Genomic DNA, 56886 nt, shown 5'->3' with positions numbered 1-56886 from the left:
AGCTCCTGCTCCAGCAGCCGTCATTGTAGCCGCCGTAGAAATAGGGCGCGCCGAAGACGGCAAAACGACGGAAATGGTGGCGATGGAAGCCGTGGCGGCCGTGCCAGCCTGCGCCGGCGAAGCGCGGCCCGATCGCCGCATGCGCGAAACGCGCGCCGCCGAAGGCAGGCCCGCCGAAACGTGCGCCGCCAATGCCGCCGGCCCGCATGCCGCCGAAGCCGCCCGCGTGCATGCCACCGCCGAAATGGCCGCCGCCACCGAAATGGCCGCCATCGCCAAAGCCGCCATGACCTCCACCGCCGCGCGCGAGCGCCGGTGAAGCGACTGCCATCATTGCTGCGATCAAGGTCGCCGTGAGGCTCTTGAGAAGCCTGTCGTTCATGAAAACGTCCTCCTTGCAGCGCGGCAGCCCCCATGCCGCGCGAGGAGGATGAGATGAGAACAAGGAGCTGGCGCCTTCAACTTACAAATGCGCCAGATTCTGACGCGCAAGTTAAGGAAGCGAACCCGCGATCTCTCCTCGTCATTGCTTCTGACGGGGAGAGATCGAGGCTCACACCCGCTTGCCGCCACTCTTCTCGGCCGCACGTCGCAGTGCCTCCGCAAGCGCACCGCCGCCCGAAGACTCCTGCTTGCGCGGAGCCGACGAGGTCATGCGGGCGGGATTGCGCGAGCTGTTGTCGCGCTGCATGCCGGGAGCGTCCTTCTTGGCGCCGACCTCGTCGTCGAGGCGCAGCGTCAGCGAGATGCGCTTGCGGGCGACCTCGAAGTCCAGCACCTTCACCTTGACGATATCGCCCGGCTTCACCACCTCGCGCGGATCCTTGATATAGGTCTTGGACATCGCGGAAATGTGCACGAGACCGTCCTGGTGCACCCCGATGTCGACGAAGGCGCCGAAGGCGGCGACGTTGGTGACGGTGCCCTCGAGGATCATGCCCTTCTTGAGATCCTTGATCTCCTCGACGCCCTCCTTGAACACCGCGGCCTTGAACGCGGGACGCGGGTCGCGGCCCGGCTTTTCCAGCTCGCGCAGGATGTCGGTGACGGTCGGCAGGCCAAAAGTCTCGTCGACGAAATCCTTCGGCTTGAGGGTCCGCACGATCTCGCTGCTGCCGATCAGCGCCTTGATGTCGCTCTTGGTCGCCGCGAGAATCCGGCGCACCACCGGATAGGCTTCCGGATGCACGCCGGAGGCGTCGAGCGGGTCCTCGCCGCCGAGGATGCGCAAGAAGCCCGCGCATTGCTCGAATGCCTTCGGCCCGAGCCGCGGCACGTCCTTCAGTGCCTTGCGCGACTTGAACGGGCCGTTGGCGTCGCGGTGCGCCACGATGCTCTGCGCAAGGCCTGCGCCGACGCCGGACACGCGCGCAAGCAGCGGCGCGGAGGCCGTGTTGACGTCGACGCCGACAGCGTTCACGCAGTCTTCGACCACCGCATCGAGCGATTTTGCGAGCTTGGCCTGGCCGAGGTCGTGCTGATACTGGCCGACGCCGATCGCCTTGGGCTCGATCTTGACGAGCTCGGCCAACGGGTCCTGGAGCCGCCGCGCGATCGAGACGGCGCCGCGCAGGGTGACGTCGAGGCCGGGCAATTCCTCCGAAGCGAAAGCCGAGGCCGAATAGACCGACGCGCCGGCTTCCGAAACGACGATCTTCGTCATCTTCAATTCCGGCAGGCCCTTGACGAGGTCCGCGGCGAGCTTGTCGGTCTCGCGCGAGGCGGTGCCGTTGCCGATCGCGATCAGCTCGACACGATGCTTCAGCGCGAGCCTGCCGAGGGTCGCCAGCGACTCGTTCCACTGCCGCTGCGGCTCGTGCGGATAGATCGCAGTGGTGTCGACCACCTTGCCGGTGGCGTCGACGACCGCGACCTTGACGCCGGTGCGGTAGCCGGGATCGAGCCCCATGGTGACGCGGGTGCCTGCCGGAGCGGCCAGCAAGAGGTCGCGCAAGTTCGAGGCGAACACGCGCACGGCCTCGGTCTCGGCCGAATTCCACAGCCGCATGCGCAGGTCGATGTTGAGATGCACCTGGATCTTGGTGCGCCAGGCCCAGCGCACGGTGTCGACCAGCCAGCGGTCGCCGGGTCGCTTGAGGTCGGCGATGCCGAACCGCTTCATGATCTTCAGTTCATAGGCGCTCGGCACGCCCGGCGGCGGCGCCTCCGCTTCCGCCAGGATCTGGAGATCGAGGATCTCTTCCTTCTCGCCACGGAACATCGCGAGAATGCGGTGCGATGGCAGCTTGGTCAGCGGCTCGGAGAAATCGAAATAGTCGGCGAATTTCTCGCCCTCGGTCTTCTTGCCGTCGCGCACCTTGGAGGCCATGCGCGCGTTGGTCCACATCTCCTCGCGCAATGCGCCGATCAGGTCGGCGTCCTCGTCGAAGCGCTCGACCAGGATGGCGCGGGCGCCGTCGAGCGCGGCGGCGGCATCCGCCACGCCCTTCTCCGCGTTGACGAAGCCTTCTGCCACGACCTTCGGATCGTTGCCGGGCTCCGCCAGCAACTGATTGGCGAGCGGCTCGAGGCCGGCTTCCTTGGCAACTTCCGCCTTGGTGCGGCGCTTCGGCTTGAACGGGAGATAAATGTCTTCGAGGCGTGCCTTGCTGTCGGCGGCCATGATCGTGGCTTCGAGGGCTGCATCGAGCTTGCCCTGCTCGCGGACCGATTCGAGGATGGCCTTGCGGCGGTCCTCGAGCTCGCGCAGGTAAACCAGGCGCTCCTCCAGGGTGCGCAATTGCGCGTCGTCGAGCGCACCGGTCGCTTCCTTGCGGTAGCGTGCGATGAAGGGAACCGTGGCGCCGCCGTCGAGCAGCGTTACCGCCGCCTCGACCTGCTCGGCGCGAACCCCAAGCTCCTGCGCAATTTTGTGGTTGATATTTGCCACGCGAGATTCCCTCTATCAAAGCACGCGACGCAGGGCGAAAAGCACCGGCCGCGGGACGCCGCTTATGGACCAACCGAGGTTGATTCATCAAGGTGGGGCGCGCAACCGTCGACAGAGGATTTTTTGTCGAATCGATGCGATCTCGCCACATTCGTGGGGGCGCGCGGCTGCTCTCTTGCGTCGCGGCAGACCAGGATAGCCGACCCGTCATCCGGCTTGACAGGAGCCGCCGTTCAGCGGCTGTTTGGCTCCGCCGGGCCCCTGAACTCCACAAGGACAGTCATGCGTACAACATCGGTCGGCGTCTTCAGGATCGCCACCACGGGCCCCGGCGATGTCTCCGGTCTCATGGCCATGACCGGTTCGGGCGCGATCGACCCGCGCGAGATCCTGGCGATCCTCGGCAAGACCGAGGGCAATGGCGGCGTCAACGATTTCACGCGGGAATACGCCGTCAGCGCGCTGTGCACGGCGCTGGCGCCCCACCTCGACCTGCCGCCGCACGAGGTCGAGCAGCGCATCGCCTTCGTGATGTCCGGCGGTACCGAGGGCGTGCTCAGCCCGCACATCACGGTGTTCACACGCCGAACCGTCGACGCCCCTCCGGTAGGCCCCTCCGGCAAGCGGCTGAGCATCGGCATGGCGCAGACGCGGGATTTCCTGCCCGAGGAGTTCGGCCGCTCCGCGCAGATCACGGAGACGGCGAAAGCCGTGAAGGCCGCCATGGCGGATGCCGGCATCAGCGATCCCGCCGACATCCATTTCGTGCAGATCAAGTGTCCGCTGCTCACCAGCGATCGCGTCGCGGCGGCAGCGGCGCGCGGCTGCAAGACAGCGACGACCAGCGCCTACGCCTCGATGGCCTATTCCCGCGGCGCCTCTGCGCTCGGCGTCGCCGTCGCGCTCGGCGAGATTGCAGCCGATCTCCGCGATGAGGACGTGCTGCGGCGCTATGATCTGTTCTCGTCCGTTGCCTCCACCTCATCAGGCATCGAGCTGATGCACAACGTCGTCATCGTGCTCGGCAACTCGGCGGCATCGGCAAGCGAATTCGAGATCGGTCATGCCGTGATGAGCGACGCCATCGACGCCGTCGCGGTGACCGCGGCGCTGCAAAGCGTCGGACTCCGCATCGCGCCGCAGGCAACGAAGGGCCGCGAGCTCGTCAACATCTTCGCCAAGGCGGAGGCCTCGCCTGATGGCAGCGTGCGCGGCTTTCGCCACACCATGCTGGAAGACACCGACATCAGCTCGACACGCCACGCCCGCGCAGCGGTCGGCGGCCTGATCGCTGGCCTTGCCGGCACCGGGGCGGTCTACGTGTCCGGCGGCGCCGAGCACCAGGGTCCGCCGGGCGGCGGGCCGGTTGCAGCGATTGCGCGACTGTCGGATTGATACGGCCCGGCATCTTCCGGGGCTTGCGACCTGTCCGCCCCACGCAACCCTGCCCCTCGCGCCGGCTCGCTTGATTCGGACGGTTCCTTGCGAAAGGAAGATAGCCGCTATCCAAGAGGATTTTGACGTCATGACTTTGCCGATGAGCTGGAATGAATGGGCGCAGCACGATGGAGTCGCGCTGGCAGGGCGCGTCCGCAAGGGCGAGCTGACGGCGAAGGAATTGGCGCGCCAGGCCGCGGCCGGCGTTGCCAAGGTCAATCCGGCACTGTCGGGCGTGGTCGAGCTGTTCGAGGACGTGATCGCCGACCCCGCCAAGGATGGCGCCAATCTCGCCGGCCCGTTCGCCGGCCTGCCTTTCCTGATGAAGGACCTCGGGCCGACCATGAAGGGACGGCTCCAGGAGATGGGCTCGCTGCTGATGCGCGGCAATCGCGCCAGCGCGGACACGTTCCTGACCGGAAAATTCCGCCAGGCCGGACTGAACCTGATCGGACGCACCACGACGCCGGAATTCGGCGTGTGCAGTTCCGCCGACAATCCCGCCGTCTACGTCACGCGCAATCCCTGGAATACCGACTACACCACCTGCGGCTCGTCCGCGGGCAGCGCGGCGATGGTCGCCGCAGGCGTGGTGCCGATCGCGCATGCGACCGACGGTGGCGGCTCGATCCGCATTCCCGCCGGCGTCAATGGCAATATCGGGCTGAAGGTCTCGCGCGGCGTGTTCTCGCTCGCCCCGCACATGTCTGACCTCACCGGCCTCGTCTCGATCCAGGGCTGCCAGTCGCGCTCGGTGCGCGACACCGCCGCCTTCGTCGACCATGCCCGCGGACCGGCACCTGGCGAATTCATGCCGTTCTGGACCACGGCGCAGCCCTATTCCGAGATGATCAAGCGCGATCCCGGCAAGCTGCGCATTGCGCTCTCGCACACATGGGGCGACTATACCGCCACGCCTGAGATCGCCGCCGAGCTTGAGAAGGCCGGCCGTTTCCTCGAAGGCCTCGGCCATCACGTCGACCACGCCCTGCCCGAGGTCGATTTCCGTGCCGCGTTCGCGGCGCAGACCACCTGCTACATCTCGAATTTCGCGGTGGTGATCTCCAATATGCTCGCTGCGCGCGGGCTGGAAAAACCGCCGGAAGATCTGATCGAACCCATGAACATCCGCATCTGGGAAGCCGGCCGGCACACGAGCTTCGCCGAGCGAGCGAAGATGCAGGGCGTGTTCAACACGACCTCGCGCGGCTTCGGCGCCTTCTTCGAGCAGTGGGACGTGATCCTGACGCCGATCACGGCGCTGCCGACGCCGAAGGTCGGCACCAGGGAATACCTCACCATCTCCGATAATCCCGATGTGCTCGACTGGTTCGGCAATCTCTGGCGCAACTTCGCCTTCACGCCGCTCGCCAATCTCTGCGGCATGCCGGCGATATCGATGCCGATGGCAACCCAGGATCACGGCCTGCCGCTCGGCATCCAGGCCATCGGCAAGCAGGCCAATGACGGTCTCTTGCTGCAACTCGCTGCCCAGATCGAGCGCGCGCTCGACGGCAAGTGGAACGGCGGCAAGAAGCCGAAGGTGCATGTGAGCTGACGGGCTGCGATCGCAGCAACATGCGATCGCGCTCCTGCCTTAGTTCTTTACGGTCGGAATTTCCTCCGGGCGCGGCTGCTGCTGGCCCTGCTGGTACATCGCGAGCGCCTTGTCGAGCGCTTCGCGCAGCGCCAGCGCCGCGGCCACGCTGCAACGCAGGTGCGCGGTCTGGACAACGTCGACCCTGACGGCGGCGCCGACCGGCATCAGGAGGTTTGCGGCGAGCTCGATCTGGATCGCGCCGTTGTGGTGACCGAAGCAGGATGCACCGTCGAAATAGATGATCGGCGCCCGCTCCGAGCTCGAGGTGGAAATCGTGACGGGCCCCTGATTGGTGCCGGGTGTTTCGGGGTCGGTCATGGGCGCTCCTTGCGGGCATTGGACGAACGAAGCGCCCACCATCGTTGCTTTGGCCCGCCCTGTCGAGGCCAAACCGCCCCCGGCAGGGGTCCCGAGCAAGGCACAATCGGGATTTTGCGCGGCGGCGGGCACTGGTCTAGCCCGTCCTATTCGTGAGAGTGCGGCTTTTGGGCCCGATTGATGCGGCCGCACATCTTGTCTGACGAGGCGCACAGGATTGCCTTCGGCTTTTCGCCGCCTGACGACCGGTACTTTGCAACGCGCTTGAGGGATGGGTTGGGCGAACGGGGGCGGACGCCCCGCCGGTCAAGGACCGAGCGGCAGCAGCGCGCCGGGCAAGCCGCAGATCAGGTCGGCTTCGGGACATGCCGCGGCAAACGCAAGGCGAATGCGGCTCGTGGTCTCGACGACACGGGCGGCGATTTTCAAGAGCCGAAGACGCAGCGTCGCGAACTCGGCAGCGGCCAATTCCCGGGCTTTGGGAATGGCGTCGCGCACGGTCAGCATCAGCCAATAAGCGGCCGTATGGAGCACGAGACGGACCTGGTTGGCGAGCGCCGAACGGCAGCTGGTGCGATCGGAGGCGAGCTGCGTCTTATGCAGCTTGATCAGATTCTCGGCTTGGCCGCGCGCGCAATACAGGCTGTCGTAGATCCACTCGGCCGAGCCGACATCGAGGCTGGTGACGACGAAGCGGATGTCGAGGCCGAGCATCGTCGCCTCAATACGGGCGACAGTGCGCCGTTCGCGATCCCAGGACTTTGCCTTGTGGCGCGTCTCGGTATAGCCACGCAGAACCGGCAGGTTCTCGATGGCGCGTCGGGTGCGGATGTCGTCGGCGACCTCGTCGACTTTTCTGGCGAGAGGCTTGGTGCCGGACAGACCGAAGATGTAGTCGATGCCGTTGGTCTCGCACCACGCCATTGCCTCCGGCCGGGCATAGTGCCCGTCGCCACGGAACGTAATTTGCGTGTTGTGCCATCGCGTCCGGATATGCCGTACCAGGCGGCGCAGATGGGCACGCACCTCGACGCCGCCCGGCGTCTTGCCGGGCCGCAGCACGACGGCCACGGGCCGGCTCTTCTCCGTGTCGTAGACGTGGATCGGCAGGAAGCAGCGTTCGTCATAATGAGCGTTGAACAGCGAGAGCTGCTGATGGCCGTGGACGACGTCGCAGGTATCATCGATGTCGAGCGTGACGGATGCCGGCTCGCGCGGGTAGCTATCCATCCATGCGTCGACCAAAGTGTAGGTCAGCCGGATCACGTCGCGCAGGCGCGGAGCATTCTCCAGCCGCGACAGCGTCGGCTGGGAACACAAATCCCGGCCCGTGTCCGGTAGGCGACCGCAGGCCAGTTTGAATGCCGGATCGGACCTCAGATGATCGAGGTCGTCGGCGTCCTCGTAGCCGCAGCAGATCGCGAACATGCGAGCGCGGAACATATCGACCAGGCTGTGCACGACCCGCGTCGGATCGCGCCGATCCGGGAACACCCGGGCCAGATTGTTGGCCAAACCGAGACGCCGCTCGGCCATCGCCAGAAGCATCACGCCCCCGTTCGAGGTTAGGCGCCCACCATCGAAGGCAGCTGTGACTTTCTTGGCGTGAACGGCTGGAAACGAGAAGGGCGGAATCGTATCGTCGGTCATGGCGGGCGTGGCGTTCGCGGTTGGAGGTGATGGGGTTGGCTTCGCAACCGAATCCTACGCCGCATCAGCGCTTTACCCCTCAGGCGCACTCTTACGAATAAGACGGGTTAAGTTGAAGAAAGATTGAGTGACTCCCGATCATTTCTGTGCCGAAACGTGGAGTCGCGGTCGTGCCGCGTCCAAAGAAACCGGCGCGAGCGGCCTATTAGACGCGGTAGGTGCTCAGCCTCCGAAACGAGACTATCAAGCATGAAGAGATCGAGCGCGAGGCAGAGGTTTTATTTGTGTTGAATTCTTGCTTCTCGATAGTGGTCTGAAATCGTATCATCGGTCATGGCGGGCGTGGCGTTCGCGGTTGAAGGTGATGGGGTGGCTTCGCAACCGAATCCTACGCCGCATCAGCGCTTTACACCACGCTCGCCAGCCTCTCAGGCGCCCTCTCGCGAATAAGACGGGCTAGAACATCGCCATGTCCACTCTCCCTGTCACGCTCCCGTTCGAGGAACTCGCCGAAGCCATCAAGGGCCGCCGCTCCGATTATGGCCATATCAGCGGGCTCCAGCTCGACCGCTTCGCGCCCGCCGAGGCCTGGTCCAGCCTGCCCTACCGGCCCGCCTTCGTCGGCGACACCGAGACCGGCGTGCTGCACGGCGGTGTCGTCACGGCAATGCTGGACGAGAGCTGCGGCATGGCCGTGCAACTCGCGCTTGACGGCACGCGCGCGATCGCAACCCTGGACTTGCGCATCGACTACCAGAAGCCGGCGACGCCGGGCCTCGACATCAAGGCGCATTCGGTCTGCTACCGCACCACACGCTCGATCGCCTTCGTGCGCTCCACCGCCTATCAGGAATCCGAGGACGATCCGGTCGCGACCGCCACCGCCTGCTTCATGATCGGCGCCAACCGCACCAACATGCTCGCGGACCGCAGGATGGATTCGCGCAGCATTCCGACGCTGGAGGCGCCGGAGGATCCAAACAGTCCGTTCGCGAATAGCCCGTTCGCGCGCTGCCTCGCCATTCGCGTCAACGACGACGGCACGCTGACGATGCCGTTCTCGCCGAAGATCATCGGCAATCCGATCCTGCCCGCGATCCATGGCGGCATGACTGGCGCTTTCCTGGAGACCACCGCGATCGTCGGCGTGGCGCGCGAGCTCGGCGCTGCCGCGCCGCCCAAGCCGATCGGCCTCACCGTCAACTATCTGCGCTCCGGCCGTGCCCTCGACACGTTTGCCGACGTCTCGATCGTGAAGCAGGGCCGGCGCATCGTTGCCTTCGAGGCGCGGGCCTGGCAGGACGATGCGACCAAGCCGATCGCCACCGCCTTCGGTCACTTCATGCTGCGCCCAACGCCGGGAAGTGATGAGGAATAAGCGCATTTTGACTTGACGGCCGAAGTTCCGGCCCCAACGATAGCGCGTCTCCGCGAGAGGTATTGGATTGCGGCATCCGCTCGACATCGTCGCCATGTTCGCCGCGCTCTGGCTGCTGGCATCGATGGTGCTCGACGCGCTGACGCCGAAGGAGTTGACGGCCGTCATGATCGCGGTCGCCATCGGTCCCGCCATCATCATCACCGCCGTGTTCTATTACCTGCGCTGCCCACGCACGGACTTTGCGGTCATATGCGCAGCGCTATGGCTGATCTCGGATATTGCAATTGCTTTCGTCTCAGCGAAGGCGCTGCCGCATTTCCTGATCGCGCTCGGTTTTGTGCCGGCGCTGCTGGTCGGCATCGCGCTGCACTGGCAGCGCTTCCAGCGCCGCCATGAGCAGATGCCCGTGCCATCGGTGAAGCGGGGCTAGCGCGAATGGCTCAAGGTTGAATCGATTGCCGCGGCTCCTTCACCTCTCCCGCTTGCGGGAGAGGTCTGCGCGAAGCGCCGGGTGAGGGCTTTCTCCTCTTGGGGATTGTCCCATTGCAGAAAGACCCTCTCCCCGACCCTCTCCCGCAGGCGGGAGAGGGAGCGCACCTGCGTCGTTGCAACGATCAAGCGCCTCATCTCGTCACGCTTTAGCGCGGCAGCAGGTTCGTCTTCGCAAGATCCAGCACTTCGTCGCCGCGACCGTTCATCACCGCGCGCAGGACCCAGAGGCTGAAACCCTTGACCTGCTCGGCCGTGATGGTCGGCGGCATCGACAGCTCCTGCTTGGCGGTGACGACGTCGAGCAACGCCGGCCCATTGTGCGCCAGCATCTCCTTCATCGCGCCCGGGAGCTCGCCGGGATCCTCGACGCGTTTCGCGAAGATACCCATCGCGCGCGCCATCGCGGCGAAGTCGGGGTTCTCCAGATCGACACCGGTGTCGACGAAGCCCGCCGCCTTCATCTCCAGCGCGACGAAGCCCAGTACGCCGTTGTTGAACACGACGACTTTCACCGGCAGCTTCATCTGCGTCAGCGTGATCAGATCGCCCATCAGCATGGTGAAGCCGCCGTCGCCGGAGAGCGAGATGACCTGGCGGCCGGGCTGCGCGGCCTGCGCGCCGATCGCCTGCGGCATCGCGTTGGCCATCGAGCCGTGCACAAAGGAGCCGATCAGCCGGCGGCGGCCGTTCATGTCGAGATAGCGCGCGGCCCACACGGTCGGCGTGCCGACGTCGGCGGTGAACACAGCATCCTCGGACGCATGGTCGCTGATGACCTTGGCGAGATATTGCGGATGGATCGGCTTGGTTCCCGGCGTGCCCCTGGCGAGCGAATCGAGCCCTTCGCGAGCCTTCTTGTAGTGCGCGACAGCATCGTCGAGATGCTTGCGTTGCGTCTTGGTCTCGAGCAGCGGCAGCAGCGCCTCGATGGTGAGCTTGACGTCGCCGACGAGGCCGAGATCGATCTTGCAACGCCGGCCGAGATTTTCCGGGCGGAGGTCGATCTGCGCGATCTGGCAGTTGGTCGGGAAGAACTGCTTGTAGGGAAAATCGGTGCCGAGCATCACCAGCGCGTCGCAGGCGTGCATGGCGGCATAGCCCGAGGAGAAGCCGATGAATCCGGTCATGCCGACGTCGTAAGGGTTGTCGTACTCGACATGCTCCTTGCCGCCGAGCGCATGCACGATCGGGCTCTTCAGAGCTTCCGCCAGCTGCATCAGCGGCGCATGCGCGCCGGCGCAGCCTCGGCCGCAGAACAGGGTGATGCGCTCGGCGGCGTTGAGGAGGTCCGCCAGCGCCTTCAGCTCATCGGCCTCCGGCACGACCTTTGGCGCCGACAAGGCAAGGCCGCGCGCCGTCGACAGCTCACGCTTCGGGGGACTGCGGAAGGCGACGTCGCCGGGCATGGCAACGACGGCAACGCCGCGCAGGCCGACGGCGGCGCGAATTGCATTCTCCAGCACGTAGGGAAGCTGGCTCGAATCCGAGACCAGCTCGCAATAGTGACTGCATTCGCGGAACAAATTCTGCGGATGGGTCTCCTGGAAGTAGCCGCCACCGATCTCGGCGGTGGGGATCTGCGCCGCAATCGCCAGCACCGGAACGCGGCTGCGGTGAGCATCGAACAGCCCGTTGATCAGATGCAGATTGCCCGGGCCGCAGGAACCGGCGCAGACTGCGAGGCTCCCGGTCATCTCCGCTTCGCCGGCCGCTGCAAACGCTGCAACCTCCTCGTGCCGGACGTGGATCCACTCGATGGTGCCGCGACGGCGCAGAGCTTCGGTCAGCGCATTCAGACTGTCGCCGACGATGCCGTAGATGCGCTTGACGCCCGCCTGTTCGAGCGTTGCCACGAAAAGATCGGCTACGTTGTTGATCGCCATGTCGGTCTCCTGCTTCAGCCAGTCGCATATGTACGATGCGCAAACATCGGTTGCGACACCGCGGGGGACAATAAGCTATGACACGATCGCGGCTTGTCCGTTCCGGCTCAATTTTGCGCAATCGCCCGATCGTAGGCCGCGACCGTCACCTTTGCGCGAGCTGCGACATCCGCTGCCGTCATGCCGGGCTTGTAGAGGCTGGAGCCGAGCCCGAACGCCGTCACGCCGCCCTTGATGTACTCCGCGAAGTTCTGGTCGGAGACGCCGCCGACGGCGGCGATCATCACGCCTGATGGCAGCACGGCCCTGATCGCGGCGATGCCGGAGGCGCCGAGCACGCTCGCGGGGAAGAACTTCAGGCTCGACGCACCCGAGCGCGCGGCAAGCAGCGCCTCGGTCGGCGAGAACACGCCGGGCATCGTCACCATGCCGTGCTGATGTGCGCGCACCAGCACCTCGGTATCGACATTGGGCGAGACCATGAGCTTGCCGCCGACGTCGTCGAGACGATCGACATCTGCCGCGGTCAGCACCGTGCCGGCGCCGATCAACACGCCTGATGGCGCCTGCTTCACCGCCATCGCGATGGACCGGAACGGATCGGGCGAGTTCAAGGGAATCTCGATCGCGGTCATGCCGGCTTCGATCAGCACGCCGACAATGGCCTCGGCCTCCTCGGGCTTGACGCCGCGCAGGATCGCGACCAGCGGCCGTTTCATCGGCGGAAAAGCAACGCTCATCTCAAGAATCCTTCTTCGTCCAGATCGCGGCAGCCGCCATCGACAAACCGCGGCGGACGGTTTCATCCGCATCGACCGGCCTTGCGGTCATCGATAGCGCCTCGAAAGCCAGCCGGTACAACCCCGCGAGCCGGCCCGCGGCAATCAGCATGACACCCGCTTGCGGCACGGTACCGGAGAGCCCTGCCGCCAGCTCGACACCGATCAATGTGCCCGAAAGCGTCTCGCGCGCGGCGGCCGGCGTGCCGCCGAACAGAAGCTGCCGCGACCGCGCGCCGAACAGGAGATTGGCCGCGAGGGCAGGTGCCTCGTACGCGGCCTTCACTGCCGTCCTGAAGCTTCCGACATCCTCGGCGTCGTCTGCGCCGGCGACCGCGAGCGACAGGATCGTCTCGCGCGAGACAGCACTGAACAGCTCGCCGGTCATGAAAGTGGAGAAATGCGCGACCGTGCCGTCCTTCACGCGAACCCATTTCGAATGCGTGCCGGGCATGCAGACCAGCGCCTCGCCCGCGGCATCGAGGCCGAGCGCGCCGAGCAGTTGCGTCTCCTCGCCGCGCATGACGTCCGGCGCCTTCGGGTCGCGCTGCGCGATGCCCGGCAGGATCCGGATGTCGCGCGCCTCGCCCGGCACACGCACGGCCTGCTTCAGAACGTCAGAGAGCGGAGCCGGCGTGTCGACATAGCCGGCCTCGACCCAGCCAGTGCGGGCGCCGGCCATGCCGCAGACGAGCACCGGCAGATGATCCGGCGCTTCGACCGCCGCAAGATGCGATCGCAGCACCGCCGGGAAGCCGGCCTTCGCCGCCGCCAGCATGCCCTCGCCGCTGCGGCGCTCGGCCAGCACCTGGCCGGCGCCATCGATCAGCCAGAGCCGGAAGCTGCTGGTGCCCCAGTCCACCGCAACATAAGCGGGTTCGGTCATGTCAGGTCTCGTCCTCGTCTCACGGCTAAGACGCCGTCTCGCGACGAATGAGACGATGTCTTGCAGGCTCCCGTCGAGATAGCGGCTATTGCGCGGGCAAACCAGCGCTTTCTCTTCAATTTGCGGCTCCGCCGCGCTGGCACACCGCTTGCTGAAGACTGCTCGTTCAACGCCGTCAACGCGCGACAAGACGCGTCAACATCAGATGAGGAAATCCATGGAGATCGGCTATTTCACGATGCCTTCGCATCCGCCGGAGTGCGGGTTGAAGGAAGGACACGATTGGGATCTGCAGGTCCTGCGCTGGCTCGACGAGCTCGGCTATCAGGAAGCCTGGATCGGCGAGCATCACACCGCGCCCTGGGAACCCAATCCCACGCCCGACCTGCTGATCGCGCAGGCGCTGATGCAGACCAAAAAACTTCGCATCGGACCGGGCGGCTTCCTGCTGCCCTATCACCACCCGGCCGAGCTCGCCAACCGTGTCGCCATGCTCGACCATCTCTCCGAGGGCCGGCTCAATTTCGGCGTCGCCGCCTCCGGCCTGCCGAGCGACTGGGCGATGTTCAACGTCGACGGCATGAGCGGGCAGAACCGCGACATGACCCGCGAGGCGCTGGAGATCATCCTGAAGATGTGGAGCGATCCCGCGCCCTGGACCTACAAAGGCAAGTTCTGGACGGTCTCCAAGCCGGACACAATGTTCGACTTCCTCAAGCCCCACATCAAGCCGCTGCAGGCGCCGCATCCGCCGATCGGCGTCGCTGGCCTGTCGAAGAACTCGGACACGCTGAAGCTTGCGGGCGAGCGCGGCTTCATTCCGATGAGCCTCAACCTCAACCCGGCCTATGTCGGCAGCCATTGGGACTCGGTCGAGATCGGGGCCGCCAAGACCGGGCGCAAGCCGAACCGGCAGGACTGGCGGCTGGTGCGCGAGGTGTTCGTTGCCGACACCGATGAAGAGGCCTGGAAGCTCTCGACCGGCGACATGATGGGCCGGATGATGGGTGAGTACTTCCTGCCGCTGCTCGGCCATTTCGGCTTCAAGGACTATCTGAAGCACGCGCCCGACGTGCCCGACAGCGACGTCACGGTCGAATATTGCGCCAAGCGAAACTGGATCGTCGGCTCGCCCGCGACGGTCGCCGAAAAGATCGAGAAGATCTACGACGAGGTCGGCGGCTTCGGCGTGCTCTGCGTGTTCGGCTTCGACTACAAGCACAAGCCGGAAGCCTGGCACCACTCGCTCTCGCTGCTCAAGAACGAGGTGATGCCGCGCCTTGCGCATCTCGGCTCGGCGAAGAAGGCGGCTTGACGCTCAGCGGGTGCGGCGCGATCGTGCCGCACCCGCATTCATTTCGGAGATCTCGGCGTGAGCGTGGACGCAAAGGATTTCAAGCAGGCGATGCGCCAATGCGCCGGCGCCGTGGCGCTCGTCACCGTGGGCGCCGAGCACGGCAAGCGCACGGGATTGACGGTAACCTCGGCCTGCTCACTGTCGGATAACCCGCCCTCGCTGATCGTCTGCGTCAATCGCAACGCCAGTGCCCATGCGCGCATCCGCGAGGAAGGCGCGTTTGCGATCAACTTCCTGCACGAGGATCACGCGATGCTGGCGCTGACCTTCAGCGGCCAAAAGGGCGTCAATGGCGACGATCGTTTCGCCTTTGGCCAGTGGGCGCGCGGGGAGACCGGCGCGCCGGTACTGACCGATGCAGTCGCCGCGTTCGATTGCGTTCTGGCGCAGGAATTCGAGACCAGGACGCATTCGATCTTCGTTGGCGAGGTGCGTGACGTCTCGCATTCGGCCATGGCGACGCCGCTCGTGTATTTGCGCAGCAATTTCTATACGCCGCGGGAGATGCGCGAGGGCGTAACGATCGGCGACCTCGACGCGCGGCATCTGAGCTGGACGGATTTCTCGTAGTGGCGGCCCTCTTCCCTTCTCCCCTTGTGGGAGAAGGTGGCGCGAAGCGCCGGATGAGGGGTATCTCCGCGTATTGAAACGAGAATTGGACTCGCGGAGAGAGACCCCTCACCCGTCTCGCCGCTGCGCGGCGAGCCACCCTCTCCCACAAGGGGAGAGGGGAAGAAAGACGCCCCTTCGCGAACTGATAGCGACCTACTGCGCCGTCGCGATCTTCAACTGCTTGATCTTGCGATACAGCGTGGCGCGGCTGAGCTTCAGCGCACGCGCCGCCTCCGTCACGCGGCCGCCGTGCTTGCGCAGGCCTCGGCGATCGTGGCGCGCTCGGCCGCCGCGAGATCCGGCTCCGCCGCCCTCCCGCCGAACGGGGGCAGATCGAGATCCGCGTCCGTGATGACACCGTCTTCCGCGGTGCAGCCGGCGAGCCGCAGCACGTGGCGGAGCTGGCGCATGTTGCCGGGGAACGGATAGGCCGCGAGCTGCGACCAGGCCTCGTCCGACAGGCGACAATTCGGCGCCTCCTCGCGCGCAATCCGGCGGATGACGTCATCGCGGTCGGCGCGCTCGCGCAGCGCCGGCAGCCGCACCTCGATGCCGCGCAGGCGGAAATAGAGATCGGCGCGGAAGGCGCCCTGCTCCGCCATGCGGCCGAGGTCGCGATGTGTGGCGCTGATCAGGCGGATGTCGACGGCGACGGGCTTGAGCGCGCCGAGCGGCCAGACCTCGCGGTTTTCCAGCACGCGCAACAGGCGCGTCTGCAAGCCGATCGGCATGTCGCCGATCTCGTCGAGGAACAGCGTGCCGCGATCGGCCTGCACGATCAGGCCCTTCGAACCGTCGCGCCGGGCGCCGGTGAAGGCGCCGGCCTCGTAGCCGAACAGTTCCGCGTCGATCAGGCTCTCCGGCATGGCCGCGCAATTCAGCGCGACATAGTTGTTGCGCGCCCGGTTGCTGGCGGCGTGAATGGCACGCGCGAACACGTCCTTGCCGACACCGGTCTCGCCATGCAGCAGCACCGGCAGATTGTGATCCCCGATGCGCCTGAGCCGGTTCACACTTTTGATCAGGCCGGGATCGCGGCCGGCGAGCCGGTGCAGCGCGTCGAAGCGATCGACTGGCCCATCGCGGCGCGGCGCGAGCGGACGCGCCCTCCTGCGCAGCGGCGGCGCGACCTGGCCCTGGCCCAGGGCGCTGCCGTCGGCACGGCGCAGCCGGACAACATCCTCCGCGCCACCTTCGGCCCGATGGTCGAACTCGATGTAGCGCGACAGATCAATGCCGGAGGCGATCATGCCGTCGGTGAGGCCCAGCAATAGACGCGCGGAACGGCAGGCGCCGATGATGCGACGGTCGTCGTCATAGGCGATGAGGCCGCTGCCGCCGTCGCCGGGCACGGTGGCGATCCAGGCGTTGTGGAAATGGCCACGGAAGATCGCGCCCTCCATCCGCCGCGTCGCCTCCATGGTCACAGCCAGCGCAAGCTGGTGCGCGGTGCGTTCGAGATCCTCCCGGCAGGAGGTGATGTTCACCGCACCTGCGAGACGTCCGGCCTGGTCGAACAGCGGCGCCACGGCACAGGAGAACATGTGCCACTGCGCGCGAAAATGCTCATCGCGATGCACCAGGATCGGCTTCTCCTCCGCGAGCGCGGTCCCCAGCCCATTGGTGCCCTCGAAGGTCTCGGCGAAGTTCGAGCCGGTGTAGATCTTCCAGTCCAGAAACATCTTGGCATCGGCTTCGCCCGGCAGGCGGCTGAACAGCATGGTCGCGTTCGCATCCGCGAGATTGACGCAGTAGCCGGCATCGCGCAGCACACGGGCGAGATCGTCGAGCTCGGGCATTGCGAGCCTGATCATCTGCTCCATCGGTTCGGCGGCGTGCCGGATCTCGGCTTCGGTCAGCGTCTGCGGCGGCCCCTGGCGGGCCGGATCGAGCTTGTGACTGACCAGGCAGCGCCGCCAGGAACTGGCGATCCGCGACGAGGCATCGACGTCGGCCACGTGATTGGCGACGGACAAGACACGGGCGACATGATTCGAGGCCGAAAGGCTGGCCATCGCGGACGTCTCCACCCTGTATTATTGTGCAAAGTCTGGCACCACGGGCGGGGATGTCAATCGGGAACCGGGAACGGAGGCATGGCGAGCTATCTCCGTGTCGTCATGGCCGGGCTCGTCCCGGCCATCCACGTATTGCCGCGACTGCGAAAGAACGTGGATGCCCGGGTCAAGCCCGGGCATGACGATGTGGAAACAACTCGTGTAGATGATCAGAAGCGGCGGTGACTCACCCAGAATGCTGCACCGCCCTCACCAGGTGTCGATGCACGGCCGCTTCTTGGCCTTTCTCGGCTCGGGCTTCGGCACCGATCGCAGGCCCGCCATGATCCATCGCCGGGTCTCGGCGGGGTCGATGACGTGGTCGATCTCGAACACGGAGGCGATCGAGACCGCCTTGCCGTTGGCGTAGAGCTCGGCGACCTTGTTGCGGTAGTAGGTCTCGCGCTCCTCGGGATCGGCGATCGCCTCCATCTCCTTGCGGAAGCCGAGGCGGACATAGCCCTCGAGCCCCATGCCGCCGAACTCGCCGGTCGGCCAGGCCGCGGTGAAGAAGGAGGCGTGGAAGCCGCCACCGATCATGGACTGCGCCCCGAGACCGTAGCCCTTGCGCAGCACGATGCCGAACAGCGGGACGGTGAGGCTGGCGCCTGTGACGAACATGCGCGAGACGTGGCGCACGATCGCGGTCTTCTCGGCCTCCGGGCCGACCATGAAGCCGGGCGTGTCGCAAAGCGAGACGATCGGCAGATCGAAAGCATCGCAGAGCTGGAGGAAGCGCGCGGCCTTGTCGCCGGCATCGGCATCGATCGCGCCGCCGAGATGGCGCGGATTGTTGGCGATCAGGCCGAACGGCTTGCCCTCGATGCGGATCAGCGCGGTGATCATGCCGACACCGTAATCGCGGCGCAGCTCCAGCACGCTGTCCTTGTCCGCGACGAGGTCGATCACGCTGCGGATGTCGTAGACGCGCAGCCGGTTCTCGGGGATCGCGCGGCGGAGCAGGCGCTGGTCGGCCGCTTCCCAATCCGTAACCGCGCCCTGGAAATAGGACAGGTATTTCTGCGCGACGGACGTCGCTTCCTCCTCGTCCTCGACCAGGATGTCGATGACGCCGTTCGGCGCCTGGAACGAGACCGGACCAACCTCGGCCGGGTGATAGACGCCGAGCCCGCCGCCCTCGATCATGGCCGGACCACCCATGCCGATCGAGGCGTTCTTGGTGGCGATGATGACGTCGCAGCAGCCGAGCATCGCGGCATTGCCGGCGAAGCAATAGCCGGAGACCACGCCAACCACCGGCACGAGACCCGAGAGCCTTGCGAACTGCACGAAGGACGGACCGTCGAGCCCGGTCATGCCGAGCCGGTCGGTATCTCCGGGCCGGCCGCCGCCGCCTTCGGCATAGAACACCAGCGGCACGCGCCAATCCTCCGCGAGCGTCAGCATGCGGTCGATCTTCTTGTGGTTCATGTGGCCCTGCGTGCCCGCGAGCACGGTGTAATCATAGGCCACGACGATGCAGCGGCCGCCCTCGGGACCGAATTTCCCGGCATTCACGGTGGCGACGCCCATGACGAGGCCGTCGGCCGGCGTATTCTTGATGAGGTCGTCGAGCTTGCGCCGGCGGCGCTGTGCGGCAATGGCAAGGCTGCCGTACTCCATGAACGAGCCGTCGTCGACGAGTTGGGCAACGTTCTCGCGCGCGGTGCGCTGGTTGGTGTTGCGGCGGCGCTCGACCGAGGCAGGACGGTTCTCGTCGAGCGTATTGGCCTGGCGCGCGATCAGCTCGGCGAGATCGGGACGGATGTGGTCGAGATCGATATCTGCTTCCGCCGCCGTGCTGTCAGCCGCGACGTCGAGCGGCTCGAGATAGAGGATCGGCTCGCCATGCATCAGCGTGACGCCATCGCCGGCAAGGAGCTTCATGACCCGGCCGCCCTGCTCGGCCATGACCAGATGCTCCATCTTCATGGATTCGATCACGGCGAGCTGCTGGCCGGGGCGCACGATCTCGCCTTCCTTCACCTGGATCGTGACGATGGTTCCTTGCAGGGGCGCTGCCACCATCACCGCCCCTTCAGGCACGGCCTGCGCGACGTGCGACTCCGCGCCGTGAACGCCGCTTCGCTCGGTCGCCGCGAAATAGAGCGGCTTTGCCGCGCCTTCGGCCGCGCCGACGAGCTTGCCGATGTTGCGATCGATGAAATCGGTCGCGATGCGGTTGATCCTGAAATCGGGATGCGCGAGCACCGCCTGGAGGAAAGCGATGTTGGTGACGACGCCGTCGATCCGGAATTCGCGCAGGGCCCGCGAGGCTTTCGCAACCACATCATGCCAGGCCTCGCCCGGCGTATGGACGATGACCTTGGCCAGCAGCGAATCGAAGGCCGCGCTAGTCTTGTAGCCGGCATAGCCAAAACTATCGACGCGTACGCCCGGGCCCGACGGCGGCTCGAACACGGCAAGCACGCCGCCGGTCGGATGGGTCGCCCCCGTCTCGTCCAGCGTCTCCATGTTGACACGAAGCTGCATGGCATAGCCGCGCGGCTTCGGGATCGATCCCTGCGCAACGCCGAGCGCGGCCAGCGTGCTGCCCGCAGCGACCGCGAGCTGGGCGCGGACGAGGTCGAGCCCGAGCACCTCTTCGGTCACGGTGTGCTCGACCTGGAGCCGCGGATTGGCCTCGATGAAGGCAAAGCTGTCCTCGGCCGTGCCGTCGACCAGGAACTCGAAGGTGCCCAGATTGTCGTAAGAGGCCGCCGCCGCAAGCTGCTTCGCCGCCTCGATGATGCGGCCGCGCAAGGCGTCGCTCAGCGAGGGGCTCGGCGCCACCTCGATCAGCTTCTGATGGCGGCGCTGGATGGTGCATTCGCGCTCCCAGAGATGGGAAATAGCGCCATGGCGGTCGCCGATGATCTGCACCTCGATGTGGCGCGCCTGCCGGATCAGGCGCTCGGCATAGACGCCGTCGAAGCCAAACGCCGCCCTGGCCTCGGACTGGCAGCGCGCATAGGCTTCCGCGAGATCGGGCGCGCTCTCCACCACGCGCATGCCGCGACCGCCGCCGCCGGCCATCGCCTTGATCACGATCGCCGCGTTGCTGCCGAGCGACGCGAAAAAGGCCGTGATCTCCTCGAGACTCGACGGCCCGCTGGTGCCGGCGATGATCGGCACGCCGCAGCGCTTTGCCAGTTGCCGCGCCGCGACCTTGTCGCCGAACAGTTCGAGCGCTGTCGCCTTGGGGCCGACGAACGTGATCCCTGCGTCGGAGCAGGCCTTTGCGAAGGCCGCGTTCTCGCTGAGAAAGCCATAGCCGGGATGCACGGCGTCACAGCCCACCGCTTTGGCCGCCTTCACCATGGCGTCGATGTCGAGATAGGCCCGCGCGCCGCGGCCGGGAATTTCGACCGCCTCGTCCGCAACTCGCACATGCAGCGACAGCGCATCGTCCGCAGGATGGATCGCGACCGTCGCGATGCCGGCATCGGCTGCCGCGCGCGCGATGCGAATGGCGATCTCGCCGCGATTGGCGATCAGGAGTTTCTTGAACGACATGATCTCTCTCACTCAGACAGCAGCAGGCAGGATTGGATTGGATTGAGGTCCTGCTTCTTCACTTTGCCCGTGGCCGTCAGCGGCAGGGCTTCGATGATGCGGATCTCGGGAACTTGTAGACGGCCATGCGCTCGGCGCACCAGCTGCGCAGGTCTTCCGCAGAGACGGTGCCGACCGCGTCCGGCTTGAGCTGGACAAAGGCAACCGGCACCTGCCCCTTGTCGGGATCGTCGCGGCCGACCACGCCCGAGCCCAGCACCTTCGGATGCTGCCCGAGCAGTGCCTCGATCTCCGGCGGAAACACGCTCATGCCCTTGACCTTCAGCATTTCCTTGCGGCGGCCGAGGAAGTGCAGGAAACCATCCTTGTCGATGGTGCCGATGTCGCCGGTGCGCAGCCAGCCATCGATCAGGGACTCCGCGGTCGCCTCCGGCTTGTTCCAGTAGCTCTTGAGCAGCGACGGCGTGCGCACGCGGATCTCGCCTTCTGCACCAAGGGGCAGCAGCGTGCCGGTCTCGAAATCGGTGATCTTGAACTCGGCACCGGGGACCGGCAGCCCGACGAAGATCGGCTGGTTGTTGAGGTCGAAATCGTCGTCCTGGAAGCCGGCCGTGAAGGTGTTGGAGGTGTGGGTTTCCGTCATGCCCCAGGCCGCCTCCATCAGGATCGTGCCGGTCAGATCCTTCCAGCGCTTGCGATAGTCGGCGTTGAGCTTCTTGACGAAGGAGACCACGCGCACCTGCTTCAAGGACGACAGGTCGAACTCGCTCCAGCGCGGATGATCCATCAGCTCGACGGCGCCGTCGACCGGCATCGCGATGATCGTGACCTTGTATTTGTCGATCGCGGCCATCGCGCCGACGGCATCCCAGCGTGCGAGCAGGACCAGCGTCGCGCCGGAGAACAGCGGGAAGATCAGGCCGAAATTCTCGCCCGCGATCCAGAATTCCGGAAAGAACGACAGGAACACGCTGCTCTCGTCCGACAGGACCGAGATGCCGTAATTGGCGGCGGCCGTGTAGACCATGTCGCGATGGGTGTGGACGCAGCCCTTGGGCATGCCGGTCGTGCCGCCCGTGTAGTTGAGCGCTGCGACATCATCGAGCCCGGGCGGCGGCAGCGGCACAGGTGTCGGCATCGCAGCGAGCGCCGGCAACAGATCGGTCGCGCCTGCGACTGCGACACGCAGCGCGCGGATCGAGTCTGGCGTCGGAAATGTCGGCCGTGCAGGCACGACATCGGCGAAGCTGGTGACGATGATCTCTCGCAGACGCACCTCGCCCCTGACCTGCTCGACGACCGGCATGAGCTGGTCCAGCGCGACGATCACCTCGGCCTGGGTATCGTTCAGCTCGTAGGACAGCTCGAACGCGCGCGAGAGCGGGCTGACGGGAACGTGGATCGCGCCGAGCTTCAGGATACCGAAAAACACGATGTGGAATTGCGGGCAGTTCGGCAGGAAGACGGCGACGCGGTCGCCCTTGCGCACGCCCTTGGCCTGCAACAACGCCGCAAAGCGGTCGCTCTGCCGGTCGAGCTCCGCGTAGGTGGTGACGTGACCGTAGAAGATCACTGCCGGACGCTCCGGACTCCGCTTCGCCCAGGCGCGCAGATATTCCGTCAGGGGAACTTCGCCGTGCAGATAGTTGGGCGAGCGCGGCATGCCCTTCGGCCAGGCCTTGTCCCACAACCCGCGCAAGGCGGCGAGGTAGTCCTTTTCGTTGAGACCTGCACTCATGGCGTCTTCCCGTGCTGCTTGTTCTTATCGCGAGGGACGCAACGTGCCGTCGCGCGACCTCGTTACAGGTCGAGCACGGCAGAGTTCATGTCAAGGAAAACAGTTTTCCGCAGCACGGCCGATGCCGCGGCGCGGAAAAACCAGACGTTACGCCCCGACGAGGCGAATGATCCGCCGCACGGCTGACGGGATCGGTGCGATGACCGGCACGTTGAAGATCGGCTGAAGCGCGCCGGCTGCTTCACCCAGCGGCCCGCCGCCGATGATCACCGCCTCGGCGCCGTCCTGCGCAATGCAGGCCTCGACCGCGCCGGCAAGTGCAGTGCGCAACAGCGATGGATCACGCATCAACTCGTGCGGATCGCCTTCGGTGAAGCGTGTGCCGGTGTAGTGCGATCGCAATCCCAGCGTGTCCGGCAGTGCATCGATCTTCGCTTTCAGCAGCGGCGTCGTGGTCGCCACGCCAAAACGTCGGCCATTCTCCGCGGCTTCCAGCATCGAGGACTCGCCGATGCCGACGGCGGGCAATTTCGTCGTCGCCTTGATCCCGGCGAGACCGGGATCGCCGAATGCCGCGACGATGATGCCGTCGCACTCGCCGCTGCGGGCACGCGCGATCTCCTCGACTTCCGGCGCTGCTGCTTCCAGTGCATCCGCCGAGACGATCATCGTGGGCGTACGCGTTGCCGTGGCACCGGCAATGTCGAAGCTATCCGCGGCTGCAGACTTGGCAATCGCCACCATCATCGCGGTGGTCGCCTCGAGGCTGTTCGGATTGATCAGGAGGATACGGCGGTCGGCCATGCTAGCCGCCCGCCCGCGCCCGTGCGCCGATCTCCTGGAAGATCGCGGTGAGCTCGTCGACCTCGTCCTCGCCTTCCTTCGGCCGGATCCGCTGCTCCATCTCCTCGATGTGATGACGCATGGCATGGACCGCGCCGGCCTTGTCGCGGGCGAGGATCAACGCGCCGATGTCGGGGTGGGCGTCGGGCGAGCAATCCGGCTCTCCCGGCTGCTCGAAGGTCGCGATCGCCAGCGACGTCCGCAGCATCAGCTCGCGCGACATCTCCAGCAACACGCGATTGCCGGCGAGCTTGGCGACCAGGATGTGGAACTCGGCCGTCAGCGACAGCGAGGCCCAGCGGTCATTGCGATCGTGACGCGCCTCGCGCTCCATATGCGCCTTCAGCTCCGCCTTGCCGGCTTTGTCCAGCCGGTCGACCGCGGCGCTCACAGCTGCGGTCTCGATGATCCGGCGCGCGGCAAAGATGTCCTGCGCCTCCTCCCAGCTCGGCCGGTACACGAAGGCGCCGCGGTTGGGGATCTGCATCACCACCTTGCGCGAGGCGAGATGGGACAACGCCTGGCGGATGTGAATCCGCGTCGTACCGAAGGCCGCGGCGAGCTTGTCCTCGCCGAGCTTGGCACCCGGCTTGAGCCGCTTCTGGCTGATCGCGGTCAGGATGCCCTGGACCACCGGATCGTCGTCGATGCTGCGCGGATCGACGGCCTCCGGCTCCCTGTGTTTCGGCTCGGAGCGCTTCGGCTTGCGCTTGAGGGGACGGGTTCGCTTCATGCATTGCTTCTACAGGATTCTGGAATGCTGCCGGAGCCCATTTTTTATACAAACTGGCTGCCAGACTGTTTACAATATAATCGGAATATTGGCGCCAATATTTGGCACCTAAAAATTGTCGCAATGATCGCAGGGCCTTAGCGGACGGGCCGCGCTGGCACGGCGATTGCTAACCCCCTCGCGCAGGACAACGCGAAGGATGGAGCTGGCGTTGAGCGATGTACGCGGACTCTCGCTGGATCTGAAAGGCATCGGCCACGCCTTCGGCGCGACCGTTGCGCTGGACGAGATCGATCTCACCGTTGCAGCCGGCGAGTTGATCGCCCTCCTCGGTCCGTCCGGCTGCGGCAAGACCACGATGCTCCAGATCATCGCGGGCTTCCTGCGCCCGTCCCGGGGCGAGGTGCGCTTCGACGGCGCGCGGGTCGAGCATATTCCGGCCAACCGCCGCCGCATCGGCATGGTGTTTCAGAACTATGCGCTGTTTCCGCATCTGTCTGTGTTCGAAAACGTCGCCTACGGCCTGCGGGCGCGCAAGACGGCAAAGGACGTGGTCGCGGCGAAGGTCGAACAGATGCTCGGCCTCGCCCAGATGGCGTCGTTCGCGCGAAGGCTGCCCGGAGAGCTCTCCGGCGGACAGCAGCAGCGCGTCGCGCTGGCGCGGGCGCTTGCCATCGATCCGGGCCTCGTCCTGCTCGATGAACCGTTCTCGGCCCTCGACAAGAATCTGCGCCTCGACATGCAGATCGAGATCAAGAGCCTGCTGAAGACCTTTGGCGTCACCTCCATCATCGTCACGCACGACCAGGAGGAGGCGCTGTCGATGGCCGACCGCATCGTCGTGCTGAACAAGGGACGCATCGAGCAGATCGACAGCCCGGACGCGCTCTACGACCGCCCGGCGAGCCTGTTCATCTCGAGCTTCATCGGCCACACCAATCTCCTGCGCGGCACCGTCACCGACGCCGATCGCGTGCAACTGGACGCCGGGCCCGAGATCGATCTCGGCCGTTCGGCTCAGCGCCGGCGCGGCACGCCGGTAACGATCTCGGTCCGGCCTGAAAACATCACGTTCGGCGCCGAACGGCCCGGCGCCATCCCCGTCACGATCCGCGCCACCGTGCCGCTCGGCGCCGTCAGCGTCACCGAGGGCGTCACCGCGAGCGGCGAAGCCGTGAAGGTCAGCCAGGCCCGCGCCGCCGGCCTCGCGAGAGCGCAGGCCGGTGACACGGCCTGGCTCGCGATCTCCGATGTTTCGCGCGTCAGCATCTTCAGCACGCCAGTCGACGACGTTTCCAAGCATCAGCAAAGGAGTGTTTGACATGAGCCTATCCCGGAGATCGCTGCTCACCTCAGGCTCGGCCGCGCTTGCGGCAGCCAGTCTCGGATGGCCGACATCATCACGCGCGGCCCCCTCGATCGTGGCAACGACCTATCCCGGCAGTTTCGACGAAGCCTTCCGCGCGGTGGGCACTGCGCCTCCATAGCGACATGATAGCGCAAGGCCGCTCTGCTCTCGAAGGCGGAGCTTGACGGCATCATGGAAAGACGATCCGCGTCCGCGCCGCGCCCGCTGCCGGCGCATCGCCTGGTGCGAGCGTGGCGCGGCCGCCGGCGAGCTGAAACACCATCGGGCGTCCGGGCTGCTCGATCGTCTCGAACAAGCCTTTTGCGCGCGCCAGCTTCGGCGCCAGGCGGTTGATGGCCTGCTGCAAGCGGGGCAGCGAAACCGGCTTGTCGGAGGTCCAGCTCAGCGTCTCGAAGCGCTCCTCTGCCGGCCGCCGCGGGCCCATGTCACGCGGCGCGGCCGGGCGATCGATTTCCGCGGGAAACAGCAGCGCGGCAGGAATCTCGCCATGCTGCGCATCGACCACGACGGCGGGAACACGTAGCGCGCGGATCGCCGCGCGCATGCGTGCTCCCGCGCCCGCGTCGGCCAGATCCAGCTTGCTGAGCGCCACGATATCGGCGACGCGCAATTGCGAACGCTGGAGCGCGTCGTCGAGGGCGGCGGGCGGTGCCGTCGCGTCCATCACGCACAGCACCGTCTCCAGCCGCGCCTCGCGCAGGATCACCGGGTCCATCAGATTGCGGACGATGTCGGCGGGATCGGCGACGCCGCTGGTCTCGATGACGATATACTCAGGCTTGGGATCACGCCGCAGCAGCGTCGAGAGCGTGCGCAACAGGTCACCCTCGAGCGAGCAGCAGATACAGCCATTGGCAAGGCTGACCACGCCGTCGCTGGCGCCCGCGATCAGCTCCGCATCGATGTTGATCGCGCCGAAATCGTTGACCACGGCGGCGATGCGCCGCCCCTCCGCATGCGCCAGCAGATGGTTGACGACCGTGGTCTTGCCCGCCCCCAAAAAGCCCGTCAGGAGAATGGGGACCGGCATGGGTCAGCCCCCGACCACGGGGCGTCGCACCGGCTTACCGGACCGCGCCGCCACGTCCAGCACCCCGTCGGAGATCAGCGGCTGACCGCTGACGACCAGGTGCCGCACGCCCTCCGAGGGACGGTTCATCGCGGTGAAGGTCGCCCGATCCGAGAGCTTCTCATAGTCGAACACGACGATGTCGGCATCCGCGTCTTTCGCGAGCCGGCCCTTGGCGCGCATCGCGGGCGTGCTCTGCGACAGGATCTCTGCCGGGATCAGCGCGCATTTGCGCACGCCTTCCAGCAGCGACACGGTCTTGCGCTCGCGCACCCATTCGCGGATGAATTTCGTGAAACAGCCGGCCGAGCGCGGATGCGAGGTGGCATCCTCCGGCAGCGGCCAGGCATCGCCGGTGTAGGTGGTGCCGTCGGAGAGCGTCCACGGCATCGCATCGGAGGCGATGGCGCCGCCGGGATAGAGTACCGACATGTCGAGCAGGTCGCGATGATGCGCATTGTTCTCGGTGTCGAGGATGTGCCAGAGCACCAGCGACGACGGCTCCTCGGCCTGCGCCTTGAGTAGTTCCTCGCGATCGTGGAAGCGATAGCCATCGGTGACGCGCTGCACGGAATCGTAGCCGGTCCCGTTGCGCTCGACGAACTCGGGATCGCTGAAAAAGGCGGCGGCCAGCACGGTGGAGCCGGTGCCGTAAGGATAGGCCTCGACCGTGATCGGCAGGCCCTGCGCCTGCGCCTTCTCGATCAGCACGCGGCAACGCTCGACGTCGGTCTTGCTCGACGAGTTGAAATGGCAGATGTGCATGTGTGCGCCGGTGGCGCCGGCATAGCCGATCAGGCGGATATAGGCTTCCGCCGCGCTCTCGGGGTCGATGCGCGACATGAAAGCGACGTGGGTGAAGGTCGGCACGTCCTTGGCCGCAGCCAACTGGCACACCGCGGTCAATTCCTGCACGCCGGCGCCAGGCGCGTAGGCGTTCAGGATACCGATACCGATGCCGCCCTCGTTCAGGCCGCGGGTGAGGCGCTCGAGAATGCCTGATACCTCCGCATCGGTCGCGACGTTGTCGATCCAGCGCCGGTCGCGCATGGCGCTGCCGAATGCCTCCAGCGAGCTCTCCGCATTGGAGCCCGTCATCGCGCCGATGCGGGCAAAGGCCCAGTTGGTGGCGGCGCCGTAGTTCAGCACGCGGCCTTTCCGCGCCTGGCGCTCGTACCAGGAAGCGACCGGCAGCACGCCGGCCTCGAGATCGAGCGTGGTCGTCACGCCGTCGAACGCCTGCATGCGGTCGGCCGGGATCGATTGGCCGTGGGCGTGCAGATCGATGAAGCCGGGCGCCACCACGAGCCCGGTCGCGTCGATCACCCGCTCGGCGCCGCCGAGGCCCGTGCCGACGGCGGCGATCTTGCCGTCCACCACGGCCACATCCCCGATGGCATCCATCCCGCTCGCGGGATCCACCACCCGGCCACCAGAGATCACCAAGCCGCTCATGTCAAAACTCCAAGAAGTTGAAAGCCCGAGCCCCCGAAGGCCCGGCAGCTTCGGAGGACGAGAGCGGCCGCATCGCGTACCGTCCCGACGCGCATGATGCAGATTTTTGCGGGAACGACCACCGCCGCGGATGCCGATGCTGCATGCGTGTTGGCTGCGCGGCAAATGCCGGATCGATCGGCTCGATACAGTCTCGGGTTGCATGCCGGCCGATGTCGAGCTATGGGATGCGGACAAATTCATTTTCTGGAGGCGATCATGTCTACGACTGCACGCTTCCCGGGTTCGCCGCGCGATATTTAGCGCGTCCGTCCGGGATCGATTCCCGGATGAGATCACAAGACCTCATATCAGATCGAATCAACGCGGCCTGTTGGCGCGCGATTGTGAACCTGTGTCATGACAATCAATGTCCTGCCGGCCCCCTACCAGGTGGCCGGGCGCTCCGAGCTGCTCGAACGGCGGCTTCGGCGCTATCATTCGCGCGTCCAGGGCGCGGTGCGCGCGCTGGCCGTGCGGCACCCGCGCCTGGCTGACCTTGCCGCGAGCTTTCCTGCGTTGCTGTTCACGCTCGCCGTTCCGCGAGCACGGCTCGATCCCGCACGCGCGATCGCGGGCGTGATCGATGGCGTCGCCCTCGCGCAAGCCGCGGTGTTCGCCGATCTGCCCCTGTGGCTGCGCAAGCTGCCGCCCGAGGCATTCGTGCGTCCGATCCCGCGCTTGCCTGACGGTGAGCTGTTTCGCCGACAGATCGCCAACCACCTTCCGCGCTCTCCGAAGATGGCACCGACATGGCTTCAGCTCGTGTCCGAGGCCGCCGAGCTCGCGCACGAGCCGATGGCCGCGTGGATCGCGCGCGAGTACGTTCGCGCGCCGCGGCGGGTGAATCCTGCGCGATTGCGGCACCTCTGTCTTTGGGTGTGGTTTTCCAGCGAACCCGCGACGTCCGGTCATCGGTTGATCGAAAGACCGTGGAGCCCGGACATGCGGATCGATGCCGCCCGTTCGGCCGCGCACGATTGGCGGACAATCGCGACCTTGCATGTGAACCTCGGCCGTCTGCCGATCGCCGACATGTGGCTGCGGGCCGGCCATGTCGCGGGCTACGAATTCGTGCCGCTGGATTCCATGGCTGCCATCGCTGAAGAGGCGAAAGCGATGAGAAATTGCCTCAACTCCTATGGCCCGAACCTCGTACACAACCACTCTCGAATGGAGCATGCGAAAGGATGGCGAACGGGTCGCAACGCTGCGAATCGCTCGTCGCTATCGCGATCCGCTGCCGAACATCGTCGAGCTCAAGGCAGCCGGCAACGGCGATGTCTCGCGCGAGCAGTGGTGGGCGGCGCGTCAATGGCTGCACATGCATGCCCTTCCGGAGATCGACATGGGACAATGCGAGTGGGGAGCGACACCGCTCGACCGCGAAAGCTGGGTATCGCTGTGGCGGCCATACTGGCTCGCCAAGCGCCGGATCCCGGACTGGCTGCCGATGGCCCCATCGCGCGACGCGCTCGAAGCGCTGTGAGTTGAAATGGTGCGTGGCGAAATCCATCGCTGTCAGATCGACATGCGTTCGCATCCTCGCGGCGTGATCTGCCCGAGTCATGTGGTTCGCCTCACCCTCGCGGAAAGAAAGGGCGCAGGGAAGACCGGGCACCCATAAGACCCCCGTGCTGAACGAATGCACGCGCAACGCACAGGGGAAACACAGGGCAGCCGAAACCAGGCCTTCCCTGCGCGATGGTTTGACGGCCTATGCCGTGCTCTCCCGGGAGCCGAGTTCCTTCTGGCCTCCCTCGCCTCGACGAAATTCACGGCACCGCGCCGGTTGACGCGCGTGACGCCTTCGCCGGGGCTTGACCGTAGCAACGACGGCCAGGACCACACGGTTTCGCCGTACGCAGGCCATCCGGCTTCGCCGAGAGGCTCCGCCGGACATGGGCGCCGTCCGTCTTCGCGGTCCGCGCCATGCTCACGAGGTTCATCCCGCCCTGCACGCAACAAAACCGCCTTAACGCCGCCCGCGTCCACCGCAACCCGGCCCGCGTTCGTGACGACGTACGACCGCCCCTTTCGTGGACTGGGATGGCCGACACATACGATAAATCCGAATTTCGGTAAAGTGGAATATTTTCGCAAGGAGGGATTGACAGCGGTTCCGGCTGTTTGCCCGACAATCGATCCTCGCTCCGTGCCCGCTCGTCCGGTGTGCTGCGTTCGGCTCCGGAATTCGCCACACCGTTCGGAGGTCCCGCTCTTGCGGCCACGGACGCCGTGACGAATGCGTCCGACCGCGAGCGGCTCCGCCGTCTTCTCGCCCCCATTGTCATTCAGGGAGTTGGGCGGGGCGGCTTACGGTGGGCAAAGTTCCCAAAGGTTCCGTGTGATCGTCCGACCTCTTCTGCAACGCGACTCCCGTCATGCCGTTTCGCGCCGCGCCCTCCTCGGCGGACTGGTGTCGGCCGGGAGTGCCCTTGCGCTCGGTGGATGCGCCGGCCTGGGCGCGACCGGCGCGCGCTTTGACGCATCGTCCCTCTCCGCCGATCCCACCTTGCTTGTCGCCACCACGCGCAAGCCCGCGAACGGCGGTCGCACGAAACCGTGGTTCGGGCCGGAACGCGCGACGAGCATGACGGTCGCGCGGGCCAGGCTGGTCGCGCCGGACGAGAGCCGTCTTTCTCTCGCCTCCGTCGGACTCGGGGATTGGCGTCTTGATCGGATCGAGCCGGTGTCGGCCGACGCCGGCGATCTCGCCGCGCAGGCCGGCGGAGGAGACGTGCTGATCTATGTGCACGGCTTCAAGCAGACATTCGAAACCGCGGTGCTGGACGCCGCCCATCTCTCCGATGGGATCAAGTTCCGCGGCCGGACCATGGCGTTTTCCTGGCCCTCCAGGGCAGGATTGTTCGACTATGCCTATGACCGCGACAGCGCGATGTGGTCTCGCGACGATTTCGAACGCGTGCTCTCGGCGCTCGTGTCGGCCCCAGGCGGCGGCCGCGTGCACATCGTTGCGCACAGCATGGGAACCATGCTGACGCTCGAAAGCCTGCGTCAGCTCTATGGGCGATACGGCGATACGGTCACGAGCAAGATCGGCGCGGTGGTGTTTGCCGCGCCCGACATCGACATGGACGTGTTCTCGTCGGCGGTCCAGCGCATCGGCCCGCTGGCCGGCAAGATCACCGTGATCGCCGCGACGAACGATCGCGCTTTGGCGCTGTCGGGACAGATCGCAGGCGGAATGACGAGAGTCGGCGCGGCCGAAAAGGCCGCCATCGCGCGGCTCGGCGTGCGCGTGGTCGATGCCTCACAGGAAGGCTGGGGCATCATCAACCACGACCTGTTCCTGTCGAATGCGGAAGTGCAGCGGGTGATCCGCCGCTCGATCGACGGCACGACGGCGTGAGAGAGCGGCCGTGCCGCATGAGATTGATGCCTTGCAATCGATGACGCCCAAGCGACGTCCATTACGACGGTAATCTTTGCTCGGCGATGATCCGCACGGGTGGAAAGACGACGCAGTCCGCCACGTCGAACAGCACTTCAATGCTGCGATCAAAGGCCCGCGCAAAGGCCATCGCATCATCGCGCCGTTCATCGGCAACGGCAGTGCCGAGCGTGCAATGGGGCGTCCAGGCGCCAGGCCGGTAATGAGGACGACAATGTGCTGGATCGATTGCCGCGCTGATGGCGCCGTGGATGCGAACCAGGGTTTCGTCGACCTCCGGCTCCGCCCAGAGAACGAGCGGAGAGCCTTCGAACCAACAAATTCGTTTGAACGCGATCCGCAGTTGCGTCTCGCCGGCAATGGCTGCCTGCATCACGTCCCACGCAGCCTTCTCGTCAGCCCGAGGCGAGTCGTAGATGGCAAATGTAAAATGCGGCCGATACCTTAGGGCGCGCATCGAGGGCTCGACCTCGAACGCGGCAACCTGATCCCACAACCGCTCGATCTCGCCTGCTGAATCATTATCGGCCCGGATATTGATCGCCAATGCCACAGGCTCACCCAAGGGGCGGAACAATCAAATGGAGATCAAGGGAAAGGCTGGCTTCGAGAAATGGCGCTCCCTAGGGGAATCGAACCCCTGTTTCAGCCTTGAGAGGGCCGCGTCCTAACCGCTAGACGAAGGGAGCGTGAGGGCTAGCCAATAACCTCGAAATTTGTCCGCCGCAAGGACCCCGACGGGCCTTTTACGGCTCGTTGGCAAATTTCAGCTTTCCGGCCGGCTTCAGGGTGTGGGCATCGAAGGTGCGGATCTCGGTGATGCCGCCGACGTCCAGCGTGACCACGAGCCGGTCCCCGGCGACGCCGGTCGCGACGATCCTGGCGCCCTTCGGCAGAGTGGCGGTGACGTCGCCCACCGGTTCGGGCGCCCTTCCCTCCGACTTGAAAAGGCGGTAGCCCACCGCGATCAGCACGGCGCAGATCGCCAGCGCCGTGGTCAACCCCGCGATCAGCATCATCCGCCGCACCCGCGCGAACAGCGCGGCCTGCTCGGGGGTCGGTTCGGGAACAGCGGTATCAGACGTCGTCATGGAAAGCTCTGGGTCTGCGCAAAGGTTGGAGGTCGTGGTCGCCGGCGACGAGGGCTCGGCCCGGCTCGACCGCGTGCTGGCGGCGCGCCGGCCGGAGCTGTCGCGATCGAGGCTGAAGGCCCTGATCCTGGCGGGCGCAGTGCACCTGAAGGCCTCCGCGGTCCGCGCCCCCGCTTATCACGTCAGTCCCGGCGATACGATCATAATCGACGTGCCGGAGGCGGCGCCCGCCGAGCCCAAGGGGGAGGAGATCGCCCTCGATATCGTGTTCGAGGACGACGACATCATCGTCATCAACAAGCCGAAAGGGCTGGTGGTGCACCCCGCGGCCGGGCACGAGACCGGCACCCTGGTCAACGCGCTGATCGCCCATTGCGGCGCCTCGCTGTCGGGCATCGGCGGGGTGCGCCGGCCCGGCATCGTGCATCGGCTCGACAAGGACACGACGGGGCTGATGGTGGTCGCCAAGAACGACCTCGCGCATGCCTCGCTGTCAGCCCAATTCGCCGACCACGGCCGCACCGGCGCGATGCGCCGCGGCTACATGGCCTTTGCCTGGGGGGTGCCGAACCGGCATCGCGGCACGGTGGACGCGCCGATCGATCGCCACCCGCATGCGCGCGAGAAGATGGCGGTGCGCCAGGGCGGCCGCGAGGCGGTGACGCATTGGGAGATCCTGGACAGCTTTGCGAGGCGCGACGGCAAGCCCGTCGCCGCCCTGCTCGCCTGCGAGCTCGAGACCGGCCGCACCCATCAGATCCGCGTCCACCTCGCTCATATCGGTCACCCCCTGATGGGCGACGCCGTCTATGGCCCGCATTTCAAGACCAAGGCCAACCAGCTCGGCCCTGAGGCGCAGGCTGCTTTGGCGGCACTGGGGCGGCAGGCCCTACATGCTTACCTGCTGGTGTTGGAGCACCCGAGGACAGGAGAATTACTCCACTGGGAGGCGCCTCTGCCGGAGGATTTGCTTCTCCTCGAACGCGCCCTCAAAGCGGCGCTATGACGCAGGCCGCTTCAGAAAGCCTTTACATTACAAAAAGTTATAGCTGCCACACGGGGACGTGACGTCAGCAATCCTTCCCTTTTCGACCCCCGATGAGGTATATTGCGTCTGCGTTGAAATGACCAACGCGGAACATCGCAGCTACGGCCGGCTTTAACACAGCGGTCGTCTGCCTGGCCCGCCGCTATCGGGGGCCTGAACCTTTTTGGAGGGCGCACTATGGCCCGTACCGCTGCTTTGCCGGTCCTCAATGGAGAATCCGGCCTTTCTCGCTATCTCGCCGAGATCCGCAAGTTTCCGATGCTGGAACCCCAGCAGGAATACATGCTCGCCAAGCGTTGGCGCGAGCATGACGATCGCGACGCGGCGCACCAACTCGTTACCAGCCACCTCCGCCTCGTGGCCAAGATCGCCATGGGCTATCGCGGCTACGGCCTGCCGATCTCCGAGGTCGTCTCGGAAGGCAATGTCGGCCTGATGCAGGCGGTGAAGCGTTTCGAACCCGAGAAGGGGTTCCGTCTCGCCACCTACGCCATGTGGTGGATCAAGGCGTCGATTCAAGAGTACATCCTGCGTTCCTGGTCGCTCGTGAAGATGGGCACCACCGCGAACCAGAAGAAGCTGTTCTTCAACCTGCGCAAGGCGAAGAGCAAGATCAACGCGCTGGACGAAGGCGATCTCCGCCCCGACCAGGTGAAGATGATTGCCAAGCGCCTCGGCGTCACCGATCAGGACGTGATCGACATGAACCGCCGCCTCGGTGGCGACGCGTCGCTCAACGCTCCGATCCGCGACGACGGCGAAGCCGGCGAATGGCAGGACTGGCTGGTCGACAACACGCCCAACCAGGAAGCCCTGATGGCGGAGCACGAGGAGTATGATCACCGCCGTGACGCGCTGAACGGCGCGATGGGCGTGCTCAACCCGCGCGAGCGCCGCATCTTCGAGGCGCGCCGCCTCGCCGATGAGCCGATGACGCTGGAAGACCTTGCTGCCGAGTTCGGCGTGTCGCGCGAGCGCGTCCGCCAGATCGAGGTCCGCGCCTTCGAGAAGGTGCAGTCCGCGGTCAAGGGCACGATCGCAAGGCAGGAACAGGCCGCACTGGAAGCCGCGCATTAAGCGGGCTTTCGCCGCGGAGACAGATTGGCGGATCGAAAGAGACGAAAAGCCGGCGGCAACGCCGGCTTTTTTGTTGCATGCATGAGACCCGCTCGAGCGAGCCCTCAACTCAAGCTTCGGCGTCATGCCCCGGCTTGACCCCGGCGGTGCAGCTGCTCCCGTCATTCCGAGGCGCGCCTTTTGGCGCGAGCCCGGAATGACGCCGTCTCACTCCCCCCACTCCCTCGCCATCGTCGCGAGCGTGCAGCCTTCGCAATAGCGCGCGTCCTTGTAGTCGATCCAGTTGTGCGCGTAGACGCGATCAAGCGGGATGCCGTAGCGCGTGCGCAGCACCTGCACGAGGATCTTCCACGCCGCGACCTGTGCTTCGGTCGGGCCCCTTGTCACGTCGGGATAGTTGCCGGCGAACTCGACGCCGATCGAGTTGTCGCGCACCACCTGGCGATAGGTCGAGCGGTTGTCGATGTATTTGCTGTCGTTGCGGTTGGCACCGTCGCCGTGGGTCGGCACCAGATTCTCGGCGACCGCCCAATAGACCGTGCCGTCGGTCTCGACCCACACCGTGACGCCGCGCCGTGTCGGGTTCTTCGCCTGCGCTTGCGCGCCGCCGCGCGCCGAGCCCGCAGGTCCCTCGGTCTGGTGCACGATGATGTTGCGCCAGGACTTGGCGTTGCGGACGTCGCCCCATGGCGCCAGCCAGACGATCTTCAAGCCGGGAATGTCGGGCATGCCGGAGGTACGCGCGAGCTTTGCGAGCTCGGCGTCCGTGGCGGCGGCAGGAGCGATCAGAAGGAGAGCGGCGAAAACGGCCGCGGGCCGGCGAAACATCATCATGCGAGGTCCAATGCGACCCGAGGCTACAGCATGATCCGGAAAAGTGTGCAGCGGTTTTCCGGAAAGATCATGCTCAAACAAACAACCTGAGGCGCGATGGCGATTCATCCTGATCGCGGCGCGCCTTGGCAGGCTTTACGCGAATTTCCTCAACGCCTCGATCAACTCCGGCGAAAGCGGCGGGGCGGGATCATGGATCGCGAAATCGTTCTTGCCGTTCTTCTTGGCGGCATAGAGGGCATGATCGGCATTGGCCATCAGGCGATCCGGGAATTCCCCGATGTCGCGGTCCCACTGCGCCACCCCGATCGAGATCGCGATCGGAATGTCGCTTCCGGTGCAGGTGGCGGCATCCTGACGGCAGACCTCGATCACGCGGCGGGCGATCGCGGCAGCCTCACGCAGGGACGAGGACGGCAGCACGATGCAGAACTCGTCGCCGCCGGTGCGGGCGAGCATGTCGCCGGGCCGGAGGCGCGTCTGCGCCATCAGGGTGAAGTGCTTCAGGCAGGCATCGCCGGCGGCATGGCCATGGGTGTCGTTGATGGTCTTGAACCCGTCGAGATCGATCAGCAGCAGCGAGAACGGCGCGCCGCTTCGCGCCGAGCGCGCGCACTCCTCGGTCAGGCGCTGCAGCAGATGCCGCCGGTTGGCGACGCCGGTGAGATCGTCGAGCAGCGCGAGGTCGGCAACCTCGTTGCGCAACCGCTCGATCGCCATCAGCAGACAGGCGAAATTCCAACCCATGGCCAGGAACACCAGGAGCAGGATCATCACGGCCTGCAGGCCGTTGAAATTGATCGCGGTGATGGCGCCGCCATAGCCGAGCAGCGCCGCGCCGGAGCGGACGACGTGAATGGACAGGAGCAGCAATCCCACGATCGCAGCAAGGCGAGCGCCGGGATTTTCCCGCCCGTTCTGCTCACCGAGGAGCAGCGGCAGCGTCAGCAGGATCGGCGTCGATTGCGCCAGCGAGTAGATCACGACCCGCATCGGCATGTTGTCGGCGACGACCAGGAAGAAGGCGAGGCCGGCGCTGCAGAGCAGCGAATGGACGATCGCCGCCGGCCAGGACACCGGCCGGTGATAAAACCGGATCACCCCCATGCAGGCGAGCCAAGAGGAGAAGATCATCAGGCCGCCGCCGCCGATCAGCGGAAAGCGCGGATCCATCACGTCACGCAGCATCGATATCGCCGCGCCTGCTGCAGCCAGCACCGCCGCCGCCGTCCAGTACCGCGCCGCCTCGAATTTGGGATAGGCGCGCGCCACATAGGCCCAGACCAGGCCCAGCGCCAGGAAGTTGATGACGATGACGGTCCAGAGTGTCGGCACGCTCAGCATGGCGACTGCAGGACGCGCATGGTCCCGCCCTCTTCGTTTGGCAACTGCCCGTACATACCCGCCCCCGTGTTCTTGCGGGCGATCATGTGCGCGGCGCGCTTAATGGAGTCTCACCGCAATCGTGCAAAGTCGGGCATTGGTTTTGGATTGATGAATCCGCGAAACGGATTGCGGCATCGTTAATCAAACCTTGCTGCGGAGGAGCAGGCGGGGCCGCGGGAGCGCGGCGAGGCGGATTCGCGGCCAAAAATCACCCGAAAATGCATTTGAGCTGTGGATAACGCAATGACGGAGATATGACAGAGCGGGGCAGCCGCCTCCGAATCTGCTGAGTTTGTCATCGAGGATGTTGCGAGGCTGGCCCTCCGCCGAGCATCCCTCGTGTCGCGTTCCACCATTAAACCCTTGAGAGGATACTATGGCTAAGAAAGCGAAGAAGGCGGCGAAGAAGAAGGCGAAAAAGGCCAAGAAGGCGAAGAAGAAGTAACGAGGCTTCTGTTTCTTTGCCCGGGTGGAGTCTCGCTCCGCCCGGGCGTCGGGTCGGATCGGGCGGGTTTGATGGTGGCGGGCGCAAGGCCCGCTTTTTTATTGGGTGAGTGTTCGAGGCGCGTTGCCCGGGACAAGCCCGGGCATGACGACCTTTCGAGACGTGAAGAAGAATCTACCGCTCCGAAAACGCGAGCTTGGCGCCGAGCGCGGCAAATCCTGCGGCGAAGCTCCGCCGCAGCCAGGCCATGACGCGGGGGCGGGAGATGACGCGCTCGCGCACCGAGGCGGCGCACAGACCATAGAGGACGAACACCGCAAACGTCATCGCCATGAAGGCGCCGCTCAATTCCAGCATGCGCGCCAGCACATGAGCCTCGTCCGCTGCGATGAACTGCGGCAGGAAGGCGAGGAAGAAGATCGACAGTTTCGGATTGAGGATGTTGATCAGGAAGCCGGTGACGATGACGCGGCCGCTCGACCGCTCCTTGATCTCGCCGTCAACCGCGAGCGTCCCCGTCTCGCGCAGCGCCTGCCAGGACATGTAGAGCAGATAGGCGACGCCGCACCATTTCAGCACGGCGAAGGCGAGCGCGCTGGTGTGGAGCACGGCGGCAAGGCCGAGCATCGCCGCCACCATGTGCGGCACGATGCCGAGCGTGCAGCCGAAGGCGGCCGCCATGCTGGCCCGCGAGCCGCGGGTCAGCGCCGAGGCGAGCGTGTAGAGCACGCCGGTGCCGGGCGATGCGACGACGATGAGCGAGGTGAGCAGGAAGGACAAGGTCATGGGCGGACCTTATCACCGCGGCTCGCGGCGAGAAAGCGCACCCGCACGGTAGCCGTCAGGACAGCTGGGCGAGCTCGGCCTCGCGCAGCACGTCGAGCGGCGCCCAGGGCTTGGCCCAGAACTTGGCGCCGTCGGGCAGGGGCTGCTTCAAGGGACGGCCCGAGGTGACGACGACGTCGAGGTTCGGATTGCGGTGCTTGGCGACGTGCGCGAGCTCGACGCCGTCCATGCGGCCGGCAAGCTGGACGTCGGTCAGCATCAGACAGAGCGCGCCGGCGCTCTTGTCGAGAACGCGCTCGGCGGCCTCCGCGCTTTCGCACTGGATGACCTGGTAGCCGCTCTCTTCCAGGAGAACGCAAAGCATCTCCCGCTGCATGACGTCGTCTTCAACGATCAGCGCTGTCGCGCGAAACGGCTCTGCTTGTCCCATCGGCGGCTCCCAATGCATACCTCACGCATGTTAAAAACCGAGGCCGGCAACGGTTCGGTTTCATTTCAAAAAAAGAGTAACTCATAGTTCCACGATCGGGGACTTGACGGGGGAATTTCATGACGATGATTCGGGGCGCCGCCGCCATCACGGGAGCGGCGAGCGGCATCGGCAGGGCGCTGGCCATCGAGCTGGCGCAGCGCGGCTGCGATCTCGCGCTGGCCGATCGTGACGAGGCCGCATTGAAGGCGCTCGCCGCGGAGATCGGAACAACGCGCAAGGTCAGCGTGCATCGCGTCGACGTCGGCGTGCCCGCCGACATCGTGCGGTTCGCGAACGAGGCGACCACCGCGCATCCCACCCTCGGCATCGTCGTCAACAATGCCGGCGTGGCGCTCATGGGCTCGTTCGAGGAGATCGACCAGGCGCAGATGGACTGGTTGTTCGACATCAATTTCTGGGGCGTGGTGCACGGCACGCGCGCCTTCCTGCCGCATCTGAAGACGAGGCCAGAGGCGCACATCGTCAACCTCTCCTCGATCTTCGGCATCATCGCGCCACCGGGGCAAGCGGCCTATGCGGCGGCGAAGTTCGCGGTGCGCGGCTTCTCCGAGAGCCTGCGGCATGAGCTTTCGGCGGCAGGAAGCCCGGTGAAGCTGTCGGTGGTCCATCCCGGCGGCGTCGCCACCGCGATCGCGCGCAACGCGCGCACCGGGGTCGGAGTCACCGACAATGCCCGCCGCGCGCAATCGATCGAGCGGTTCGAGAACGCAGCGAAGACCACGCCGAAGGATGCCGCGCTGCGCATCATCAGGGGCATCGAGAAGAACGAGCCGCGCATCCTGATCGGCAACGACGCGCGCTTCATGGACCTGTTGCAGCGCTTCCGCCCGGGAACGTACTGGGCGCCGCTGCAGCGGCGACTGGAGAAGATGGCGAAGGGGACGTGAGGCGCGTAGCGCTTCACCCTCCCCTGGAGGGGGAGGGTCGGCTCACATTGAGCGCAGCGAAATGTGAGACGGGGTGGGGTGACAGTCTCTCCACATCCGACACTGCCCAAGTCGAGAGATCACCCCAACCCCGCTCGCGCTTCGCGCGATCGACCCTCCCCCTCCAGGGGAGGGTGAAGTCACTGCCCCGCCAGCCGATCGGCGAAATACCCGATCGTCTTGCGATAGACCACCGCCCTGTTCCACTCCCTCATAGAGCTGGCCCCGCAAATTCGGACAGTAGCTTGAGTGGATTTTCTGCCTGACAGCGGCGAGGATTCTTGCTGCGAATCAGGAGCGAAGATGACGAAGAAGAGCCGCCGGACGCATTCTCCGGCATTCAAGGCGAAGGTTGCTTTGGCTGCGGTCAAAGGCGACAAGACACTGGCGGAGCTGGCGCAACTGTTTGATGTTCATCCGAACCAGATCACGATCTGGAAAAACCAGCTCCTGGAAGGCGCCGCCGGCGTGTTTGGGCATGACAAGACATCGGCCGAGACGCCGGTCGATTTGAAGGCGTTACATGCCAAGATCGGCGAGCTGGCGTTGGAAAACGATTTTTTGTCCGGCGCGCTCACCAAGGCGGGCCTGCTGAGCGCAAAGCGATGATCGACCGCGATCATGATCTTTCTATCGTGCGCCAGGCGAAGGTCCTGAAGCTGGCTCGCAGCACGGTCTACTATGAACCTCGGCCAGTTTCGGCCGAGGACCTTGCCTTGATGCGTCGGCTCGATGAGCTGCATCTCGATTATCCCTTCGCGGGAGCGCGTATGCTGCGATCGTTGCTGCGGCGGGAGGGCGTATACGCCGGTCGCCGCCACATCGCGACGCTGATGAAGCGCATGGGGATCGAGGCGGTCTATCGTCGCCCGAACACGAGCAAGCCGGCTCCGGGGCACAAGATCTACCCGTACCTGTTGCGCGGATTGAAGATCGAGCGGCCCGACCATGCGTGGGCAATGGACATCACCTACATTCCGATGCGGCGTGGCTTCGTCTATCTCGCGGCGGTCGTCGATGTGTTCAGCCGACGGGTCCTGGCCCATCGCGTCTCGATCACAATGGAGGCGGCCTTCTGCGTCGAAGCGGTCCAGGAGGCGTTGGCGAAGCACGGCAGGCCCGAGATTTTCAACACGGATCAGGGCAGCCAGTTCACCAGCCTCGAGTTCACCGATGTGCTGCTGGACGCGAAGATCGCCATCAGCATGGACGGCAAGGGCGCCTGGCGCGACAACGTGTTTGTCGAGCGGCTCTGGCGCACGGTCAAATACGAAGAAGTATATCTCCGCGCCTACGACAGCGTGTCCGAGGCGCGAGCGTCAATTGCCAAGTATCTGGCCTTCTACAATCAGGGACGCCCTCACTCGAGCCTTGACGGGCGCACGCCCGACGAGGCTTACTTCGGCACGCAAGCTATGGTGATGGCCGCATGACCGTCGCCGACGGTTTTGTCGTCGCTCTGGTCGGGCTACGCCCTCCCGACGCAACGACAAAACCGTAAAGCCCCGCGTTCAGCATAACCCGGCAGGAATCCACTTAAATCCAGCGGGGCGCTGTCCAAACAACCGGGGCCAGCTCTGATGGTATCGCCAAAGACCACTGCTCGTCATTCCGGGGCGCGCGTAGCGCGAGCTATGATGCGCAATTGCGCATCTGAGAATCCATCAGGCGGCAGAGACGGTGGATAAATAGATTCTCAGGTGCGCAATTGCGCACTGTAGCTCGCGACTTCGTCGCGCCCCGGAATGACGAGCGGAGAGAGTTGGCGCTACAATGCCGATGCCTGAGCAACCGTCAGTCACTGCATTGAGCCAGCATGAAGCGATCATCCATGCCCGACCACCAGCCTCAATCGACCCGCGCCCTCCTCCGCATCCCGCTGTTCCGCCTGCTCGCCATCAACCTCGCGATCGGCGCCTGCGCCGCCGCGCTGCTGGTCGGCGGCCTGCTCTGGCTCAACCCCAGACATCTGCGCGAGCTGATTTTCGCCGACCGCGCGCCCGGCGTGGCTCTTCTCCTGCTGCTCGCCTCCTTCCTCATCACCTTCGGCTCGGCCGCGATGGGCAGTGCGATCATGGCGCAGGGGCACAAGGAGGACACCAACAAGGGTGGCGGCCACGGCTCGCGACTCGCCATGCAGGAATTGACGCAGCGCACACACACGCATTGAGATATGCGCCGGGAAGGATGGCACCGACTTTGCTTTTGTGATCACAGAGCACGCAGGCGGGAATACGTGCAGGCAAACGCACTTTCCTACAGTGCGCGTCGCTCTCGCAGCGTCGCAAGAGCAAGCGAGATGAACAAAGTGATTTGGCAGTCCGAAGCACTGTCTCGATGTATGGCCACGTCGCACATCGGAACCAACGCATATCTGATGCGCTCGCTGCGACATCGACACCACCACGATTTGCCTTGCCATCGCAGCGCGCCTTCTATAGTCTTCTATTTTAAGTTGTCGCCCTGCCAGCCCCGGGCGACGGTGAAGACCAAGATAAACGGCGGGCTTCGGGCCCGCCGTTTATTTGGAGGCGAAAGTCTCCTCGAAGGGTCGCAGAAGATCTCTGGCTCCTCCCCGCATCAGATACCTTCACAGCCACGTTGAGCCTGCCGCGTTCGGTTACAGCGGTGGCGAAGTTGTTTGACTGTGGCGCGATGATCGACGACAAGCCGCCATGGCCAAGAAACCCGGAACCAATCCCAAAGGCGAATTCGCCTTCTTCAACGTCGTCTATGAAGACGATTCCCAACGCTCCAATCGTCGCGTGCCCGCCGAACTGCTTGGCGGCCTCGACGGCGACGAACCCGCGCGCGGCTTCATCATGGAGCAGGACCGCGAGATCGCCGAAAAGAGCGGCCGCCCGCCGCTGGAGATCAAACGGCTCGAGCGGGTCGGGGTAAAGAAGAAGTAGCGCGGTGGACGCGTGATACTCGAAGCTCCAACATAAACAAAAACGGCGGGCTTTCGGCCCGCCGTCTTCGTTTGGATGGATGCCCGGGTCAGGCCCAGGCATGACGATCCGAATCAATTATCCAAGAAGCTCCGCAGCTTCCGGCTCCTCGACGGATGCTTCAGCTTGCGCAGCGCCTTCGCTTCGATCTGGCGGATGCGCTCGCGCGTCACGCTGAACTGCTGGCCGACCTCTTCCAGCGTGTGGTCGGTGTTCATGCCGATGCCGAAGCGCATGCGCAGGACGCGTTCTTCGCGTGGGGTGAGCGAGGCGAGGACGCGCGTCGTGGTCTCGCGCAGGTTGGACTGGATCGCGGCGTCGATCGGCAGGATCGCGTTCTTGTCCTCGATGAAATCGCCGAGATGCGAATCCTCCTCGTCACCGACCGGCGTCTCCAGCGAGAGCGGCTCCTTGGCGATCTTGAGGACCTTGCGAACCTTCTCCAGGGGCATGCCGAGCTTTTCGGCGAGCTCTTCGGGCGTCGGCTCGCGGCCGATCTCGTTGAGCATCTGGCGGGACGTGCGCACGATCTTGTTGATCGTCTCGATCATGTGCACGGGGATGCGGATGGTGCGGGCCTGGTCGGCAATCGAGCGCGTGATCGCCTGCCGGATCCACCACGTGGCGTAGGTGGAGAACTTGTAGCCGCGACGATACTCGAACTTGTCGACCGCCTTCATCAGGCCGATGTTGCCTTCCTGGATCAGGTCGAGGAACTGCAGGCCGCGATTGGTGTACTTCTTGGCGATCGAGATCACGAGACGGAGGTTGGCTTCCACCATCTCCTTCTTGGCCTGACGGGCCTCGCGCTCGCCCTTCTGCACGGAGTGCACGATCTTGCGGAACTCGACGATCTCGAGGCCGGTGAGGGCCGCGAGCTGATGCACCTCGTGGCGAAGGTCCTTGATGCGGTCCTTCTCGTGATGGACGAAATTCTTCCAGCCTTTTGCGGAAAGTTTCGAGACGCGGTTGAGCCAACGCGGATCGAGCTCCGATCCGGTGTAGTTGCGCAAAAAGTCCTCGCGCGCGACGCCGTGGCTGTCGGCAAGGCGCATCAGGCGGCCCTCATGCGAGACGAGGCGCTTGTTGATGTCGTAGAGCTGCTCGACGAGCGAGTCGATGCGGGCCTGGTTGAGGCGCAGCGACTTCACCTCGACGATGATCTCGTCCTTCAGCTTCTTGTACTTGCGCTCCTGGTGCGGCGAGAGCGACTCGTTCTGGAGCTGGTTCTGGATGTCCTGCTCCTGAAGCTTGCGCAGCTTCTTGTAGCTGTCGGCGATCTTGTCGAAGATCTCGACCACCTTCGGCTTGAGCTCGGCCTCGATCGCCGCGAGCGACATCTGGTTCTCGAACTCGTCGTCGTCCATGTCGGCTTCGGCGGCGGCCTCGCCCGGATCCTTCTCCTCGCCGGCCTCGGCGCCAGCGGCGGCAGGCGCGGCACGGAACGGGGTCGGCGCCGGCGGCGCCGCAGGCGGCGCCACATGCGCGGGCGCAGCGGTGGAGACGGCGGCGGCCTCGCCGCCCTCGGCCGAAGCTTCACCGGCCTCGCCGCTCGGGCCTGCGATCATCGCGGTGTTCATGCCGCCCTTGGCGTCCGGGCCGGCATAGGTCGCTTCGAGATCGATGATGTCGCGGAGGAAGATCTTGCCCTCGTTGAGCTCGTCGCGCCAGATGATGATGGCCTGGAAGGTCAGCGGGCTTTCGCACAGCCCTGCGATCATCGCCTCGCGGCCGGCCTCGATGCGCTTGGCGATCGCGATTTCGCCTTCGCGGGAGAGCAGCTCGACCGTGCCCATCTCGCGCAGATACATGCGCACGGGATCGTCGGTGCGCTCGCCCGGCTCGCTCTTCTTGACCTCGGTGACGGCCTTCTGGGTGACCTCGACGAGTTCGTTATCGGTCTCGTCGTCGGCCTCGTCCTTCTCCTCCTCGCCTTCGGTGTCGTCGGCTTCGGTGACGTTGATGCCCATGTCCGAGAGCATCGACATGATGTCCTCGATCTGTTCGGGCGAGGTCTGGTCGGACGGCAAGACTTCGTTGAGCTGATCGAAGGTCACGAAGCCGCGCTTCTTGGCCTGCTTGATCATCTTCTTCACGGCGGCGTCGGACAGGTCGAGCAAGGGCGAGGGCGCGTCCTGGGAGTCCTTCTCCGGCGCGTCCGCTGCCTTGTCGTCCTTTTCCTTGTCCTTCGCCTGCAGCGTCTTTGCCTTGGTGGCCATCCATTGCTCCTAAACGCGCTTCATGCGAGACGCCCGCCGCGCCTGCCTGAATTCACTTGAACCTGTTGCTCGACGCTCTCGCTTCGGCAGCTCTCGACACGGAAAGGGCGGCGCACAAACCTCTCGCCACCCCCAACTTTCTCTCGCCGGAATTGCCTATTGCCTAACGCTTCGTCAGCCTCTTTGTCGCGGCGGATGCAGGTGTAGTGCCAACAGCGATTGCGCGGATTCATTCCTGACGCGTCTGTTCTGCCTGCGGCCGCCTCTGGGCCAAAGTGCTACAAGACCGTTAAGCCTCGATTAACCCTGTTTCTGCCGCCAAACCTTGGATTTGGCGAGTCTTTTAGCGGTTCCGGCCCCGTCCGTCCGCATGATTCTTTCATCACACGCTCTTCTGAAGCCGGCCCGACAATTCGCCAAAACCCTCGATCAGGGCCTCGGTGCCGTCGACCTCGGCCATCCGGGCCTTGACGTCACGCAGCCATGCCAAATTGGCCTCGCTGGGGTCCTCCCCCAAGGCCAGCTCGGCGTCCTTCAGCTCCCTAAGTAGTGAATGCCATTGCCGATGCAAGACAACGAGCTGGTGCCAGGTCGCAAGAACGTCATCCCGCGCCGCGCCTTCGCGCGCGCCCCACACCGCCTGGGTCGTGATGCCGTTCTCAACCCTTTGAAGGGTTTGGGAAAATCCGCCACGTTCGAGATCGCTACGCATCTTTTCGGCCAGCTCGCCGGGTTCCGGCAAGTGGTGGTGATCGTTGGCGAAGGCGGCGATGATGCCGGCCCGGAGCTTATGGACCTCGGGATGGGCCAGTTCCAGGGCCGCGACCTCCTCGAGGTGCTCATGCAGCAGCCAGGGGTGGTTGATCAGGCATTGCAGGATCAGGGCTTCCCGGCGGGACACGGCGCTGCGTTGGCCCTTCATGATCGGGCTTGCCGCCAGCTGAGGGCTCGCCGCCTGGTAGGGGCCGGACGGGAGCGGGGCCGGGCCGGGGGCGCCGCGGCGGCCGCCGCCAAATCCCTGGCCACCAAACCCTTGGCCGCCGAATCGATTCGCGCTTCCCCCTGCCCGCGGTTGGAACGGCCGGCCGCCGCCGGAGCGGAAATTGCCCCGGCCGCCAAAGCCGCGCCCACCTTCGGGCGCGAAGGCGCGCTGCAGCCGCTCGACGAACTCGTCGCGATAATAGCGCCGCACCACCTCGTCACGGATGCCGTTCGTGAGTTCCTTGATGCGCGCTTCCAGCGCGGCGCGGCGTTCGGGCGTGGCGAAATTGCCGCCTTCGAGCTCGCGCGACCAGATCATGTCGGCAAGCGGCCGCGCCGCCCCGATCACCTCCTCGATCGCGCCGCGCCCGCCGGAGCGCACGAGATCGTCGGGGTCCTGCCCCTCAGGCAGCAGCGCAAAGCGAAGGCTCTTGCCGGGGCTGAGGAACGGCAGCGCGAGATCGGCGGCACGGTAGGCCGCCTTCTGTCCGGCGCGGTCGCCGTCGAAGCAGAGGATCGGCTCGTCCGCCATCTTCCAGAGCAGTGCGAGCTGGCTCTCGGTGAGCGCGGTGCCGAGCGGCGCGACCGCTCCGGCAAAGCCGGCAGTGACCATGGCGATGACGTCGACATAGCCTTCGACCACGATCAGAGCGCTGCCGTCATGCGCGGCTTTGCGCGCGGTCTGGTGGTTGTAGAGATTGTCGCCCTTGTGGAAGAGCGGCGTCTCCGGCGAATTCAGGTATTTTGCCGGAACGTCCTTCTCCAGCGCGCGTCCGCCGAAGGCGATGACGCGGCCGCGCAGATCCGTGATCGGAAACATCACGCGATCGCGGAAGCGGTCATACGGCACGGGGATGTCGTCACCGCCGATCAATAGGCCGGTCTCCACCATGTCGTCGACGGAGACGCCGAGCTTGCCGAGATGCTCCTTCAGCGCGAAGCGATCGGGCGGGGCATAGCCGAGGCGGAACTGCAATTGCGTCGCCGGCGAGATGGCGCGATCGGCAAGGTAGCCGCGCGCCTTGGCGCCGAGCCGCGAGGCCAGCGTCTCCGCGAAAAACTTCGCCGCGAGATCCATGACGTCATGCAGCGACTTGCGCCGCTGCTCGTGCCGCGCCGCATCAGGAGTCACCGCCGGCAGCGGCAGGCCCGCCATGCTGGCGAGCCGCTCGACGGCCTCCGCGAACGGCAGGCCGTCGGTCTCCATCACGAAGGTGATGATGTCGCCGTGCTTGCCCGAGGAGAAGTCGTGATAAAAGCCCTTCTGGTCGTTGACGTAGAAGGACGGCGTCTTCTCCTGCTGGAACGGCGACAGCCCCTTCCACTCCCGCCCCGCCTTCTTCAGCTTGACGCGCTTGCCCACGACTTCGGAGACCGAAAGCCGGGCACGAAGCTCGTCGAGGAACTGGGGCGTGAAGCGCATGGGCTGTGTGTAGCGCGAAACCGGGTGAGTCGGGCGAAGGATCAGGGATATAGGTACGGCCTGCTCGAAAGTCAGGTTTGTCCGGCTTATCCGGGTTATTCGACCTATGCACAGGGGCCCTGGTCCGTCATTCGGGCCCGCTCCGTCACCCGGAATGACAAGAACTCTTGAACCGCGCCCGGTTCCACGCTTCCATACTCCCATGTTCAGGACCTTTCGAGGCGGCCAGAGTGGGGGCTGGCGTGTGACCTCGCTTTCGCCCGTGACGGGCGAGCCCCTGCCCTTCGTGCCGGCGCTGTCGGTGACCGACAGCGATGCCGTTTCGTTGCCGCTGGTACCCTCGCGCAATGCGTGGCGGCTGGTGGGTGTCGAGAGCAGCCTGCGCTACACCGAGCGGTCCGAGAAGCAGCAACTCGTCGCCGTGCAGGCCGGCCTCGGCCGCATCGAGGCGACCAGCGCTGCGCTGATTCCGATCCGCAAGTCGCAGGCCTGGTGGGAGCTGACCCAGGAAGAGCGCCGCAGGATCTTCGAGGACAAGTCGCACCACATTGCCAGCAGCCTGCGCTTCCTGCCTGCGATTGCGCGCCAGCTCTATCACTGCCGCGACCTCGGCGGGCCCTTCGACTTTCTCACCTGGTTCGAATTCGCGCCCGCGGACGCCGCACTGTTCGAGGAGCTGGTGGCAATGCTCAGGCAGACCGAGGAGTGGGCCTATGTCGAGCGCGAGGTCGACGTGCGCATGGTGAAGGAAGTGCTGTCGGCCTAGAGCATGATCCGGACCCCAAGGCCGCGTTGGCCGCAAAGCGTGCAGCGGTACTCCGACAAGATCATGCTCAACAAACTAATGCTCGAGGAAGCGGCCCGACTCGATGCGCGGCAGACCGGTGACGGGCCAGTTGTAGACATAGGTCCAGGCCTTCTCGGTGGCGCCGTCTGCGCGCGTCACATCGACCAACTGACGCAAATATTCGGTCGGCTCCGGAAACCCCTCGCCGCAGGCCTCGTACATGTCGAGCTCGCGCAGGAGCTCCTCGGGCACGCTCAGGCGGAAGAGCTCGCCATGGACGAGGTCCGTCGGCGCCTCGGAGTGCAGCAATCCCGGATAGTGCTTCACCAGGACGAGCCGGCCGCGGCAGGTCGCTTCACCCAGGAATTCCGCATGGCCCGCGAGCAGCCGCGCCATCGGATGGTCGAAGCCGCGCATCAGGGTGCCGTAGACGAAGAGGCGGTCGGAGCTCATGGTGTTCCAGCGTTGCGACGACGGCACGATACCGTTAATCCGTTTACACACGTTGTTCTTCCATAGGCAAATCAGGATGGCTTTCGACACAGCCGAGGCGACCGACCAACTGCTCGGCGAGGGCGACATTCCGCCCGTGCATGAGGTGAATACGGCAGGCGCATCGCCCTTCCTGCTCACCGCGGATCATTACGGACGGGTGCTGCCGCGCGCGCTCGGCGATCTCGGCCTCGCGGAAGGCGAGCTTGTCAGGCACATCGCCTGGGACGTCGGCATCGCCGGTGTCGCCGAGCGGCTCGCGCGCATGCTGGATGCGCATCTGATCGCGCAGCGCTATTCGCGCCTCGTGATCGACTGCAATCGCCCGCCGGGCGCCGCGAGCTCGATCCCTGTGACCTCCGAGGCGACCGCGATCCCCGGCAATGAAAATCTATCGGCTGCCGCCAAGGAGATGCGCCGGCGCGAGATCTTCGATCCCTATCACGGCCGGATCGGCGCGGCGATCGATGCGCGCGAGCAGGCGGGCAAGCCGACGGTGCTGGTGGCGTTGCACAGCTTCACGCCCGTCTATCACGGCGATCCGCGGCCCTGGCACATCGGCACGCTCTATCACCGCGACACCGTGCTGCCGCGGCTGATGCTGCAGCACCTGCGGGGCGAGAGCGGCCTCGTCGTCGGCGACAACCAGCCTTATGCGGTGAGCGACGTCACCGACTACACCATCCCCGTCCACGGCGAGGCGCGCGGGCTGATCAACACCGGCCTCGAAATCCGCCAGGACCTGATCACCGACGAGACCGGCCAGCAGCAATGGGCCGAGCGGCTGGCGCGGATCCTGCGCGAGATCGCAGCAACGCTGCACAAGGACGGAATGGCGTGATGCTCACTTCGCCCGTGTCAGCGCCAGCCAGATGCCGCCGCCGATCATGAAGCCGCCGGAGATGCGCGACATCATCCGCGTGCGGCGTGCCGAGAAGAATTTTCGGGCGCGGCCGGCGGCGATGGCGTAGAGCCCATCGGTCACTACCGCCGTCACCATGAAGGTGGCGCCCAGCAGCGCGACCTGCGGAAAGTGCGGCTGGTTCATGTCCATGAACTGCGGAATGAAGGCGCCGAAGAACACCAGCACCTTGGGGTTCGACAGCAGCACCAGGAATCCCTGCAGGAAGAAGCCGCCGCGCGGCGGCGGTGGCGGCGCCTCGAGGTCGACGCCCTCGACCGGCGCCCAGATCAGCCTGATGCCGAGCCAGATCAGATAGGCGGCGCCGGCAAAGCGCACCCAGTCGAACCAATAGCCCATGGTTGCCATCAGCGAGGTCAGGCCGACCGCGACGATGCCGATCACGATGGCAAGGCCTGCTTGCGCGCCGGCAACGTTGGTGAGCGCCGCGCGCGTGCCGTGGCGCAGGCCGTTGGCGATGACGAGCGTGACGATCGGCCCCGGCAGCAGCGCCAGCGCGATACAGGCGGCGACGAAGGCGAGATAGGCTTGCATGGACATCATGGGAGGACTCGCTGCGGTTTGCGCGCATTAATGCATGGCGGAGGCGGGAACGGAAGCTTGCTCGTTCCTCTCCCCGCTCACAGCCGATCAGGCGCGCCAAGAACGGCATCTTGACATGCAACTATTTGGTTGCCTATCATGCGCAACCATGGATGAAGTCTTCAGAGCGCTCGCCGATGGGTCGCGACGGTCGCTGCTGGACAGGCTTCACGCCAGGAACGGCCAGACACTGAACGAACTCTGCGAGGGCCTCGCGATGACGCGTCAGGCCGTTGCCAAGCACCTTGTCATTCTGGAGAAGGCCAATCTGGTCACGACCATCAGACATGGCCGCGAGAAGCTGCACTACCTCAACCCCGTGCCCATCCATCAGATCGGCGAACGCTGGATCAAGAAATTCGAACGCGGCAAGCTCGCTGCACTCAGCGAATTGAAGCGTCAGTTGGAGAAGCGCGAGGAATAGGCCTGCTCAACGAAGGATTTGATGCGCGATGGATCTCGACCAGTTCAAGCCGCTCACCGTCTACACAATCTACATCGCCTCCACGCCGGAGCAGGTGTGGCAGGCCCTGACGTCGGCCGAGTTCAGCCGCGAGTACTTTTCCGGGTTCGCGGTGGAGATGGAGCCCAGGCTCGGCGGCACGTTCATCGTGCGCGCGCCGGACGGATCGGAGCACATCTCGGGCAAAGTATTCGAATACGATCCGCCCACGAAGCTGACGGTGACCTGGAACGTCAACTGGCCCGACCTCGTCGAGAAACTCGGCACCACGCTCGTCACCTACGAGATCGAGCCCGCCGGCGAGGCCGTCCGCCTCACCCTGAGCCAGCGTCATGATCGTCAACTCAGCGAAGACATCCTCTCAGGCGGCCGCACCGGTTGGCCCGCGATCCTGTCGGGGCTGAAGAGCCTGCTGGAGACGGGCAAGGCGCCGCAGATCAAGATGTCGCCGCCGGTCAAGATGCTGGAAGCATTGAAGGCGATGGGGATCAAGATACCGTAGCGGCCGGACTCCGCCTCCTCATCGCTTCTTGGTCAGCGGCGGGTGAATCTCGTCGATCTTGCGACGGCAATCCGCTTCCGACTCGTGCGGGCCCGAGACAAAGGTCCCGCTGACCTTGATCGCGTACCAGCCGGACTCAACTCCGAGCCGGACCGCTTCGTCTGTCTTGACCTGCCGTGGAGAGAGAATTTGCATCTGGTGCTTTCGGTTGGCGTTCGACCTCAAATCGAACCGCGGTGACGTTTCAGGCAATGCAGCAGGCGCCCGTTCCCCCGCCAAAACGGGCAATGCACAAAACGACCGCCCCTACGGCGTCGCGATGTGCTCGCTCCACTGGTGCGGGGAATGAGCCATCTCAGGTCGCCCGCGCACAGTCGATGAGCTGCGTGTCCGCAGAAGCGACAGCCTTTCGAACGTTGCCGCACCGTGCGCGCATTCACGGCAATTAGCTATCGATTTCTCGCCCGCACGCGCTTCTAAGCGCCAGATGCATCACCCAAGCGAAACAATGCCGGCGAAGTCTTGTGCTCGGCCGCTTCGTAGCCATGTTAAAGGCGCAGCCAAGGGAACGTACCGCATGAAGCTCCGCGTCGGGTTCGAGATGCTGTACGAATTCACGCAGCCGACGCCTATGATCACGGTGTTGGGCACGCATTTCACGCGCGCCTCCGATGTCATCGTGCCCGACTTGCTCACCACCAGCCCCCCGGTGACCATTAGTCCCTATCGCGACCTCTTCGGCAATTGGTGCAGCCGCATCGTGGCTCCGCCGGGCGCCTTCCGCCTTGCCGCCGACGGCGTCATTCGCGACAGCGGCTTGCCCGACCCCGCGTTCCCTGACGCGTTTCAGCATGCCGTCGAAGCGCTGCCGACCGACACGCTCGTCTATCTGCTGGGCAGTCGCTACTGCGACACCGATCACCTGACGGATATCACATGGAAGTTGTTCGAGAAGACGCCGCCGGGTTGGGCGCGGGTCCAGGCGATCTGCGATTTCGTTCATCATCGTATCACATTCGGTTATGAGCACGCGCGCTCAACCAGGACGGCACGCGAAGCCTACGAGGAAGGCAAGGGCGTTTGCCGCGACTATGCCCATCTCGCCATCGCGCTCTGCCGCTGCATGAACATCCCGGCGCGTTACTGCACCGGTTATCTCAGTGACATCGGCACACCGCAGCCATGGCCTCCAGGAGACTTCGCTGCCTGGTTCGAGGCGTTCATCGGCGGAAGCTGGCGCATGTTCGATCCCCGCAACAATACACCGCGGATCGGCCGCGTGCTGATCGCGCAGGGACGCGATGCCGCAGATGTCCCGATCACCCAGACCTTCGGTCCGAATACTCTGGTCAATTTCAAGGTCTGGACCGACGAGGTTCCCTGATGGCGGACGCGCCCGCTGCGCTCTGCTTGGCAGGGACAAGGCGCGCCGGGCGAAATTCCACAGGCGGGTGAGCGCCTGACCGTTGCGACCGGCTCCCTCTCAGGCGACCGGCGCCACCAGCCTCCGGTAGAGATGCCAGGTCGCATGCCCAAGCACCGGCAGCGTCACGATCAGCCCGAGAAAGTAGGGCAGCGCCGAGACGATCAGCAGCATCACGATCAGCGCGGCCCACGAGATCATCGGCAGCGGGCTCGCGACGACGGCACGTACGCTCGTCACCATGGCCGTGACGAAATCAACGTCGCGATCGAGCAGCAGCGGAAACGACACCACGGTCAGCGAGAACAGGATCAGCGACAACACGGCACCGACCGCGTTGCCGATGCCGAGGAACAGCAGGCCCTCGTTGGTCGTCAGCACAACCGTCATGAACTCCTGCAAGCTCGAGAACGAGGCATTGAGGCCGAGCAGCAGCGCGATCAGGAGCCGCACCTGGTACATCCAGACCACGAACACGAACAGCGTCACGAAGGCCATCCAGCCGATCTCGCTGCGCGAACGGATCGCCGACCAGATCGCACCGAATGAGACCGGCTCGCCGCGCTCGCGGCGGCGGCTGATTTCGTAGAGGCCGATCGCCACGAAGGGCCCGATCAGCGCAAAACCGGCGGCAAGGGGATAGACCAGATAGACCATGCCGAAGGCCGTGAGGCAGAGCATGATGGCGATGCCGCCGGCGGCGTAGAGCGCACCGAAGCAGACACCGTAAAGAGGCAGCGCCTGGAAATCGCGCAGGCCTTCGACCAGCGCCTCGGCGATGTCGGTCGCCGCCACGGGACGTACCACCGGATCGACCTTGCCCGAGATGGACATCAGCTTCCTCCGCAAACCGGCGCGATTATTCGTTGCGCGCTTGCGGCGATATTAGCGCCGCCGCGCGGAGGCGCAACTTGATGCCGGCCGGCGCGAAGAGAGCGGCGACGAGACAATGATCGCAATGCGAAATCTTTAGCCTTTGATGCGATATTCGCGCCGACGACCATGGACGGGGCAGATGATCGTGCCTCAAATTGTGCCTCCGAGCCCCCTCGCCTGAGAGCCGATCGCCCACCGATGAGCCTGCGTACCCGGTTACTGATCCTCGTCATCGCGGCCATGCTCGTGCCGGCGATCCTGGTCGGGCTCCGTTTCGTGCAGAACCGGGCCAGTGAGATCGACGCGGCGCTGGCCAATCTGGTCGCATCCGCCGACGACATCGCGGACGATCTGGACGAGAAGATCAAGGGCACCGCCCAGCTTCACTATGGGCTCGCCCGTGCCCGCGATCTCGACACGCGCGACAAGGCGGCGTGCTCGGCATTTCTGTCTGATGTCCGCGAAGAATACCCGCAGTTCACGGGCATCCTGACCATCGATCCCGACGGCCGTCTGTTCTGCGACTCGCTGCGGACCAACCGCACGCTCGACCTGAATGACCGCGGCTATTTCAAGCAGGTGAAAGGTCTTCATGGCGTCGTCGCAGTGGAGCCGGTGTTCGGCCGGCTCACCGGACTATCGGTGCTGCAGATCGCCTATCCCGTGCGATCGGAGGCGGGTGCGCTGAAATTCGTGCTGCTCGCGTCCTTCAACCTCAACAAGTTCGCAGAATTTCACGACAAACGGCTGCTCGCCGAGAAGGACATCCTGCTGATCGACGCCAAGGGTACGGTGCTGGTCGCCCCCAAGGGCGGCGGCTGGAGTGTGCCCGTCGGCGGATCCATTGCAGGTTCCGACCTGTTCCGCTTTGCGGCAGCGCCCGATGGCGAGCCGTTTCGCGAGGTGAGCGACCGCATGGGCCATACACAGATCTGGGCCGTTGCCCGCTCACCTTCGATCCGCAAGGCCGGCCTCACCGTCCTGGTCGGCCGATCCAAGGACGGACTGCTAGCGGCGGCCAATCGCCGGCTGTTGGAGGACACGGCAATCCTTGCGGTGGCTTCGCTTCTGTTGCTCGCCGGTGTCTGGATCCTTACGACCGTGAGCGTCGGGCGCCAAGTCGGACGGCTCGCCGCCATGGCCAAGAGTCTCGGGCGCGGCGATCTCAGCGCGCGCATTCCGGAGCCCCACCCGGGCGGCGAACTCGGCGGATTGATGACCCTGCTCAACAGCACGGCCGAATCGCTCGAGCAGCAGCGCGCCGCCATCGCGGATCTCAGCCACAAGCTCAGCCAGTCCCAGAAGATGGAAGCCATGGGCCAGCTCACCGGCGGCGTGGCGCACGATTTCAACAATCTCCTGACCGTCATTCTCGGCAACTCGGAGCACCTCGCCGACAGGCTTGCGGGCAACAAGGAATTGCAGCGGATCGCTGACGACATTGCGACCGCCGCCGAGCGCGGTTCCGACCTGACGCGGAGCCTGCTCGCCTTCGCGCGCAAGCAGCCGCTGCGACCGCGAGAGATCGACATCGCCGAGCAGGTGACCGGCATGAAGCAGCTTCTGCGGCGGACCTTGGGCGAGCACATCGACAGCAGCTTCACGCTCGCGCCGGATCTATGGCTCGCCAGCGTCGATCCCAGCCAATTGGCGACGGCCGTGCTCAACCTCGTGCTCAACGCGCGCGATGCGATGCCCGACGGCGGCAGGCTGATGGTCGAGGTCCGAAACATCTCGCTCGGTGAATCCGACCTCGACGTCAACGGCGAGCCGCGGCCGGGCGACTACGTGATGCTGGCCGTGAAGGATACGGGGACCGGCATGAGCCGCGAGGTGTTGGGGCGCGCGTTCGAACCGTTCTTCACCACCAAGGAAGTCGGCAAGGGGACCGGCCTCGGCCTCAGCATGGTCTACGGGTTTGCGCGACAATCCGGCGGACTGGTGCAAATGCAATCCGAGCCGGGTCAAGGCAGCGTCGTCAGGCTGTTCTTCCCCCGCCTCGCGACGCCGCCGAATGAGGAACCGCTGCCGCCAGAGCAGGTCGCCGCACCCGACGGACACGAGACGATTCTCGTCGTTGAGGACGACGACATGGTGCGAGCCTATGTCGAGAACGAGCTCAAGTCGCTCGGCTATCGCGTCATCGCGACATCGAACGGGCCGGCGGCGCTGGATGTGCTGCGCCAGCCCGGAGACATCCAGTTGCTGCTCACTGATGTCGTGATGCCCGGCGGCATGTTCGGACCGGAGCTGGCGAAGCAGGCAACCGGCCTGCGGCCTGGTCTCAAGGTTCTCTTCACCTCCGGCTACAGCCAGAGCCCCGTCAGGACGCCCGACCAGATCGGCGACGCCCGCATTCTGACCAAGCCGTTCCGGCGCAAGGATCTTGCTGCGATGCTGCGGGCCGCCCTCTCGGAGCCGTCGCGGTAGATCAGGAGCCGATCGCGAGCTGGAGCGCCACGCCGAGATTGGCCGCGAACAGGACCGCGTCGATGACGAAGATCCGGAGCATCGGGCCCTTCAACACGGGCCAGTAGGCCACCCCGACGCGGCCTCCGCGCATCAGCACCGGAACGTTATAGGCGAACTGGCTGAAATGGCAGGCGGCGAAGAACAGGAACAGCGCGAGCTGCGCTTCGCTCGGCTGGAAGAAGGATGGACGGGCGGCCAGAAGATAGAGCGACAGGAGCCCGATCGGAAGATTCATCCCGCCCAGGAACGCCACGCTGGCCGCCAGAGTCGGCGCGATCGGATTGCTGCGTTCTTCCCGCGGCAGCAGGATCTTCAACGTGTTCGCTTGCGCGATGCTGAACTGGATGAAGGCGCCGACGAACCAGAGCGTGTTGAGAAGCAGGACGAAATCAGAAACGTGCATCGTCATTTTCCATAGAAGGCTTCGCTGCGCACGACGCGGCCGGCATCGTCGAAATCCATGAATTCGCTGGCGCGCGTGTCGCCCAGCTGCCACCACACCGTCAGGCGCGCGATGGTGTCGTCCCAGCTCCAGCTCAGGATCTTCAGGTCGGCGCGCTCGACATGGCCATAGGCCTTCCGCCAGTAGGCACGGATGTTCTCGGCGCCGGTGACGACAAGAGAACCCGTCAGTGTGAGAGCGAGAGGGCTGCGCATCCGCGCATCGTCGGCGAAATGCGCGACGACCGCGTCGATGTCGACCCTGCACCAATTCGCGCACCATGCCGCGACAAAGCCTTCGGCAGTCGCGCGGCTCATTGCCTGTCCGCTCATGACACGGATCCTCCCTGGCAGGGAAAGTGGCAAAGCCCGCGCTTCATGTCAACCATGTTGACTTGAGAATTAGTTGTTGTCGGCGATCGCCTCCATCACGCCCATCCAGCCGGCCGCACCCGACGCCCCGACGCGATCGAACGCCTCGCGCAGTACCTTGCGCTCGTGGTCGGAGGCCCGCTGCTCGATGCGCCGCCCCGCTTCCGTCAGGCGTAGCAATTTCGAGCGGTGCTGCTCGGGCGAACGCTTCGACGTCACGAGCTTGCGCTCCACCAGCAGATTGAGCGGCCGGTTGAGGGCTTGCTTGGAAATGCCGAGGATCTCGATCAGCGCGCCGATCGCGATGTCGGGCCTGCGCGCCACCACGTACAGGATACGATGGTGCGGACGCGACAGGCCCTGCTTCGCAAGATA

Annotated in this window: 48 protein-coding genes, 1 tRNA gene and 2 pseudogenes (2 of these 51 only partly in view); 21 read left to right on the top strand and 30 right to left on the bottom strand. The window is 65.3% G+C overall.

Annotated elements, in window-relative coordinates; translation table 11 throughout:
- A protein-coding gene (locus tag ABIF91_RS23330) for a hypothetical protein (protein ID WP_028179333.1) crosses the window boundary here: on the bottom strand, positions 1-382 show its 5' portion. Its footprint begins 50 nt before the window's first position; 382 of the gene's 432 nt are visible here — the first part of the coding sequence; its start codon is at positions 380-382; the stop codon falls past the left edge of the window.
- A gap of 171 nt (positions 383-553) precedes the next feature.
- Positions 554-2890, bottom strand: coding sequence for a Tex family protein (locus ABIF91_RS23325; protein WP_028179332.1), 2337 nt, complete (start codon positions 2888-2890; stop codon positions 554-556).
- Positions 2891-3172: 282 nt separating this feature from the next.
- Here ABIF91_RS23325 and ABIF91_RS23320 point away from each other — a divergent pair, with 282 nt between their 5' ends.
- The gene (locus ABIF91_RS23320) at positions 3173-4285 is read left to right on the top strand and encodes a ring-opening amidohydrolase (protein ID WP_028179331.1); all 1113 of its coding nucleotides are present in this window, start codon (positions 3173-3175) and stop codon (positions 4283-4285) included.
- A 130-nt stretch (positions 4286-4415) separates the two neighbouring features.
- The gene (locus tag ABIF91_RS23315; RefSeq protein ID WP_035674768.1) at positions 4416-5885 is read left to right on the top strand and encodes an amidase; all 1470 of its coding nucleotides are present in this window, start codon (positions 4416-4418) and stop codon (positions 5883-5885) included.
- A 39-nt stretch (positions 5886-5924) separates the two neighbouring features.
- Here the strand turns inward: ABIF91_RS23315 and ABIF91_RS23310 are convergent, their stop codons facing one another.
- On the bottom strand, positions 5925-6245 hold the full coding sequence (locus ABIF91_RS23310; RefSeq protein ID WP_028179329.1) for a hypothetical protein: 321 nt from the start codon (positions 6243-6245) through the stop codon (positions 5925-5927).
- A 306-nt stretch (positions 6246-6551) separates the two neighbouring features.
- Positions 6552-7895 (bottom strand): IS1380-like element ISBdi2 family transposase, encoded by a 1344-nt coding sequence (locus ABIF91_RS23305; RefSeq protein ID WP_208086440.1) that lies wholly within the window; start codon positions 7893-7895, stop codon positions 6552-6554.
- A gap of 469 nt (positions 7896-8364) precedes the next feature.
- Between ABIF91_RS23305 and ABIF91_RS23300 the strand changes: the two genes are divergently transcribed.
- Together ABIF91_RS23300 and ABIF91_RS23295 are read left to right on the top strand one after the other, a co-directional pair.
- On the top strand, positions 8365-9273 hold the full coding sequence (locus ABIF91_RS23300) for a PaaI family thioesterase (protein ID WP_028178452.1): 909 nt from the start codon (positions 8365-8367) through the stop codon (positions 9271-9273).
- A 67-nt stretch (positions 9274-9340) separates the two neighbouring features.
- The gene (locus ABIF91_RS23295) at positions 9341-9706 is read left to right on the top strand and encodes a hypothetical protein (RefSeq protein ID WP_424579419.1); all 366 of its coding nucleotides are present in this window, start codon (positions 9341-9343) and stop codon (positions 9704-9706) included.
- Positions 9707-9914: 208 nt separating this feature from the next.
- Here the strand turns inward: ABIF91_RS23295 and poxB are convergent, their stop codons facing one another.
- The 3 genes from poxB to ABIF91_RS23280 form a co-directional block, all read right to left on the bottom strand.
- Positions 9915-11651: a ubiquinone-dependent pyruvate dehydrogenase gene (gene poxB, locus ABIF91_RS23290; protein ID WP_028178455.1), complete on the bottom strand. Its 1737-nt coding sequence runs from the start codon at positions 11649-11651 to the stop codon at positions 9915-9917.
- Between the two features lie 107 nt (positions 11652-11758).
- Positions 11759-12391 carry a 2-dehydro-3-deoxy-6-phosphogalactonate aldolase gene (locus ABIF91_RS23285; RefSeq protein WP_028178456.1) on the bottom strand — a complete coding sequence of 211 codons (633 nt, stop codon included), beginning with the start codon at positions 12389-12391 and terminating at the stop codon, positions 11759-11761.
- A 1-nt stretch (position 12392) separates the two neighbouring features.
- Positions 12393-13316: a 2-dehydro-3-deoxygalactonokinase gene (locus ABIF91_RS23280; protein WP_028178457.1), complete on the bottom strand. Its 924-nt coding sequence runs from the start codon at positions 13314-13316 to the stop codon at positions 12393-12395.
- Between the two features lie 217 nt (positions 13317-13533).
- On the opposite strand from ABIF91_RS23280, the gene ABIF91_RS23275 reads away from it, so the two are divergent.
- Both ABIF91_RS23275 and ABIF91_RS23270 read left to right on the top strand, forming a co-directional pair.
- Entirely contained in the window at positions 13534-14631 is a 1098-nt protein-coding gene (locus ABIF91_RS23275; protein ID WP_028178458.1) for an LLM class flavin-dependent oxidoreductase, read from the top strand.
- A 57-nt stretch (positions 14632-14688) separates the two neighbouring features.
- Positions 14689-15243 carry a flavin reductase family protein gene (locus ABIF91_RS23270; RefSeq protein ID WP_028178459.1) on the top strand — a complete coding sequence of 185 codons (555 nt, stop codon included), beginning with the start codon at positions 14689-14691 and terminating at the stop codon, positions 15241-15243.
- Between the two features lie 195 nt (positions 15244-15438).
- Here the strand turns inward: ABIF91_RS23270 and ABIF91_RS23265 are convergent.
- The 5 genes and pseudogenes from ABIF91_RS23265 to ABIF91_RS23245 all read right to left on the bottom strand — a co-directional run bounded on the left by ABIF91_RS23265 (position 15439) and on the right by ABIF91_RS23245 (position 24172).
- A pseudogene (locus tag ABIF91_RS23265) lies at positions 15439-17300 on the bottom strand (sigma-54-dependent Fis family transcriptional regulator).
- A 252-nt stretch (positions 17301-17552) separates the two neighbouring features.
- Positions 17553-20858 carry an acetyl-CoA carboxylase family protein gene (locus tag ABIF91_RS23260; RefSeq protein WP_028178460.1) on the bottom strand — a complete coding sequence of 1102 codons (3306 nt, stop codon included), beginning with the start codon at positions 20856-20858 and terminating at the stop codon, positions 17553-17555.
- Between the two features lie 8 nt (positions 20859-20866).
- Positions 20867-22596: pseudogene (locus tag ABIF91_RS23255) on the bottom strand (AMP-binding protein).
- Positions 22597-22743: 147 nt separating this feature from the next.
- Positions 22744-23400: an aspartate/glutamate racemase family protein gene (locus ABIF91_RS23250; RefSeq protein ID WP_028178462.1), complete on the bottom strand. Its 657-nt coding sequence runs from the start codon at positions 23398-23400 to the stop codon at positions 22744-22746.
- Between the two features lies 1 nt (position 23401).
- Positions 23402-24172: a GntR family transcriptional regulator gene (locus ABIF91_RS23245; protein WP_028178463.1), complete on the bottom strand. Its 771-nt coding sequence runs from the start codon at positions 24170-24172 to the stop codon at positions 23402-23404.
- 199 nt (positions 24173-24371) lie between these two features.
- Here ABIF91_RS23245 and ABIF91_RS23240 point away from each other — a divergent pair, with 199 nt between their 5' ends.
- Positions 24372-25493 (top strand): ABC transporter ATP-binding protein, encoded by a 1122-nt coding sequence (locus ABIF91_RS23240; RefSeq protein ID WP_028178464.1) that lies wholly within the window; start codon positions 24372-24374, stop codon positions 25491-25493.
- Between the two features lie 217 nt (positions 25494-25710).
- On the opposite strand, the gene ABIF91_RS23235 is transcribed toward ABIF91_RS23240, so the two are convergent.
- Together ABIF91_RS23235 and ABIF91_RS23230 are read right to left on the bottom strand one after the other, a co-directional pair.
- Complete coding sequence (locus ABIF91_RS23235) at positions 25711-26571, bottom strand: CobW family GTP-binding protein (RefSeq protein ID WP_424579418.1); 861 nt, start codon at positions 26569-26571, stop codon at positions 25711-25713.
- 3 nt (positions 26572-26574) lie between these two features.
- Positions 26575-28065 carry an amidohydrolase family protein gene (locus tag ABIF91_RS23230; RefSeq protein ID WP_028178472.1) on the bottom strand — a complete coding sequence of 497 codons (1491 nt, stop codon included), beginning with the start codon at positions 28063-28065 and terminating at the stop codon, positions 26575-26577.
- A gap of 399 nt (positions 28066-28464) precedes the next feature.
- Here ABIF91_RS23230 and ABIF91_RS23225 point away from each other — a divergent pair, with 399 nt between their 5' ends.
- On the top strand, positions 28465-29598 hold the full coding sequence (locus ABIF91_RS23225; protein WP_245285449.1) for a PcfJ domain-containing protein: 1134 nt from the start codon (positions 28465-28467) through the stop codon (positions 29596-29598).
- Between the two features lie 853 nt (positions 29599-30451).
- On the top strand, positions 30452-31477 hold the full coding sequence (locus ABIF91_RS23220; RefSeq protein ID WP_028178475.1) for an alpha/beta hydrolase: 1026 nt from the start codon (positions 30452-30454) through the stop codon (positions 31475-31477).
- A 61-nt stretch (positions 31478-31538) separates the two neighbouring features.
- On the opposite strand, the gene ABIF91_RS23215 is transcribed toward ABIF91_RS23220, so the two are convergent.
- The 3 genes from ABIF91_RS23215 to ABIF91_RS23205 form a co-directional block, all read right to left on the bottom strand.
- Positions 31539-32072, bottom strand: coding sequence for a 2'-5' RNA ligase family protein (locus tag ABIF91_RS23215; RefSeq protein WP_028178476.1), 534 nt, complete (start codon positions 32070-32072; stop codon positions 31539-31541).
- Positions 32073-32133: 61 nt separating this feature from the next.
- A tRNA-Glu gene (locus ABIF91_RS23210) sits at positions 32134-32208 on the bottom strand.
- 57 nt (positions 32209-32265) lie between these two features.
- On the bottom strand, positions 32266-32610 hold the full coding sequence (locus tag ABIF91_RS23205) for a hypothetical protein (protein WP_028178477.1): 345 nt from the start codon (positions 32608-32610) through the stop codon (positions 32266-32268).
- On the opposite strand from ABIF91_RS23205, the gene ABIF91_RS23200 reads away from it, so the two are divergent.
- Together ABIF91_RS23200 and rpoH are read left to right on the top strand one after the other, a co-directional pair.
- Positions 32609-33616, top strand: coding sequence for an RluA family pseudouridine synthase (locus ABIF91_RS23200; protein ID WP_028178478.1), 1008 nt, complete (start codon positions 32609-32611; stop codon positions 33614-33616). The genes ABIF91_RS23205 and ABIF91_RS23200 overlap by 2 nt on opposite strands.
- Before the next feature lie 219 nt (positions 33617-33835).
- Entirely contained in the window at positions 33836-34735 is a 900-nt protein-coding gene (gene rpoH / locus ABIF91_RS23195; protein ID WP_028178479.1) for an RNA polymerase sigma factor RpoH, read from the top strand.
- A 207-nt stretch (positions 34736-34942) separates the two neighbouring features.
- On the opposite strand, the gene ABIF91_RS23190 is transcribed toward rpoH, so the two are convergent.
- From ABIF91_RS23190 to ABIF91_RS23175, 4 genes are all read right to left on the bottom strand, one after another.
- The gene (locus tag ABIF91_RS23190) at positions 34943-35569 is read right to left on the bottom strand and encodes a peptidoglycan recognition protein family protein (protein ID WP_028178480.1); all 627 of its coding nucleotides are present in this window, start codon (positions 35567-35569) and stop codon (positions 34943-34945) included.
- A 135-nt stretch (positions 35570-35704) separates the two neighbouring features.
- Complete coding sequence (locus ABIF91_RS23185; RefSeq protein WP_028178481.1) at positions 35705-36913, bottom strand: GGDEF domain-containing protein; 1209 nt, start codon at positions 36911-36913, stop codon at positions 35705-35707.
- A 661-nt stretch (positions 36914-37574) separates the two neighbouring features.
- Positions 37575-38186 (bottom strand): LysE family translocator, encoded by a 612-nt coding sequence (locus ABIF91_RS23180; RefSeq protein ID WP_028178482.1) that lies wholly within the window; start codon positions 38184-38186, stop codon positions 37575-37577.
- 55 nt (positions 38187-38241) lie between these two features.
- Positions 38242-38616, bottom strand: a complete 375-nt coding sequence (locus ABIF91_RS23175; RefSeq protein WP_028178483.1) for a response regulator — start codon at positions 38614-38616, stop codon at positions 38242-38244.
- Between the two features lie 119 nt (positions 38617-38735).
- Between ABIF91_RS23175 and ABIF91_RS23170 the strand changes: the two genes are divergently transcribed.
- The 4 genes from ABIF91_RS23170 to ABIF91_RS23155 all read left to right on the top strand — a co-directional run bounded on the left by ABIF91_RS23170 (position 38736) and on the right by ABIF91_RS23155 (position 42517).
- Complete coding sequence (locus ABIF91_RS23170; RefSeq protein WP_028178484.1) at positions 38736-39566, top strand: SDR family NAD(P)-dependent oxidoreductase; 831 nt, start codon at positions 38736-38738, stop codon at positions 39564-39566.
- A 342-nt stretch (positions 39567-39908) separates the two neighbouring features.
- Positions 39909-41038 (top strand): IS3-like element ISRj2 family transposase gene (locus ABIF91_RS23165; RefSeq protein WP_129557670.1). Its coding sequence is split into 2 segments (ribosomal slippage): positions 39909-40161 and positions 40161-41038, totalling 1131 coding nucleotides; the frame shifts between segments, so codons are not numbered across the junction.
- A 398-nt stretch (positions 41039-41436) separates the two neighbouring features.
- Entirely contained in the window at positions 41437-41775 is a 339-nt protein-coding gene (locus ABIF91_RS23160) for a hypothetical protein (protein WP_028178713.1), read from the top strand.
- A 505-nt stretch (positions 41776-42280) separates the two neighbouring features.
- Complete coding sequence (locus ABIF91_RS23155; protein WP_028178714.1) at positions 42281-42517, top strand: hypothetical protein; 237 nt, start codon at positions 42281-42283, stop codon at positions 42515-42517.
- 113 nt (positions 42518-42630) lie between these two features.
- On the opposite strand, the gene rpoD is transcribed toward ABIF91_RS23155, so the two are convergent.
- Together rpoD and dnaG are read right to left on the bottom strand one after the other, a co-directional pair.
- The gene (gene rpoD, locus ABIF91_RS23150) at positions 42631-44775 is read right to left on the bottom strand and encodes an RNA polymerase sigma factor RpoD (RefSeq protein WP_028178715.1); all 2145 of its coding nucleotides are present in this window, start codon (positions 44773-44775) and stop codon (positions 42631-42633) included.
- A 382-nt stretch (positions 44776-45157) separates the two neighbouring features.
- Positions 45158-47179, bottom strand: coding sequence for a DNA primase (gene dnaG / locus ABIF91_RS23145; protein WP_424579417.1), 2022 nt, complete (start codon positions 47177-47179; stop codon positions 45158-45160).
- 202 nt (positions 47180-47381) lie between these two features.
- Here dnaG and ABIF91_RS23140 point away from each other — a divergent pair, with 202 nt between their 5' ends.
- Positions 47382-47945: a chlorite dismutase family protein gene (locus tag ABIF91_RS23140; protein WP_028178717.1), complete on the top strand. Its 564-nt coding sequence runs from the start codon at positions 47382-47384 to the stop codon at positions 47943-47945.
- Positions 47946-48020: 75 nt separating this feature from the next.
- On the opposite strand, the gene ABIF91_RS23135 is transcribed toward ABIF91_RS23140, so the two are convergent.
- The gene (locus ABIF91_RS23135) at positions 48021-48419 is read right to left on the bottom strand and encodes a gamma-glutamylcyclotransferase family protein (RefSeq protein WP_028178718.1); all 399 of its coding nucleotides are present in this window, start codon (positions 48417-48419) and stop codon (positions 48021-48023) included.
- A 76-nt stretch (positions 48420-48495) separates the two neighbouring features.
- On the opposite strand from ABIF91_RS23135, the gene ABIF91_RS23130 reads away from it, so the two are divergent.
- On the top strand, positions 48496-49299 hold the full coding sequence (locus tag ABIF91_RS23130; RefSeq protein WP_028178719.1) for an N-formylglutamate amidohydrolase: 804 nt from the start codon (positions 48496-48498) through the stop codon (positions 49297-49299).
- A gap of 3 nt (positions 49300-49302) precedes the next feature.
- On the opposite strand, the gene ABIF91_RS23125 is transcribed toward ABIF91_RS23130, so the two are convergent.
- Positions 49303-49923, bottom strand: a complete 621-nt coding sequence (locus tag ABIF91_RS23125; protein ID WP_080659906.1) for a LysE family translocator — start codon at positions 49921-49923, stop codon at positions 49303-49305.
- Between the two features lie 148 nt (positions 49924-50071).
- Between ABIF91_RS23125 and ABIF91_RS23120 the strand changes: the two genes are divergently transcribed.
- Both ABIF91_RS23120 and ABIF91_RS23115 read left to right on the top strand, forming a co-directional pair.
- Positions 50072-50386, top strand: coding sequence for an ArsR/SmtB family transcription factor (locus ABIF91_RS23120; protein WP_028178721.1), 315 nt, complete (start codon positions 50072-50074; stop codon positions 50384-50386).
- Between the two features lie 28 nt (positions 50387-50414).
- A complete protein-coding gene (locus tag ABIF91_RS23115; RefSeq protein ID WP_028178722.1) occupies positions 50415-50927 on the top strand; it encodes an SRPBCC family protein in 513 nt (170 codons plus the stop codon).
- 18 nt (positions 50928-50945) lie between these two features.
- Here ABIF91_RS23115 and ABIF91_RS23110 read toward each other — a convergent pair whose 3' ends face one another.
- Positions 50946-51122: a hypothetical protein gene (locus ABIF91_RS23110; protein ID WP_193374347.1), complete on the bottom strand. Its 177-nt coding sequence runs from the start codon at positions 51120-51122 to the stop codon at positions 50946-50948.
- A gap of 382 nt (positions 51123-51504) precedes the next feature.
- Here ABIF91_RS23110 and ABIF91_RS23105 point away from each other — a divergent pair, with 382 nt between their 5' ends.
- Complete coding sequence (locus ABIF91_RS23105; protein ID WP_028178724.1) at positions 51505-52311, top strand: transglutaminase-like domain-containing protein; 807 nt, start codon at positions 51505-51507, stop codon at positions 52309-52311.
- Between the two features lie 99 nt (positions 52312-52410).
- Here the strand turns inward: ABIF91_RS23105 and ABIF91_RS23100 are convergent, their stop codons facing one another.
- Complete coding sequence (locus tag ABIF91_RS23100) at positions 52411-53184, bottom strand: DUF2189 domain-containing protein (RefSeq protein ID WP_028178725.1); 774 nt, start codon at positions 53182-53184, stop codon at positions 52411-52413.
- A gap of 240 nt (positions 53185-53424) precedes the next feature.
- Here ABIF91_RS23100 and ABIF91_RS23095 point away from each other — a divergent pair, with 240 nt between their 5' ends.
- Entirely contained in the window at positions 53425-55656 is a 2232-nt protein-coding gene (locus tag ABIF91_RS23095) for an ATP-binding protein (RefSeq protein ID WP_028178726.1), read from the top strand.
- A gap of 1 nt (position 55657) precedes the next feature.
- Here the strand turns inward: ABIF91_RS23095 and ABIF91_RS23090 are convergent, their stop codons facing one another.
- From ABIF91_RS23090 to ABIF91_RS23080, 3 genes are all read right to left on the bottom strand, one after another.
- Positions 55658-56101, bottom strand: a complete 444-nt coding sequence (locus ABIF91_RS23090; RefSeq protein WP_028178727.1) for a hypothetical protein — start codon at positions 56099-56101, stop codon at positions 55658-55660.
- A gap of 2 nt (positions 56102-56103) precedes the next feature.
- Positions 56104-56472, bottom strand: a complete 369-nt coding sequence (locus ABIF91_RS23085) for a nuclear transport factor 2 family protein (RefSeq protein WP_424579416.1) — start codon at positions 56470-56472, stop codon at positions 56104-56106.
- A 69-nt stretch (positions 56473-56541) separates the two neighbouring features.
- Positions 56542-56886 carry the 3' portion of a MarR family winged helix-turn-helix transcriptional regulator gene (locus tag ABIF91_RS23080; protein ID WP_035674245.1) on the bottom strand. The gene runs 123 nt beyond the window's last position, so the window shows 345 of its 468 coding nt (coding positions 124-468); its start codon lies off the right edge, out of view; the stop codon is at positions 56542-56544.

Origin of the sequence: Bradyrhizobium sp. USDA 241, assembly GCF_049739505.1 — a bacterium.
In the GTDB taxonomy this organism is placed as follows: Bacteria; Pseudomonadota; Alphaproteobacteria; order Rhizobiales; family Xanthobacteraceae; genus Bradyrhizobium; species Bradyrhizobium liaoningense.
The sequence above is the reverse complement of the archived record's forward strand: the minus strand, read 5'-3'. Positions and strand labels throughout refer to the sequence as shown.

Bases quoted from the DNA above. Each gene is read 5' to 3' on its own strand.
- rpoH (WP_028178479.1), top strand. From the start codon at position 33,836: ATGGCCCGTACCGCTGCTTTGCCGGTCCTCAATGGAGAATCCGGCCTT.
- rpoD (WP_028178715.1), bottom strand. From the start codon at position 44,775: ATGGCCACCAAGGCAAAGACGCTGCAGGCGAAGGACAAGGAAAAGGAC.
- ABIF91_RS23250 (WP_028178462.1), bottom strand. From the start codon at position 23,400: ATGGCCGACCGCCGTATCCTCCTGATCAATCCGAACAGCCTCGAGGCG.
- ABIF91_RS23245 (WP_028178463.1), bottom strand. From the start codon at position 24,172: ATGAAGCGAACCCGTCCCCTCAAGCGCAAGCCGAAGCGCTCCGAGCCG.
- ABIF91_RS23300 (WP_028178452.1), top strand. From the start codon at position 8,365: ATGTCCACTCTCCCTGTCACGCTCCCGTTCGAGGAACTCGCCGAAGCC.
- ABIF91_RS23090 (WP_028178727.1), bottom strand. From the start codon at position 56,101: ATGCACGTTTCTGATTTCGTCCTGCTTCTCAACACGCTCTGGTTCGTC.
- ABIF91_RS23125 (WP_080659906.1), bottom strand. From the start codon at position 49,923: ATGATGTCCATGCAAGCCTATCTCGCCTTCGTCGCCGCCTGTATCGCG.
- poxB (WP_028178455.1), bottom strand. From the start codon at position 11,651: ATGGCGATCAACAACGTAGCCGATCTTTTCGTGGCAACGCTCGAACAG.
- ABIF91_RS23180 (WP_028178482.1), bottom strand. From the start codon at position 38,186: ATGACCTTGTCCTTCCTGCTCACCTCGCTCATCGTCGTCGCATCGCCC.
- ABIF91_RS23320 (WP_028179331.1), top strand. From the start codon at position 3,173: ATGCGTACAACATCGGTCGGCGTCTTCAGGATCGCCACCACGGGCCCC.
- ABIF91_RS23100 (WP_028178725.1), bottom strand. From the start codon at position 53,184: ATGTCCATCTCGGGCAAGGTCGATCCGGTGGTACGTCCCGTGGCGGCG.
- ABIF91_RS23275 (WP_028178458.1), top strand. From the start codon at position 13,534: ATGGAGATCGGCTATTTCACGATGCCTTCGCATCCGCCGGAGTGCGGG.
- ABIF91_RS23305 (WP_208086440.1), bottom strand. From the start codon at position 7,895: ATGACCGACGATACGATTCCGCCCTTCTCGTTTCCAGCCGTTCACGCC.
- ABIF91_RS23185 (WP_028178481.1), bottom strand. From the start codon at position 36,913: ATGCTGAGCGTGCCGACACTCTGGACCGTCATCGTCATCAACTTCCTG.
- ABIF91_RS23205 (WP_028178477.1), bottom strand. From the start codon at position 32,610: ATGACGACGTCTGATACCGCTGTTCCCGAACCGACCCCCGAGCAGGCC.
- ABIF91_RS23155 (WP_028178714.1), top strand. From the start codon at position 42,281: ATGGCCAAGAAACCCGGAACCAATCCCAAAGGCGAATTCGCCTTCTTC.
- ABIF91_RS23225 (WP_245285449.1), top strand. From the start codon at position 28,465: ATGACAATCAATGTCCTGCCGGCCCCCTACCAGGTGGCCGGGCGCTCC.
- ABIF91_RS23235 (WP_424579418.1), bottom strand. From the start codon at position 26,571: ATGCCGGTCCCCATTCTCCTGACGGGCTTTTTGGGGGCGGGCAAGACC.
- ABIF91_RS23095 (WP_028178726.1), top strand. From the start codon at position 53,425: ATGAGCCTGCGTACCCGGTTACTGATCCTCGTCATCGCGGCCATGCTC.
- ABIF91_RS23315 (WP_035674768.1), top strand. From the start codon at position 4,416: ATGACTTTGCCGATGAGCTGGAATGAATGGGCGCAGCACGATGGAGTC.
- ABIF91_RS23260 (WP_028178460.1), bottom strand. From the start codon at position 20,858: ATGTCGTTCAAGAAACTCCTGATCGCCAATCGCGGCGAGATCGCCATT.
- ABIF91_RS23085 (WP_424579416.1), bottom strand. From the start codon at position 56,472: ATGAGCGGACAGGCAATGAGCCGCGCGACTGCCGAAGGCTTTGTCGCG.
- ABIF91_RS23105 (WP_028178724.1), top strand. From the start codon at position 51,505: ATGAAGCTCCGCGTCGGGTTCGAGATGCTGTACGAATTCACGCAGCCG.
- ABIF91_RS23140 (WP_028178717.1), top strand. From the start codon at position 47,382: ATGTTCAGGACCTTTCGAGGCGGCCAGAGTGGGGGCTGGCGTGTGACC.
- ABIF91_RS23135 (WP_028178718.1), bottom strand. From the start codon at position 48,419: ATGAGCTCCGACCGCCTCTTCGTCTACGGCACCCTGATGCGCGGCTTC.
- ABIF91_RS23160 (WP_028178713.1), top strand. From the start codon at position 41,437: ATGCCCGACCACCAGCCTCAATCGACCCGCGCCCTCCTCCGCATCCCG.
- ABIF91_RS23200 (WP_028178478.1), top strand. From the start codon at position 32,609: ATGGAAAGCTCTGGGTCTGCGCAAAGGTTGGAGGTCGTGGTCGCCGGC.
- dnaG (WP_424579417.1), bottom strand. From the start codon at position 47,179: ATGCGCTTCACGCCCCAGTTCCTCGACGAGCTTCGTGCCCGGCTTTCG.
- ABIF91_RS23175 (WP_028178483.1), bottom strand. From the start codon at position 38,616: ATGGGACAAGCAGAGCCGTTTCGCGCGACAGCGCTGATCGTTGAAGAC.
- ABIF91_RS23110 (WP_193374347.1), bottom strand. From the start codon at position 51,122: ATGCAAATTCTCTCTCCACGGCAGGTCAAGACAGACGAAGCGGTCCGG.
- ABIF91_RS23310 (WP_028179329.1), bottom strand. From the start codon at position 6,245: ATGACCGACCCCGAAACACCCGGCACCAATCAGGGGCCCGTCACGATT.
- ABIF91_RS23130 (WP_028178719.1), top strand. From the start codon at position 48,496: ATGGCTTTCGACACAGCCGAGGCGACCGACCAACTGCTCGGCGAGGGC.
- ABIF91_RS23285 (WP_028178456.1), bottom strand. From the start codon at position 12,391: ATGAGCGTTGCTTTTCCGCCGATGAAACGGCCGCTGGTCGCGATCCTG.
- ABIF91_RS23230 (WP_028178472.1), bottom strand. From the start codon at position 28,065: ATGAGCGGCTTGGTGATCTCTGGTGGCCGGGTGGTGGATCCCGCGAGC.
- ABIF91_RS23240 (WP_028178464.1), top strand. From the start codon at position 24,372: ATGGAGCTGGCGTTGAGCGATGTACGCGGACTCTCGCTGGATCTGAAA.
- ABIF91_RS23170 (WP_028178484.1), top strand. From the start codon at position 38,736: ATGACGATGATTCGGGGCGCCGCCGCCATCACGGGAGCGGCGAGCGGC.
- ABIF91_RS23115 (WP_028178722.1), top strand. From the start codon at position 50,415: ATGGATCTCGACCAGTTCAAGCCGCTCACCGTCTACACAATCTACATC.
- ABIF91_RS23190 (WP_028178480.1), bottom strand. From the start codon at position 35,569: ATGATGATGTTTCGCCGGCCCGCGGCCGTTTTCGCCGCTCTCCTTCTG.
- ABIF91_RS23120 (WP_028178721.1), top strand. From the start codon at position 50,072: ATGGATGAAGTCTTCAGAGCGCTCGCCGATGGGTCGCGACGGTCGCTG.
- ABIF91_RS23280 (WP_028178457.1), bottom strand. From the start codon at position 13,316: ATGACCGAACCCGCTTATGTTGCGGTGGACTGGGGCACCAGCAGCTTC.